The sequence below is a fragment of the Kluyvera sp. CHPC 1.2972 genome, assembly GCF_036759925.1.
Classification (GTDB): Bacteria; Pseudomonadota; Gammaproteobacteria; order Enterobacterales; family Enterobacteriaceae; genus Kluyvera.
In genome coordinates, this window is sequence record NZ_JAPKIB010000009.1 from 57,672 (window position 1) to 115,342 (window position 57,671).

The window sequence follows — 57,671 nt, forward strand, 5'->3', positions numbered from 1 at the left end:
GCTGGGTAAAGAAGCAAACCACATCGCAGTGGGTGAAGTGATTAGCGCAGTGGACGAGTCCGTTGACGCTACCCGCTGTCAGGGGAAAGGTGGCTGCCAGGGCGGCGATAAATGTTTGACCCACGCACTCTGGCGCGATCTGAGCGACCGTCTGACCGGCTTCCTGAACAACATCACCCTCGGTGAACTGGTCAATAACCAGGAAGTTCTGGACGTGTCTGGTCGCCAACATTCGCACGACACCTCCCGCAATACCCGCGTACAAGACGCTATCGACGTTAAGTTACGTGCATAATCCACCTGCTCTGCCGTGTGCCTTATTGGGCGCACGTAGCAGGGCTGGTTATAGATAAAAATGAGATTTCAGAGTCAGGCCGGGACAGCGTCCCGTCAACACGGTCGTACATCCAGCCGGTTGCCTGACTCCTTGCATTGAGTGATGTACGGAGTTAAAGAGCAATGAAATTACCGATTTATCTCGACTACTCCGCAACCACGCCGGTGGACCCGCGTGTTGCCGAGAAAATGATGCAGTTTCTGACCCTGGACGGGACCTTTGGTAACCCGGCCTCTCGTTCACACCGTTTCGGCTGGCAGGCTGAAGAGGCGGTAGATATCGCCCGTAACCAGATTGCCGACCTCGTGGGTGCAGACCCGCGTGAAATCGTCTTTACCTCCGGTGCGACTGAATCCGACAACCTGGCGATTAAAGGTGCAGCCAACTTTTATCAGAAAAAAGGCAAGCACATCATCACCAGCAAAACCGAGCATAAAGCCGTGCTGGACACCTGTCGTCAGCTCGAGCGCGAAGGTTTCGAAATCACCTATCTGGCGCCACAGCGCAACGGCATTATCGATCTCAAAGAGCTCGAAGCAGCCATGCGTGACGACACCATCCTCGTCTCCATCATGCACGTGAACAACGAAATCGGCGTGGTGCAGGATATCGCGACCATCGGCGAAATGTGCCGTGCGCGCGGCATCATCTATCACGTTGATGCAACCCAGAGCGTGGGCAAACTGCCTATCGACCTGAGCCAGCTGAAAGTAGACCTGATGTCCTTCTCCGGTCACAAAATTTACGGTCCAAAAGGTATCGGCGCGCTGTACGTTCGTCGTAAACCACGTATCCGTATCGAAGCGCAGATGCACGGCGGCGGTCACGAGCGCGGCATGCGTTCCGGTACCCTGCCTGTTCACCAGATCGTCGGCATGGGCGAAGCTTACCGTATCGCGAAAGAAGAGATGGAGACCGAAATGGCCCGTCTGCGCGGTCTGCGTAACCGTCTGTGGAACGGCGTGAAGGATATGGAAGAAGTCTACCTGAACGGTGACCTCGAGCAGGGCGCACCAAACATCCTCAACGTGAGCTTTAACTACGTTGAAGGCGAGTCCCTGATTATGGCGCTGAAAGACCTGGCGGTTTCCTCTGGTTCCGCATGTACTTCCGCAAGCCTTGAGCCATCCTACGTGCTGCGCGCACTGGGCATGACCGATGAGCTGGCGCATAGCTCCATTCGTTTCTCTTTAGGTCGTTTCACTACCGAAGAAGAGATTGACTACACCATCAATCTGGTTCGCAACTCCATTGGCCGTCTGCGCGACCTTTCTCCACTGTGGGAAATGTTCAAGCAGGGCGTGGATCTGAACAGCATTGAATGGTCGCATCATTAATCGGTACCGATAAGGAGAATTCATCATGGCTTACAGCGAAAAAGTAATCGATCACTACGAGAACCCACGTAACGTAGGTTCCTTCGACAACAGCGACGAGAGCGTCGGCAGCGGCATGGTCGGTGCTCCGGCCTGCGGCGACGTGATGAAGTTGCAGATTAAAGTCAACAATGAAGGTATCATTGAAGACGCGCGTTTCAAGACCTACGGCTGCGGTTCCGCCATTGCTTCCAGCTCCCTCGTCACCGAGTGGGTAAAAGGGAAATCCCTGGACGAAGCACAGGCGATTAAAAATACCGATATTGCAGACGAGCTTGAACTGCCACCAGTGAAAATTCACTGTTCAATCCTGGCAGAAGACGCGATTAAAGCCGCCATTGCGGATTACAAAAGCAAACGTGAAGCAAAATAATTAAGAGTTGAGGTTTTTATGTCGATTACCTTAAGCGACAGTGCAGCAGCGCGAGTCAATACCTTCCTGTCAAACCGCGGTAAAGGGTTTGGTCTGCGTCTTGGCGTGAGAACGTCCGGCTGTTCAGGTATGGCCTATGTACTGGAATTTGTTGACGAGCCGGCGGCAGAAGATACCGTTTTCGAAGACAAAGGCGTGAAGGTTGTCATTGACGGTAAGAGCCTGCAATTTCTTGATGGCACGCAGCTCGACTTCGTAAAAGAAGGTCTGAACGAAGGGTTTAAATTCACTAACCCGAACGTGAAAGACGAGTGCGGTTGCGGCGAAAGCTTTAACGTCTGATTTTGAGTCCTGCCAACCCCACCCATGGTTTTATCGCTGTGCGTGGGGTTTGTTTTAAATAGTTAACCCTGAGATCGTCATGGATTACTTCACTCTCTTTGGATTGCCAGCCGGTTATCACGTAGACACTCAGGCCCTCGCGGCACGCTTCCAGGACCTGCAGCGTCAGAACCACCCCGACCGATTTGCTAGCGGCAGCGACGCGGAACAGCTCGCGGCGGTTCAGCGTTCTGCGAACATCAACCAGGCCTGGCAAACGTTGCGTCACCCGTTGATGCGCGCCGAATACCTACTTTCCCTGCATGGCTTTGATCTCGCCTCGGAACAGCATACCGTGCGCGATACCGCGTTCCTGATGGAACAGCTGGAACTGCGCGAAGAGCTGGACGAGATTGAACAGGCAAAAGATACCGACCGCCTGGAAGGGCTGATTAAGCGTATCAAAGCAATGTATAGCCAACGCCAGCAGCAGATGGTGGCGGAACTCGATTCGCAAACGTGGGAAGCGGCGGCGGATACCGTCCGTAAACTGCGTTTTCTCGATAAACTCCAAAGCAGCGCTGAATTACTCGAAGAAAAGCTGCTCGATTTCTGATTCTGGAAGCTTAACATGGCCTTATTACAAATTAGTGAGCCGGGTCTAAGCGCCGCGCCGCACCAGCGTCGTCTGGCGGTGGGCATTGACTTAGGTACCACCAATTCCCTGGTGGCTACCGTGCGTAGCGGCCAGGCGGAAACGCTGGCCGACAATCAGGGGCGTCACCTGCTGCCTTCCGTTGTGCACTATCAGGAGCAGGGCCACGTGGTCGGCTACGATGCGCGCACCAACGCCGCGCTGGACCCCGCTAACACCATTAGCTCCGTTAAACGCATGATGGGCCGTTCGCTGGCGGATATCCAGACGCGCTACCCACACCTGCCGTACCAGTTCCAGGCAAGCGAAAACGGCCTGCCGATGCTGGTGACCAAAGCCGGTGTACTGAACCCAATCCGCGTCTCTGCCGATATCCTCAAAGCGCTGGCGGCTCGTGCCACCGAAACGCTTGAGGGTGAGCTTGATGGCGTGGTAATTACCGTTCCCGCTTACTTTGACGACGCCCAGCGTCAGGGCACCAAAGACGCCGCGCGTCTGGCGGGCCTGCACGTACTGCGTCTGCTGAACGAACCGACTGCGGCGGCCATTGCCTACGGCCTCGACTCCGGTCAGGAAGGGGTGATTGCCGTCTACGATCTGGGTGGCGGTACCTTCGATATCTCTATTTTGCGTCTGAGCCGCGGCGTGTTTGAAGTGCTGGCTACCGGCGGGGATTCCGCGCTGGGTGGCGACGACTTCGACCACCTGCTGGCCGACCATATCCGCGAACAGGCAGGCATTGCCGATCGCAGCGACAACCGCGTTCAGCGCGAGCTGCTTGACGCCGCCATCGCCGCTAAAATCGCCCTGAGCGATGCCGACCACGTGACCGTTGAGGTCGCGGGCTGGAAAGGCGAGGTGACCCGCGAACAGTTTAACGACCTGATTTCCGCACTGGTGAAACGCACGCTGCTGGCCTGTCGTCGCGCATTGAAAGATGCGGGTGTGGAAGCCGAAGAGGTGCTGGAAGTGGTGATGGTCGGCGGTTCTACCCGCGTACCGCTGGTGCGTGAACGCGTAGGCGAGTTCTTTGGCCGTACGCCACTGACCTCTATCGACCCGGATAAAGTGGTCGCTATTGGCGCCGCCGTACAGGCTGATATTCTGGTCGGCAACAAGCCGGACAGCGAAATGCTGCTGCTCGACGTGATCCCGCTCTCTCTCGGCCTCGAAACCATGGGCGGCCTGGTAGAGAAGGTTATCCCGCGTAACACCACCATTCCGGTAGCGCGTGCGCAGGAGTTCACCACCTTCAAAGACGGCCAGACCGCGATGTCCATCCACGTGATGCAGGGCGAGCGCGAACTGGTGCAGGACTGCCGTTCACTGGCGCGTTTTGCGCTTCGCGGGATTCCGGCGCTGCCGGCTGGCGGCGCACACATTCGCGTAACCTTCCAGGTGGACGCCGATGGCCTGCTGAGCGTCACCGCCATGGAGAAATCCACCGGCGTTGAGTCCTCTATTCAGGTGAAGCCGTCCTACGGACTGACCGATGGCGAAATCGCCACCATGATTCAGGATTCCATGAGCTATGCCGAGCAGGACGTGAAAGCACGTATGCTGGCAGAGCAGAAAGTGGAAGCCGCTCGCGTGCTGGAAAGCCTGCACAGCGCGCTGGCCGCTGATGCCGCGCTGTTAAGCGCCGCAGAGCGTCAGGAGATTGACGAGGCTGCCGCCGTGCTGAGCGCGGTTGCCGAGGGCAATGACACTGACGCCATAGAACAAGCCATTAAAAACGTTGACAAACAAACCCAGGAATTCGCCGCTCGCCGCATGGACCAATCCGTCCGTGTCGCGCTGAAAGGCCAATCCGTGGACGAGGTTTAATATGCCAAAGATTGTTTTTTTGCCACATCAGGACCTGTGTCCGGATGGCATCGTTGTGGAAGCTGAGACCGGTGAAACGATTCTGGATGCTGCGCTGCGTAGCGGTATCGAGATTGAACACGCCTGCGAAAAATCCTGTGCCTGCACCACCTGCCACTGCATCGTGCGTGAAGGTTTCGACTCGCTGCCAGAAAGCACCGAAGACGAAGACGATATGCTGGATAAAGCTTGGGGGCTGGAACCAGATAGCCGCCTGAGCTGCCAGGCCCGCGTCACGGATGAAGACCTGGTGGTCGAAATTCCGCGTTACACAATTAACCACGCGCGCGAGCACTAAGAGGATAGTATGGGACTTAAGTGGACTGACAGCCGCGAAATCGGCGAAGCGCTGTACGATGCTTACCCGGATACCGATCCGAAAACGGTGCGCTTCACCGACATGCACCAGTGGATTTGCGACCTCGAAGATTTTGATGATGATCCTCAGGCATCAAATGAAAAAATCCTTGAGGCAATTCTGCTAGTCTGGTTGGATGAAGCAGAATAATTTTTGCGTCATGATTCGCGCCGCAGGTGCGTTGGCTACGCTCGCTCACCCCAGTCACATAGTTTGCTATGCTCCCGGGGATTCGCTCACTTGCTGCCTTCTTGCAACGCGAATCATTTAGCAAAAGACATAACGGGCTGCCATTCGGCGGCCCGTTTGCTAATAAGGATAAAAAAATGACACAAGCCATGAAAATTACCCTTTCTACTCAGCCAGCCGATGCGCGCTGGGGTGAAAAAGCGGCCTATAGCATTAATGATGAAGGTATTGTCCTGCACCTGACTGGCCGCGACGACGCGGGCCTTATCCAGCGCGCGGCGCGTAAAATCGACGGCATGGGCATCAAGCACGTTGACCTGTCTGGCGAAGGCTGGAACGTCGACCTCGCCTGGGCTTTCTGGGCAGGCTATAAAGGGCCGAAAGGCACCCGTCAGGTTGAATGGCCTGAGCTGGACGATGTACAGCGCCAGGAACTGGACAACCGTCTGACCTACATTGACTGGGTACGTGACACCATCAACGCCCCGGCGGAAGAGCTGGGTCCAGAACAGTTGGCGCAGCGTGCGGTTGACCTGCTGTGCGGCGTGGCGTGCGACAACGTCTCTTACCGCATCACCAAAGGCGAAGATCTGCGTGAGCAGGGTTACGCTGGCCTGCACACCGTGGGCCGTGGTTCTGAACGTCCGCCGGTACTGCTGGCGCTGGACTACAACCCAACGGGCGATAAAGAAGCGCCGGTTTACGCCTGCCTGGTCGGTAAAGGTATCACCTTCGATTCCGGCGGCTACAGCATCAAACAGAGTGCGTTCATGGACTCCATGAAGTCCGATATGGGCGGTGCGGCAACCGTGACCGGTGCGCTGGCGCTGGCGATTACCCGCGGTCTGAACAAGCGCGTAAAACTGTACCTGTGCTGTGCGGATAACCTGATCAGCGGCAACGCCTTCAAACTTGGCGATATCATCCACTACCGGAACGGTAAAAATGTGGAAGTGATGAACACCGATGCAGAAGGTCGCCTGGTGCTGGCCGATGGCCTGATTGATGCCAGCGCGCAGAAACCGGAGCTTATCATCGACGCGGCAACCCTGACCGGGGCGGCAAAAACCGCGCTGGGCAACGATTACCACGCGCTGTTTAGCTTTGATGACCAACTGGCGAACCGTCTGCTGGCGAGCGCCAGTGCGGAAAATGAAGCCTTCTGGCGCCTGCCGCTGGCCGAGTTCCACCGCAACCAACTGCCGTCTAACTTTGCTGAGCTGAACAACACCGGCAGCGCAGCCTACCCGGCGGGCGCAAGCACCGCGGCGGGCTTCCTGTCCCACTTCGTGGAAAACTACCACCAGGGTTGGCTGCACATCGACTGCTCTGCCACCTACCGCAAATCTGCCGTCGAGCAGTGGTCGGCGGGTGCCACCGGGCTGGGCGTGCGGACTATCGCGAATCTGTTGACCGCCGAGTAATCTTTTCCCCTCACCCTAACCCTCTCCCCAAAGGGGAGAGGTGACCCACCCATTTTTCTCCCTCGCCCCTTGGGGGAGAGGGCCGGGGTGAGGGGTATTCACACCTTCTGGAAGCACTATGTCTGAAACCAAAAACGAACTCGAAACGCTGCTGGAACAGGCGGCAACCGAACCCGCTCATCGCCCGGCCTTTTTTCGCACTTTACTGGAGTCCACCGTCTGGGTGCCCGGCAGTGCCGCCGATGACCAGCAGGTTGTTGACGATAGCGCCTTAGAACTACAGCACTGGGAAAAAGACGACGGCACCTCGGTTATCCCGTTTTTTACCTCGCTGGAAGCGCTGAAAGACGCGGTCACCACCGAGCAGGCGTTTGTGGTCATGCCGGTGCGCACGTTGTTTGAAATGACGCTCGGCGAAACGTTGTTCCTCAACGCGAAGCTGCCGACCGGCAAAGAGTTTACCCCGCGTGAAATCAGCCACCTGATTGGCGAAGAGGGCAACCCGCTCAGTACGCAGGAAGTGCTGGAAGGCGGCAGTGCGCTGCTGCTCTCTGAAGTTGCAGAGCCACCGGCCCAAATGGTGGAGTCGCTGACCACGCTGTTTAAAACCCTGAAAACGGTGAAGCGTGCGTTTATCTGCTCCATTAAAGAGCGCGCGGACGAGCAGCCGAATCTGCTGATTGGTATTGAAGCGGAAGGGGATATCGAAGAGATTATTCATGCCGCGGGCAGCGTGGCGACCGACACCTTACCGGGTGATGAACCGATTGATATCTGTCAGGTGGTGGAAGGCGAGAAGGGCATCAGCCACTTTATGCTGGCGCATATCACGCCGTTCTATGAAAAACGCTGGGGCAGTTTCCTGCGTGATTTTAAGCAGAACCGAATCATTTGAAACCATGCCGGATGGTGGCGTAAACGCTTTGTCCGGCCTGCATTCGTAGCCCGGGCGAGGCGTTATACGCCGACCCCGGGATGACACGGCCCCGCTGTTACCTCTGAGGCTCAATCGGCAAATCGTCGCGCGCGCCCCATTCACTCCAGGCACCGTCATACAGCACGACCTCTTTCGCCCCCAACGTCTCCAGCGCCAGCAGAACCACCGCTGCCGTCACGCCTGAGCCACAGCTGGTGATAATCGGCTGATTAAGGTCTACGCCTTGACGAGCAAAAATCATTTCCAGTTCGTCCGTGGTCTTCAGTTCGCCGTTGAACGTCAGTTCGTTCCACGGCACGTTCAACGCACCGGGAATATGGCCGCGCCGCAGACCAGGGCGTGGTTCATCCACTTCGGCATTAAAGCGAGCGGCTGGACGAGCATCGACAATCTGTACCGAGCGCTCATGGCTCGCCAGCAGCACATCGGTCAGGCGCACAACGGCCTCGGCGTTGAACTTAACCTCAAACTCACCTTCACCGGCATCAACATCACCCTGTTCGAGCAGCAGTTCATCGCGCTGCCAGCCCGCGAGCCCGCCCGCCAGAATAGAGACGTTCTCTACCCCGAAGGTTTTCAGCATCCACCATGCGCGCGGCGCGGAGAACAGATTACCCTCGTCATACACCACTAAATGACGGTCGCTGTTGACGCCCAGTTCGCGCATGGCGACGGCGAAAGCTTCCGGGCGCGGCATCATATGCGGCAGCGTTGAGGTGTGATCGGAGAGCGCTTCAATATCAAAGAACCGCGCGCCAGGCAGGTGACCTGCACGGTATTCACTCGCCATATCCCGGTGCTCTTGCCCTGGAGGGGCCATCCGCGCATCAATAATTTGAATTGCCGGATCGTTAAGGTGTTCAGCCAGCCAATCGGCGGCGACAAAAAAAGAGGTGGTCATTGAGTGCCTCCATTTGCAAATGTAGAGGAATTGTCGGCGTTTTCCGGAGAGCTGACAAGTTAGCAACGTTGCGGTTGTGATTAAGGCTATATATGAATTCTGAAAATCAGCCCAGAAATGAGCGTGCTATTGGTAAAAGTCACGTTTGCACATAATACTATGTCAATTAACGAAATAGAGACTTAACGTCAGAGGTTATAAGGATGAAACCGTTCCGTTTAGCCGTGCTTGCTATGCTGGCCGCCTCGCTCCTGTCCGGGTGCGACGACAGCGACAAAGCTCAGGATGTCAAACCCGCCGCCTCCTCGACGGCGTCGCAAAACGTCGCACCGGTTAAACCGGATGCCGCACAGCTGGCGAAGCTTGCCCAGCAGAGCGAGGGTAAAGCACTCACGCTACTGGATGCCTCAGAGGTTCAACTCGACGGTGCGGCAACGCTGGTGCTGACGTTCTCTATTGCGCTCAACCCCGATCAGGATTTCAGCAAAACCGTCCACGTGGTGGATAAGAAAAGCGGCAAGGTGGACGGTGCCTGGGAGCTGGCGCCGAACCTGAAGGAGCTGCGGCTGCGGCATCTGGAGCCGAAGCGCGATCTGATTGTCACCGTTGACCCAGAGCTTGCTGCGCTGAATAAGGCCACCTTCGGCACCAGCGTGGAGAAAACGCTAACCACCCGTGATATTGCCCCAAGCGTTGGTTTTGCCAGCCGCGGCTCGCTGCTGCCGGGCAAAGTGGTGGACGGGCTGCCGGTAATGGTGCTCAACGTACCGCACGTGGACGTCAACTTCTTCCGCGTGAAGCCGGAATCGCTGGCGGCGTTTGTCAGCCAGTGGGAGTACCGCAGTTCGCTTAGCAACTGGGAGTCCGACGAACTGCTGAAAATGGCGGACCTGGTTTACACCGGGCGTTTCGACCTCAACCCGGCACGCAACACGCGGGAAAAACTGCTGCTGCCGCTGAAAGATATTGCGCCGCTGCAGCAGTCCGGCGTCTATATCGCGGTAATGAATCCGGCGGGCCAGTACAGCTACAGTAATGCCGCTACGCTCTTTACGCTCAGCGACGTTGGCGTGTCGTTACACCGTTACCACAACCAGCTTGATGTATTCACCCAAAGCCTTGAAAACGGCGGAGCCCAGTCGGCGGTTGAGCTCACACTGCTCAATGACAAAGGGCAAACTCTGGCGCAGGCGACCAGCGATGCTCAGGGACATGCGGTCCTGAAAACCGACAAAGACGCTGCGCTGCTGCTGGCGCGCAAAGAGGGGCAAACCACCTTACTTGACCTCAAGCTGCCGGCGCTCGATCTGGCAGAGTTTGACGTGGCAGGTGACCCTGGCTTCAGCAAACAGTTCTTTATGTTTGGCCCGCGCGATCTTTATCGTCCCGGCGAAACGGTGATCCTCAACGGTCTGCTGCGGGATGGCGATGGCAAAGCGTTACCGGAACAACCGGTGAAGCTGGAGGTAGTGAAACCTGACGGGCAGGTGATCCGCAGCGTCGTCAGCCAGCCGGTGAATGGTCTCTATCAGTTTACCTATCCGCTGGACAGCAGTGCGGCAACCGGCATGTGGCATATTCGCGCCAATACCGGCGATAACCAGCCGCGTGAATGGGATTTCCACGTCGAAGACTTTATGCCAGAACGTATGGCGCTCAACCTGACGCCGCAGCCGACGCCGCTTGCACCGGATGATGACGTGAAGTTTGACGTGTCGGGCTACTATCTTTACGGCGCACCGGCCAGCGGCAATAGCCTGCAGGGGAAACTGTTTTTACGTCCGTTGCGCGAAGCCGTTGCCGCGCTGCCGGGCTTCCAGTTTGGCGATATTGCCGAACAAAATACCACCCGTAGCCTTGATGAAATGAATCTGGCGCTGGATGCCAAAGGTCACGGAGAAGTGACCACCGTCAGCCAGTGGCAGGAGACACATTCGCCGCTGCAGGTGATTCTTCAGGCCAGTCTGCTCGAGTCTGGCGGTCGTCCGGTGACTCGTCGCGCCACCCAGGCCATCTGGCCAGCCTCTGAGCTACCGGGTATTCGCCCGCAGTTCGCCAGTAAGGCGGTCTATGACTACCGTACCGACACCACGGTGAATCAGCCGATCGTTGAAGAAAACAGCCAGGCGGCGTTTGATATCGTCTACACCGACGCCCAGGGTGAAAAAAAGGCCGTTTCTGATCTTCAGGTGAGGCTGATTCGCGAACGCCGCGATTACTACTGGAACTGGTCGGAAAGCGACGGCTGGCAGTCACGCTTCGATCAAAAAGATCTGGTCGAAGGTGAAGAGACGCTGGCGTTGAAAGCCGATGAAACCGGTAAAGTCAGCTTCCCGGTAGAGTGGGGCGCATATCGATTAGAAGTGAAGGCACCGAATGATGCGGTGAGCAGCGTGCGTTTCTGGGCAGGCTATAGCTGGCAGGACAACAGCGACGGTAGCGGCGCGGCGCGCCCGGATCGCGTGACGCTGAAACTCGATAAACCGAGCTATCGTCCAGGCGATACTATCAAGCTACACGTTGCTGCTCCGGCAGCAGGTAAAGGCTATGCCATGGTGGAGTCCAGCGACGGCCCGCTGTGGTGGCAGGAAATTAACGTCCCGGCCGAAGGGCTGGATCTCACCATTCCGGTGGATAAAAGCTGGAATCGTCACGACCTCTATCTCAGCACGCTGGTGGTGCGTCCGGGCGACAAGTCCCGCTCTGCCACGCCGAAACGGGCCGTGGGTTTGTTGCATCTGCCGCTCGGCGACGAACAACGCCGTCTGGATGTGACGCTGGAGGGGCCGCAGAAAATGCGTCCAAACCTACCGCTGACCGTCAAGGTCAAAGTGAATCGCAAAGAGGGCGATACGCCGAAGCAGGTAAACGTGCTGCTCTCAGCCGTTGATAGCGGTGTGCTGAATATTACCGACTACACCACCCCCGACCCATGGCAGGCGTTCTTTGGCCAGAAACGCTACGGCGCGGATATTTACGATATCTACGGTCAGGTAATTGAAGGCCAGGGGAGACTGGCGAGCCTGCGCTTTGGTGGCGACGGCGACGAACTGAATCGCGGCGGCAAACCGCCGGTGAACCACGTCACCATTATTGCCGAACAGGCGCAGCCGGTAACGCTTGATGAGAATGGCGAGGGCACCGTTACGTTGCCTATCGGCGATTTTAACGGCGAGCTGAGAGTCATGGCGCAGGCGTGGACGGCGGAAGATTTTGGCAGCAGCGAGTCGAAGGTCGTGGTTGCCGCGCCGGTGGTGGTTGAACTGAATACGCCGCGCTTTATGGCCGGCGGCGACAGCGCGCGTCTGACGCTGGACGTCACCAACCTGACGGACAAACCGCAGACGCTCAACGTGCAGTTAGCGGCCAGCGGCCTGTTACAGCTGAAAAGCGCGCAGCCGGAGCCGGTTACGCTGGAGCTAGGTGTACGCCATACGCTTTTTGTCCCGGTTAGCGCTGGTGAAGGATACGGTGATGGTGAAGTCAATGTCACGGTGACGGGCATGACGCTACCGGGTGAAACCCTGGCCGATTTCCACAAACAGTGGAAAATCGGCGTGCGTCCGGCCTATCCGGCGCAAACCGTTAATAGCGGTGCGGTACTGCAACCGGGTGAAAGTTGGAGCGTTGCGGAAAATCAGCATCTGAATTTCTCACCGGTTACGCTACAGGGGCAACTGCTGCTGAGTGGTAAACCGCCGCTTAACCTGGCGCGCTATATCCGTGAACTCAAAGCCTATCCGTACGGCTGCCTGGAACAGACCGCCAGCGGCCTTTTCCCGCAGCTTTATACCAACGCCGCACAGCTGAAAACGCTGGGCATTGTGGGGGATAGCGACGACAAACGCCGTGCAGCGGTAGATATCGGTATCTCTCGCCTGCTGCAAATGCAGAAAGATAACGGTGGCTTTGCGCTGTGGGATAAAGATGGCCCGGAAGAGTACTGGCTGACCGCCTACGTGATGGACTTCCTGGTGCGCGCGGGCGAACAGGGCTATAGCGTACCAGCAGAAGCGATTAACAAAGGCAACAACCGCCTGCTGCGCTACCTGCAGGAGCCGGGGCTGATGAGCGTACGCTATACCGATGATAACGCGGCAAGCCGCTTCGCCATTCAGTCCTATGCGGGTCTGGTGCTGGCGCGGCAGCAAAAAGCGCCGCTCGGCGCGCTGCGCGAATTGTGGGAACGTCGCGCTCAGGCGGGTTCCGGACTGCCGTTAATGCAGCTAGGCATTGCGCTAAAAGCAATGGGGGATGCGCCACGCAGCGAACAGGCTATCCAGCTTTCGCTCACCACCAAACGTGAGGATCAGCGGCGCTGGCTGGCGGACTACGGCAGTGCGCTTCGCGATAACGCGCTGATGCTTTCGCTGCTGGAAGAGAACAAGCTGCTGCCGGACGCGCAAAACACGCTGCTGCAAACGCTCTCTGAGCAGGCGTTCAGCGAGCGCTGGCTGTCAACCCAGGAGAACAATGCGCTGTTCCTGGCGGCGAAAGGTGTGCTGGATCTCCCCGGCAACTGGCAGGCGCAGACCTCGTTTGCAAGCCAGCCGCTGCAAGGGGATAAAGCGCTGACGCGGAATCTCGACGGCGACCAGCTCGCTACATTGACGGTGACCAACAAAGGCGAACAGCCGCTGTGGCTGCGTCTGGATAGCACCGGCTACCCGGAAAATGCGCCTGCGGCGTCCAGCAACGTGCTCCACATCGAGCGCCAGTTCTACGGCACCGACGGGCAGCGTAAATCACTCTCTTCCCTGCGCAGCGGCGAGCTGGTGTTGGTGAAGCTGGACGTTAACGCCAGTCAGAACGTGCCGGATACGTTGGTCGTCGACATGCTGCCAGCAGGGCTGGAACTGGAAAACCAGAATCTGGCGAACAGCAGCGCTAATCTGCAGGATAACGGCACTGAAGTGCAGGAATGGCTTAACCAGATGCAGCAGGCGGATATCCAGCACATGGAGTTCCGCGACGATCGCTTTGTGGCGGCGGTTGCCGTCAGTGCGAATCAGCCGGTTACGTTGGTCTACCTGGCGCGTGCGGTGATGCCGGGGACCTACCGCGTGCCGCCGTCGCAGGTTGAGTCTATGTATGTACCGGGCTGGCGCGCCGTTGGGGCAGCGGACGATATGCTGATCGTTGTGCCGTAGGATGCGTCTTGCCTGGAGTAAACGCCCCGTCTGGCGATGGCTTTTCGGGGCACTGGTGGTGTTGTGCGCCAGCATTGTGCTGGCGGATAAACTCTGGCCGCTGCCGCTCCATGAAGTCACTCCCGCTCGGGTGGTGGTGGCGGAAGATGGCAGCCCGCTGTGGCGTTTTGCCGATGCACAGGGGATCTGGCGCTACCCGGTGACCATCGAAGAAGTGTCACCGCGCTATCTTGATGCCCTCATTCAGTATGAAGACCGCTGGTTCTGGGATCACCCCGGCGTGAATCCATTTTCTATTGCCCGCGCGGCCTGGCAGGATGTGACCTCTGGCCGCGTGGTGTCGGGCGGCAGCACCCTGACCATGCAGGTTGCGCGGCTGCTCGACCCGCATCCGCGAACCTTCGGCGGTAAATTCCGTCAGCTCTGGCGCGCCATGCAGCTGGAGTGGCACCTCTCTAAACGTGACATTCTCACCCTTTATCTTAATCGCGCCCCGTTTGGCGGCACGCTGCAGGGCATCGGCGCGGCAAGCTGGGCCTATCTCGGCAAACCGCCCGCCCAGCTAAGCTACGCCGATGCTGCGCTGCTGGCCGTATTGCCGCAGGCGCCGAGCCGATTGCGCCCGGACCGCTGGCCCGAACGCGCTCAGGCCGCACGTAACAAAGTGCTGGACCGCATGCAGGCCCAGCAGGTCTGGTCCGCCGCGCTGGTGAAAGAAGCCAAAGAGGAACCCGTGTGGCTGTTCCCCCGGCAGATGCCGCAGCTTGCGCCGCTGTTTGCTCGTCATATGCTGGCGCAGAGCCGGGATGAAAAAATTGTCACCACTCTGGATATCGGGCTGCAGCGTCAGCTAGAAGAGATGGCGCTGAACTGGAAATCGCGCCTGCCGCCGCGCAGCTCGCTAGCGATGGTGGTGGTGGATAACCGCAATATGAAGGTACGTGGCTGGGTCGGCTCGGCAGATATCGCGGACAACAGTCGCTTTGGTCATGTCGATATGGTGACGGCGGTGCGCTCGCCAGGCTCGGTGCTGAAACCGTTTTTGTACGGCATGGCGCTCGACAGCGCGCTGATTCACCCCGAATCGCTGCTACAGGATGTTCCTCGACGCGTGGGCGACTATCGCCCTGGCAACTTTGATAGCGGTTTCCACGGTCCGGTCAGCATGAGCGAAGCGCTGGTGCGTTCGCTCAACCTCCCGGCGGTACAGGTGCTGGACGCCTACGGACCGAAGCAGTTTGCCGCGCGTCTGCGCAATGCTGGGCTGCCTCTGATTTTGCCTGCGGGCGCAGAGCCGAATTTGTCGCTGATCCTCGGCGGTGCGGGCGCGCGACTAGCGGATATCACCGCGGCCTATAGCGCTCTGGCTCGCCATGGCAAGGTCGGAAAATTACGCATGCTGGCGAGTGACCCGCTGGTGGAGCGACCGCTGCTCTCACCCGGCGCGGCGTGGATAATTCGCCGTATTCTGGCTGGTGAAGCCCAGCCGGTGCCGGACGCGTCGTTGCCGCAGGTGGTGCCGCTGGCGTGGAAAACCGGTACCAGCTACGGCTATCGCGACGCATGGGCTATTGGTGTGAATGCTCGCTACAGCATCGGGATCTGGACGGGCAGGCCAGACGGCACGCCGGTGGCCGGGCAGTTTGGGTTTGCCAGCGCGATCCCGCTGCTCAATCAGGTGAGTAACCTGCTGCTTGCGAATACTGCGCGCCAGCAGGAAGGTCGCGATCCGCGTCCTGCCTCCGTCAGTTCAGCGGAAATTTGCTGGCCGGGCGGGCAGCCGTTACCTGCCGGAGACAGCAACTGCCGCCGACGTCTGTCCACCTGGGTGCTGGATAACAGCCTGCCGCCGACGCTGCTGCTGCCCGAGCAGGAAGGGATGCAGGGGATTCGCTTCCCACTGTGGTTGGATGGTGAAGGTAAACGCGTTGCCGCGGATTGCCCTGATGCCCGTGAAACCACGCTGGATGTCTGGCCGCTGCCGCTGGAGCCGTGGCTGCCCGTCGGCGAGCGACGCGCCGCGCGATTGCCGCCGGTTTCGACGTATTGCCCACCGCGCCAATTGCAGAATGCCGCCCCGCTGATGCTTTCCGGTATTCGTGAAGACGCGGTGATCCGGCGCTTGCCCGGGGAGCCGAACGCAAAAGTGGTGCTACAGGCGAGCGGTGGAGAAGGGCGACGCTGGTGGTTTCTCAACGGTGAACCACAGACGAGCGCAGGGGATAGCCTGACCTTAACGCTGACGGACCCGGGGCTCTATCAACTGGTGGTGATGGATGAGACCGGGCAGACGTCGGTGGTGAACTTTACGCTGCAGTGAGATACCGTGTTGTAGGCCCGATAAGCACAGCGCCATCGGGCAAAACCGGCGCGCAATCACCAAACCGAGCTTGTTACAAAATGTGTTGCTTAAAAGTGTTTTATTTTAAAAAAATGTTACCTTCATCCATAGGCAACGGGACATCCGGTCTTTATAATCCGCGCCAGGTCATACAACTGCTGTATGCACGACAACATAAAATTAGAGGTAATCATGGCTATTGAACGTACTTTTTCCATCATCAAGCCAAACGCGGTGGCAAAAAACGTTATTGGCAGCATCTTCGCTCGCTTTGAATCAGCAGGGTTTAAGATTGTTGGCACCAAAATGCTGCACCTGACCGTTGAGCAGGCTCGTGGCTTCTACGCTGAGCACGATGGTCGTCCATTCTTCGACGGTCTGGTTGAGTTCATGACCTCCGGCCCAATCGTGGTTTCCGTACTGGAAGGCGAAAACGCCGTTCAGCGTCACCGTGACCTGCTGGGCGCAACCAACCCAGACAACGCGCTGGCTGGCACTCTGCGTGCTGACTACGCGGACAGCTTCACTGAAAACGGCACCCACGGTTCTGATTCCGTAGAATCCGCCGCGCGCGAAATCGCGTTCTTCTTCGCAGAAGGCGAAGTGTGCCCACGTACCCGCTAAGGGCACGTTTACACTTTATTTAGCGAATGCCGCGTGCAGACGTGGCATCCATGCGCCAGAATTTGTACAATGCAGCGCCCCCGGACGAGCAGACCGCTTTCCTGGGGCGCTTCTTTTTATCAATCCACCCTCCAGGGGCCATAACGTGTAACAACGAGGCCGGAATAGAAAATGTCTGAACAAATTGTCACGCCTGAGAGCGCCATCCCGGCGGTTCCCAACAAAGATGGAAAAATTAACCTGCTGGATCTTAGCCGTCCGCAGATGCGCGAGTTTTTTAAAGACTTAGGCGAAAAACCCTTCCGCGCCGATCAGGTGATGAAGTGGATGTATCACTACTGCTGCGACGACTTTGATGAGATGACTGACATCAACAAAGTGCTGCGCGGCAAGCTCAAAGAAGTTGCTGAAATTCGCGCGCCTGAAGTGGTGGAAGAGCAGCGTTCATCTGACGGCACCATCAAATGGGCGATTGCCGTTGGCGATCAGCGCGTTGAAACCGTGTATATCCCGGAAGACGACCGCGCGACCCTGTGCGTCTCTTCACAGGTCGGCTGCGCGTTAGAGTGTAAATTCTGCTCTACGGCTCAGCAGGGCTTCAACCGTAACCTGCGGGTATCGGAAATCATCGGTCAGGTCTGGCGCGCAGCGAAAATCGTTGGTGCTGTTAAAGCGACCGGCGTACGCCCTATCACCAACGTGGTGATGATGGGCATGGGCGAGCCTCTGCTGAACCTGACCAACGTGGTTCCAGCGATGGAAATCATGCTGGACGATTTCGGTTTTGGTCTCTCCAAACGTCGCGTAACCCTGTCTACCTCGGGCGTAGTGCCTGCGCTGGATAAGCTGGGTGATATGATTGACGTCGCACTGGCTATTTCTCTGCATGCGCCTAACGACACGATTCGTGACGAAATTGTACCTATCAACAAAAAGTACAATATTGCCACCTTCCTGGAATCCGTTCGCGGCTACATTTCGAAGTCCAATGCCAACCAGGGCCGTGTGACTATCGAGTACGTGATGCTGGACCATATCAACGATGGCACCGAGCATGCGCATGAGCTGGCGGCGCTGTTGAAAGATACGCCGTGCAAGATCAACCTGATCCCATGGAACCCGTTCCCGGGCGCGCCGTATGGCCGCAGCTCTAACAGTCGCATCGACCGTTTCTGTAAGGTTCTGATGGGCTATGGCTTTACCACTATCGTGCGTAAAACGCGCGGTGATGATATTGATGCCGCCTGTGGTCAGTTGGCCGGTGATGTTATCGACCGTACCAAGCGTACGATGCGTAAGCGTATGCAGGGTGAACCGATTGATGTGAAAGCGTTGTAATTCAGCGTGGCGTGCGCCTGAAAAGGCGCACGCAGAGCCAAGTGCTTAAGGATTAGGCGAAACGTACTGATTTGGATAATAATTACGGTGCGTTTCGGAAAGTATTGAGGCAGTATGTAGCGTTGCAACTTCAGCGTAGCGACGGCCTTTGACGCTGTTTTGAAGCAGGGTATACCGGGCAGTTTGTCGGTCTGTCCGATAACAACGATCGGATGTTTCGCGGTGCGGGTACGGTTCCGCATCAGAACCTTAAATTTCACGAATCAGCAGTTGTAGCGAATGAATACTGAAACCAACCACGACCAACAAGAAGCACAGACCACGGGTGTCCGTTTGCGTAATGCCCGTGAACAACTCGGACTCAGCCAGCAAGCCGTTGCAGAACGCTTGTGCCTGAAGGTTTCCACCGTTCGTGATATTGAAGAAGATAAGGCGCCTGCTGAACTCGCTTCAACATTCTTGCGTGGTTATATCCGCTCCTACGCTCGCCTTGTGCATATCCCCGAGGAAGAGCTGCTGCCGATGATGGAAAAGCAAGCGCCGGTTCGCGCGGCGAAAGTCGCCCCGATGCAGACCTTCTCCCTGGGTAAACGCCGCAAAAAACGCGACGGCTGGTTGATGAGCTTTACCTGGCTCGTGCTGTTTGTGGTTGTCGGGTTAACCGTCGCCTGGTGGTGGCAGAACCACAAAGCGCAGCAGGAAGAGATCAGCACCATGGCCGATCAATCCTCCGTTGAGCTGAAAGCGAGCGGCAACGACTCGCAGGATATCCCGCTGAATACCGGCGCGGATAACACGCAGGCCCCTGCGACAACCGATACCGCAGCCACCCCAGATACCGCTACCGCCGCGCCAACGGATGCCGCACCGGCTCCGACGACTGCACCTACCGCGACGGCACAGAATAACGCCGTTGTAGCACCGTCTCAGGCTAACGTCGACGGTACCGCAGCGCAAACGACAGCACCTCAGACCGCTGCACCGAGCGCACTGCCAACCGATCCGGCCCAGACGGCCGCGCCGGTTGCTGATGCCAATGCGCTGGTGATGAACTTCTCCGCCGACTGCTGGCTGGAAGTGACCGACGCTACCGGTAAGAAGCTGTTCAGCGGCCTGCAGCGCAAAGGTGGTAACCTGAACCTGTCCGGTCAGGCACCTTACAAGCTGAAAATTGGTGCACCGGCTGCCGTACAAATTGAATACCAGGGTAAACCGGTCGATCTGAGCCGCTTTATCAGAACTAACCAGGTTGCGCGCCTGACCGTGAGTGCTGAACAATCACCAGCACAATAACAGACGCGTAATGCTGCGGGAGATTTTTCATGCACAACCAGGCTCCAATTCAACGTAGAAAATCCACACGCATTTACGTTGGGAACGTGCCGATCGGCGATGGGGCTCCTATCGCCGTACAGTCGATGACCAATACGCGCACAACTGACGTTGAAGCGACGGTTAATCAAATTAAGGCGTTAGAACGCGTGGGGGCGGATATTGTTCGCGTATCCGTGCCGACGATGGACGCTGCAGAAGCCTTCAAGCTTATCAAACAGCAGGTTAACGTCCCGCTGGTTGCTGATATTCACTTTGACTACCGTATCGCCCTGAAAGTGGCGGAGTACGGCGTTGACTGCCTGCGTATTAACCCAGGCAACATCGGCAACGAAGAGCGTATTCGCATGGTCGTTGACTGCGCTCGCGACAAAAACATCCCTATCCGTATCGGCGTGAACGCCGGGTCGCTGGAAAAAGATCTGCAGGAAAAATACGGCGAACCCACGCCGCAGGCGCTGCTGGAATCGGCAATGCGTCACGTGGATCACCTCGATCGTCTGAACTTCGACAAGTTTAAAGTCAGCGTGAAAGCGTCCGACGTTTTCCTGGCGGTGGAATCTTATCGCCTGCTGGCAAAACAGATCGATCAGCCGCTGCACCTCGGGATCACCGAAGCGGGCGGCCTGCGTAGCGGTTCCGTGAAGTCAGCCATTGGCCTTGGCCTGCTGCTCTCCGAAGGGATCGGCGACACGCTGCGCGTTTCGCTGGCGGCGGATCCGGTCGAAGAGATCAAAGTCGGTTTCGATATTCTGAAATCACTGCGTATCCGCGCGCGCGGGATCAACTTCATCGCATGCCCTACCTGTTCACGTCAGGAGTTTGACGTTATCGGGACGGTCAACGCGCTGGAGCAGCGTCTGGAAGATATCATCACCCCGATGGACGTATCGATCATCGGCTGCGTGGTCAATGGCCCTGGCGAAGCGCTGGTGTCGACGCTCGGCGTGACCGGCGGCAACAAAAAAAGCGGCCTGTATGAAGACGGCGTGCGTAAAGACCGCGTCGATAACGACGATATGATTAGCCAGCTTGAAGCAAGGATCCGTGCGAAAGCCTCGGTGCTTGATGAAGCGCGCCGCATCGACGTTCAGCAGGTTGAAAAATAACGAGATGGGAAGCGGCTTGCTTCCTGTGTATGATTGAACCCCAGGCGCCGAACGCGCCGAGGGTTCATTTTTATATATAAAGAGAATTAACGTGGCAAAAAACATTCAAGCCATTCGCGGCATGAACGATTATCTGCCTGGCGAGACCGCCATCTGGCAGCGCATTGAAGGCACACTCAAGCAGGTGCTCGGCAGCTACGGTTATAGCGAAATCCGTTTGCCGATTGTAGAGCAGACCCCGTTGTTCAAACGCGCTATCGGTGAAGTGACCGACGTGGTTGAAAAAGAGATGTATACCTTCGAAGACCGCAATGGCGATAGCCTGACGCTGCGTCCGGAAGGTACTGCGGGCTGTGTACGCGCCGGCATCGAACATGGTCTTCTGTACAATCAGGAGCAGCGTTTGTGGTACATCGGGCCGATGTTCCGCCACGAACGCCCTCAGAAAGGACGTTACCGCCAGTTCCATCAGCTGGGTGTCGAAGTGTTTGGTCTGCAGGGGCCGGATATCGACGCCGAGCTTATCATGCTGACCGCGCGCTGGTGGCGTGCGCTGGGCATGGCAGAACACGTGAATCTGGAGTTGAACTCCATCGGTTCTCTGGAAGCTCGCGCTAACTATCGTGACGCGCTGGTGGCCTTCCTTGAGCAGCACGTTGACGTGCTGGACGAAGACTGCAAACGCCGTATGTACAGCAACCCGCTGCGCGTGCTGGATTCCAAAAACCCGGACGTTCAGGCGCTGCTGAATAACGCTCCCGCGCTGGGCGACTATCTGGACGAAGAGTCCCGCGAGCACTTTGCTGGTCTGTGCGCACAGCTGGATGCCGCCGGTATCGCCTACACCGTTAACCAGCGCCTGGTTCGCGGCCTGGACTACTACAATCGTACCGTTTTTGAATGGGTGACCAACAGCCTCGGCTCGCAGGGTACCGTTTGTGCAGGCGGCCGTTATGATGGTCTGGTTGAGCAACTGGGCGGCCGTGCTACCCCTGCGGTAGGCTTCGCAATGGGTCTGGAACGTCTTGTTTTATTAGTTCAGGCAGTTAATCCGGAATTTATTGCCTCTCCTGTTGTCGATATATACCTGGTCGCTTCAGGCACCGATACTCAGTCAGCCGCCATGCGTCTGGCAGAGCAGGTGCGTGATGCGTTACCTGGCGTGAAGCTGATGACCAACCACGGCGGCGGCAACTTTAAGAAGCAGTTTGCCCGCGCTGATAAATGGGGTGCCAGTATTGCCCTGGTTCTGGGTGAGTCTGAGGTTGAGCAAGCCACTGTTGTCGTGAAGGATTTGCGTTCTGGTGAGCAGACAACCGTAACGCAGGAAGGCGTTGCCGCGCATTTGCGCACTATTCTGGGTTAATCTCCAGGACATCATTATCAGGAGAAGGGCTGCGTGGAAATTAATAACGAAAACGATCAGGTTGAGGCGATTAAAAGCTTCTTTGCCGAAAATGGTAAAGCGCTGGCCGTTGGGGTCATTCTGGGGATTGGTGCGCTGGTTGGCTGGCGTTACTGGAACTCGCATCAGTTAGATACGGCCCGTGAGTCCTCCGCGGCTTACGAAAACGCCGTCTCTTCTCTGAGCTCAGGGAAACCGGAAGCGCTGGCCGCCGCGGAGAAATTTGCCGCCGACAGTAAAAACACCTATGGTGCGTTTGCTTCTCTGGAACTGGCTCAGGTCTTCGTCGATAAAAGCGACCTTGCTCAGGCTGAAAAACAGTTGCAGCAGGGCCTGGCAGCCGCATCTGATGAGAATCTGAAATCCGTTATCAGCCTGCGTCTGGCGCGCGTTCAGCTACAGCTGAAGCAGCCTGACGTTGCTCTGAAAACGCTGGAAGGCGTGAAGGGCGAAGGCTGGACGGCCATTGTTGCTGATTTACGCGGGGAAATCCTGCTCAGTAAAGGTGACAAGCAGGGTGCACGTGCGGCGTGGGAAGCTGGCGCTAAGAGCGATGCATCGCCCGCGCTGAGCGAAATGATGCGCATGAAAATTAATAATTTGTCCGTCTGAGAGGGACCCGATGCAATTGCGTAAATTACTTTTGCCAGGACTGCTTTCTGTCACTCTGTTGAGTGGTTGTTCACTGTTTAGCGGCGAAGAAGATGTGGTTAAAATGTCTCCTCTGCCAACCGTAGAAAACCAGTTTACGCCGTCTACCGCATGGGATGTCTCCGTCGGCAGCGGGATCGGTGATTTCTACTCTAACCTGCATCCGGCCTATGCGGACAGCGTGGTTTACGCGGTTGACCGTAAAGGCACCGTGAAAGCGCTGAACGCGGATGACGGCAAAGAAGTGTGGTCCGTTAACCTGGCAGAAAAAGATGGCTGGTTCTCTCGTAAGCCAGCGCTGCTCTCCGGTGGCCTGACCGTTGCTGGCGGTCACGTCTATGTGGGCAGCGAAAAAGCGCAGGTTTATGCGCTGGATGCGGGCGACGGTTCCGTTGTCTGGAAAACCACGGCTGCAGGCGAAGTCCTGTCTCGTCCAACGGTGAGCGATGGCCTGGTGTTGGTGCATACCAGCAACGGTCAGCTGCAGGCACTGGATGAAAACAGCGGCGTTGTGAAATGGACGGTGAACCTGGATATGCCTGCGCTCTCTCTGCGCGGCGAATCTGCACCGGCTGTGGCTTTCGGCGCGGCGATTGTTGGCGGCGATAACGGCCGTGTGAGCGCGGTACTGATGCAGCAGGGCCAGATGATTTGGCAGCAGCGTATTTCTCAGGCGACCGGCTCTACCGAAATCGATCGTCTGAGCGATGTAGATACCACGCCGGTTATCGTGAATGGTGTTGTCTACGCGTTAGCCTACAATGGTAACCTGACGGCGCTGGATCTGCGCAGCGGTCAGATCATGTGGAAACGTGAGCTGGGCTCGGTGAATGATTTCGTCGTTGACGGCAATCGTATCTACATCGTTGACCAGAACGACCGTGTGCTGGCGCTGACCACCGACGGTGGCGTGACCCTGTGGACGCAGAGCGATCTGCTGCACCGTCTGCTGACCTCCCCGGCGCTGTATAATGGTAGCCTGGTTGTGGGTGACGCAGAAGGTTACATGCACTGGATTAACCCGGAAGATGGGCGTTTTGTCGCTCAGCAGAAGGTTGACAGCGCAGGCTTCCTGACGGAGCCAGTGGTGGCTGATGGTAAACTGCTGATTCAGGCGAAAGACGGTACGGTTTACGCGATTACGCGTTAACGGCGGCGTTGGTTCAGCAATGGACGGCTCCTGAATGCTCAGGGGCCGTTTGCTATTTATAGATTTTGTCAAAATTTTGAGTATATGAGGCTTTAACATGGTACCTGTGGTCGCGCTTGTCGGGCGCCCTAATGTTGGAAAATCCACGCTTTTTAACCGCCTGACGCGCACTCGTGATGCGCTGGTTGCGGATTTCCCGGGTCTGACTCGTGACCGTAAGTACGGTCGTGCTGAAGTTGAAGGGCGTGAGTTTATCTGTATCGATACCGGCGGTATCGATGGCACGGAAGAGGGCGTGGAAACCCGCATGGCTGAACAGTCGCTGATGGCGATTGAAGAAGCTGACGTCGTGCTGTTTATGGTGGATGCGCGTGCGGGGCTGATGCCTGCGGACGAAGGTATCGCCAAACATCTGCGTTCTCGTCAAAAGCCAACCTTCCTGGTGGCGAACAAAACCGACGGGATTGACCCGGATCAGGCAATTGCCGACTTCTGGTCGCTGGGCCTCGGTGAAATTCACGCGATTGCGGCCTCCCACGGTCGTGGTGTAACCACGCTGCTGGAAACCGTTCTGCTACCGTTCGTTGACGATGTCAATCCGCCGGAAGAAGTGGACGAAGATGCCGAGTACTGGGCGAAGTTTGAAGCCGAGAATGGCGAAGCGGTTGAAGAGCCGGAAGACGACTTCAACCCGCAGGACTTGCCAATCAAAATCGCTATCGTGGGCCGTCCGAACGTAGGTAAGTCTACGCTTACTAACCGTATCCTCGGCGAAGACCGCGTGGTGGTTTACGATATGCCGGGCACTACCCGCGACAGTATCTATATCCCAATGGAACGCGATGAGCGTGAATACGTCCTCATCGACACCGCGGGCGTGCGTAAGCGCGGCAAGGTAACGGATACGGTTGAGAAGTTCTCCGTAATCAAAACCCTGCAGGCCATTGAAGATGCGAACGTTTGTCTGCTGGTGATTGATGCCCGTGAAGGTATCTCTGACCAGGATCTGTCGCTGTTGGGCTTTATCCTCAATAGTGGGCGCTCACTTGTTATCGTCGTCAACAAGTGGGACGGCCTGAGCATGGAAGTGAAAGAGCAGGTGAAAGAGACTCTGGACTACCGTCTGGGCTTTATCGACTTTGCTCGCGTGCACTTTATCTCCGCGCTGCACGGCAGCGGCGTAGGTAACCTGTTCGAATCTATCCGTGAAGCGTATGACAGCTCGACCCGCCGCGTGGGTACCGCGATGCTGACCCGCATCATGACCATGGCGACGGAAGATCACCAGCCGCCGCTGGTTCGTGGTCGTCGCGTGAAGCTGAAATATGCCCACGCCGGTGGCTATAACCCGCCGATTGTGGTTATTCACGGTAACCAGGTGAAAGACCTGCCGGATTCCTACAAGCGCTATCTGATGAACTACTTCCGCAAATCGCTGGATGTGATGGGTACGCCTATCCGCATTCAGTTCAAGGAAGGCGAGAACCCGTATGCGAACAAACGCAATACGCTGACGCCAACCCAGATGCGTAAGCGTCAACGCTTGATGAGACACATCAAGAAAAGCAAATAAGCGATGCTTTAAGCGCCGAATAGCTAAAAACCCGCGAAAGCGGGTTTTTTTATGGTCGCTGTAGGCCGGATAAGCAAAGCGCCATCCGGCGTTATTATGATTTCCAGCGCGACTGACGAATCACGCTACAGAAATTGCCGGGCACAAAGCCAGGGTCTTTATCGCAGATAACATCGGCCTTCACGTTGCCGAAGGTGGTCTGAGTTTTACCTTTAATCCCATCATAAAACGCACTAATGATATTCTCTTTAAAGTTGTCCAGGCGCGGGTGCTGCTGAACGACCGCTTCACGACTCGCATCGCTAACTTCGTCATAGCCAATTCCCAGCACGTCCATTTCCACACCTGCGGTTAACAGTGCTATCTCCGGGGCCATAAATTCCGGAATACCGGGCGTGGTGTGCAGGGCTATCGCCGTCCACACTTTATCAATATCGGCAGCCGCGATGCCGTGGCCTTCCAGGAAAGCGCGGGCGGCGTTGGCGCCGTCGACTTCAAATCGCTTATCGCAACTGCAATGCTCATGCGTCAGGCCAATATCATGGAACATACAGCCGACGTACAGCAGTTCGTGGTCCACTTTCAGTTCCCGGCGTGCTCCAGCCAGCGCCCCCCAGTAGTAGACGCGACTGGAGTGGTGGAACAGCAGGTCACTTTCGGTATCGCGAATAAACTCGGTGGTTTCGCGAGCCAGTTTGCTGTCGGGAATACGGATGCCTTGCACGTTGATGGTCATATTGTTCTCCTCACGGGTTGTTGAAGGTGAGTTTACAGGGCATTCTATATGTCATGAATTGACGTATTGCGACGATTTAAGACATTGCATCGAATCAGGACACCCCGCTCATGAAACGCGTTATTGCTCTACTTGCTGTGCCCGGCGTTCAGTTACTGGACGTTTCCGGCCCGCTGGATGTCTTTGCCGAGGCTAACCGGATCCTACATCGCGAGGTGTATGAGTTTGCCGTTATTGCACTGGAAGAGATGACGGTGAACGCGTCGTCCGGCGTGAAACTGGTGGCGAACACGCAACTGGCGGAAACCACGGAACTACAGCCGGATACGTTTTTGCTGGCCGGCGCGCCGGAAGTCTGGCAACAGACGCTGAACGATGAGCAAATCGCGCATATCCGCAGACTTTGTGACAGTAGCCGCCGCTACGGCTCCGTCTGTACCGGCGCATTTTTATTAGCGCAAACGGGGCTGCTGGCCCAGCGTAAAATCACCACCCATTGGGCCATGACATCCCGCTTTATGGCGACGTTCTCAGACGTTGAGGTCGATGCTGATGCGCTGTATGTCGCGGACGGCCCGGTCAGAACGGCGGCAGGGGTGACTTCGGGTATGGATTTAGCCATTCGGCTGGTGGAAGAAGATCTGGGGCGCGAGGTGGCGCAGGAGATAGCCTGTAATCTGGTGATGTTTTTCCGCCGTCCGGTGAATCAGGGGCATTTTATACGCCACAGCGCGGTCTCTACGACCGGCCGCAATGCCTTTCAGGATTTGCAGCGCTGGACGCTTGCCAACCTGTCGACGGTGCTGAGCCTGCAGGATATGGCTGACCATATTGGTCTTAGCGCCCGCCATCTGGGCAGGCTGTTTCGCCAGGAGATGAATATGGCCGCCGGAGAGTGGCTGGAGGCTGGGCGTATCGATCGGGCTAAAATGCTGTTGGAAAGCGGCGCGCTGCCGCTGAAAACGATCGCCAGCCAGTGCGGGTATTCCAGCAGCGACGTGCTGCGCCGGGCTTTCATTAAGCGCGTCGGTATCACGCCGTCGATTTACCGACGGCTGAATGTGGCCCGACCGTGGGCACAATTGCCGGAGTGAGCAGCGAACGTAACCGCTTTATGACGCCGCTTATGGCAGGTTGTTCTCGCGTAGGCGAAAATTATCATCCAGACTTAAGCCAAAGACGTAGTCTGTACAGGCATTGTGCTTTACACTGCGCGCTGCAAAAATTGAGTCAACAAACGATTAAAGTAGGCGGTAAGGTCGATGAACGGAACAATCACAACCTGGTTTAAAGATAAAGGTTTTGGGTTTATCAAAGATGAGAACGGCGATAACCGCTATTTTCATGTGATTAAGGTTGCCAACCCCGATCTGATTAAAAAAGATGCCGCGGTGACCTTCGAACCCACCACCAACAACAAAGGGCTGTCTGCTTACGCGGTGAAAGTTATCCCGGAAAGCAAACATATCTATATCGCGGGCGAGCGCATCAAGCTTACGTCAATCAAATCCTTCCTGGTGTACAGCGAGGAAGTGCCTGCCGATACCCGTATTGATAAAGAGAATGCGGTGTTATCCGTTGGGCTTCTGATGAACAGCATCAAGCCGAAATCAGCGGAGAAAACGGGTGAAATGCGCACGCTGAAAAAGCTGGCAATCACCACTTTCCAGGGCACGACGCTCATTTTCTCGGAAGATGAGATTGATATTGAAGCCACGGTAAAAATGCTCAAGGTCTGAGACCTGCTCAACCGAGAAGAATGAGATTAACCCCAGGAGCGATGTATGAATAATGACATTCCACTGAAGTATTATGATATTGCCGAAGAGTACGCCTCTGAATCGGCGAAGCCCGTCGGCGAGAGCGAACTGGATGCGCTGGCGCACTACTTCCAGCTGCTGTTGACCCGTTTAATGAATAACGAAGAGATCAGCGAAGAAGCCCAGCAGGAGATGGCGACTGAAGCCGGTATCAGCGCACAGCGTATTGATGAGATTGCCAACTTCCTCAATGAGTGGGGCAACGAGTAACGCGCTACGCCTCTGCGGGGCGTTGCATCCAGCGATCCCAGTTGGGGTTTTCCCCGATGCTCTCGATCAGAAAATCGATAAAACTTCTGACCTTGGGATCCTGGTAATGCCCCGGATGATACAGCGCGTACAGGCTGTAATCATTTTCCCTCGTGCTATATTCCGTCAATACGGGCACCAGCTCACCCCGGGAAATCGAATCACCTAGCATATAGGTCGGCAGGCTGACTATTCCCTGATGATGCAGCGCAGCCTGCAGTAGCCCGAGCGTGCTGTTCACTTCGATGATGCTGTTCACCTTTAGCGCGCTAAAGCTACCGTTGACGTTTTGATAGCGCCAGTTATCGGAAACGTTAGGATTTATCAGGCAGTCGTGCTGCTCAAGATCCTCAAGCCGTTGCGGCACGCCGCGCCGTGCGAAATAGTCCCGGCTGGCGCAGTACACCCAGTTAATTTTGCAGATTTTGCGCAGCGCAAAATTGGTAGGCGGGTGTGCGGTAATTCTGAGGGCAATATCAAAATTCTCTTCGTTAAGATTGACGTTCTGGTCGTTTAAATCGACGGAGAGCGTGACGTCCGGGTTGTCCTGACGATAGTCGCTATAAATACGCATCAGATGACCGACGCCGAAAGCAATAGAGCAGGTGACGCGCAGCTTGCCCTGAGGGTGATGGTTAAAGCTGGCGATATTGGCCAGCGACTCGTCCAGCTCTTCTAATAGGCGCTGGGCGCGGAATAGCAGATATTGCCCCGGCTCGGTCAGAATTAAGGTACGGGTGGTGCGCTTTAACAACACGACACCGAGCTGATCCTCAAGCTGGGCGATACTGCGGCTCACGGAAGAGGGCGTCAGATTCAACTTTTGCGCAGCGGCAGAAAAGCTATTGCACTCCACCACTTTGATAAATGTTTTCAGATGATGAAAGATGGAATAGTTATCAATTTTTAATTTTGCGAGCGCCGCATTTTTATTTAATGACATCGCTACCCCTTTTTTTGCTGAATAATAGCCGTAAAGATTTCGAAATTTGAGCACCATCACGGAAACGGCGAACCGCTCGCTTACCTGTTCGCTATGTGCAATAAAGTACGCCGCCTGCTGTCACCTTACCCGAACCGGCTTAGAAAGAAAAATAGAATCTTTTTATGGCGTAACAATTTGTTTTTAAATGTCTTTATTGGTTAGGGTCAAAAATTGAGATGGCTATCAATTTTTGCGTTAAACGCAAAGGTATTGTTAGTGATTAACACCGTTCAGACCTTTCTTTATCCCTGCCATATCCCCTAACATTTGTGCTGACAGACACCTCAATCCAGTTTTTTGAGTTTCTATTCTAAATAACACTTATAAATAGGAAGGCATTTAATGGCTGAGATACTCGAAAATAAAGCTAATAATTTATATAAATCCGTTCCCTTCACGAAATATGATGTTGGTTGGGTGATTCTCTGCATTGGTATGGCTATTGGTTCAGGCATCGTTTTTATGCCAGTACAGGTGGGTATTAAGGGTATTTGGGTCTTTATCGCTTCGGTGGCAATTTCATATCCGGCGATTTATATCCTGCAAAGCCTCTATTTGAAAACGCTGTCAGAAACAGATGATTGTCAGGATTACGCCAGCGTCATCACCCAATATCTGGGGAAAAACTGGGGGATGGGGTTAGGTATTGCCTACTTCCTGATGCTGCTGCACGGTATGTTTTCTTACTCGCTGGCCGTGACCTTTGATAGCGCATCCTATATCCAAACCTTTGGCCTGACGAAAGGCCTGCTGTCCGATTCTATCTGGTACGGGTTGATTATCCTGACGGTGCTGGTCTGTATTGCTTCGCAGGGTGAAAAGCTGCTGTTTAAGGTTTCTGGCCCCATGGTGTGCGTGAAGTTTGGCATTATCGTGGTGCTGGGTCTGGTGATGGTGCCGTACTGGAACTTCAGCAATATCAGCGCATTTCCGCCTATATTGACGTTTATGCGTGATGTGTTTCTGACGCTGCCGTTTACATTGTTTTCTATTTTGTTTGTGCAGATATTAAGCCCAATGAATATCGCCTATCGCAAGATGGAAGCCGATAAACGTATTGCGACTTACCGGGCGATTCGCGCCAACCGGGTGGCCTATATTATTCTGGCCGTTGCGGTGCTGTTTTTTGCTTTTTCGTTCACCTTTGCCATTAGCCACGAGCAGGCGGTATCGGCTTTTGAACAGAATATTTCGGCGCTTGCCATCGCCGCCCAGGTCATTCCTGGTTCGGTGGTTAAAGTGATGAGTGCGCTGCTCAATATTTTTGCCATCCTCACCGCGTTTCTCGGCATCTACCTCGGTTTTCAGGAGGCGATTAAGGGCATCGTGGTGAACGTTATCACCCGCTTTATGCCTGAAGAGAAGATCAACCAGAAGGTGCTGCACGTGGCAATTAGCATTGGTGTGATCCTCGCGCTGTGGGTCTGGATCTCGACGCGTTTCTCGATCCTGTTCTTTATGCAGCTTGGCAGTCCGCTGTTTGGACTGGTGTCCTGCCTGATCCCTTGCTATCTGGTTTATAAGGTGAAGGTGCTGCATCAGTTTAAAGGCCTTGGGGTCTGGTTCATCATTTTCTTCGGCATCTTGCTGTGTCTATCGCCCTTCTTTAAGTTCTTTGAGTAACGTTCGGTGGTTACGATGTTTTCGCGACCAGGGAAATTTATGAGGTAATCCATGAGTAATCGATCCACATCCGACTTTAACATCAGCACTCAAATCACCCAGCTTGGCCGGGATGCCAGCAAACAGGCGGGCTTTGTGAACGTACCGGTCTATCGCGGCTCGACGGTGATTTTCCCGACGGTGAGTGACCTTGAACATAACCGCGCGGAGTTTAACTACGGCACCATGGGCACGCCGACTATCGCTAGCCTGGAGAATGCGTGGAGTGCGCTGGCGGGTGCAGCGGGTACGGTGCTGTCGCCGTCGGGCCTGGGGGCGATTGCGCTGTCGCTTTTGACCACGTTGAAAGCGGGCGATCACCTGCTGATGCCCGACAGCGTTTACCGGCCAACCCGCAACTTCTGCGCCGGGATGCTCACCAAAATGGGCATCGAAACCACCTACTACGACCCGCTGATTGGGGCGGACATTGAGAGTCTGTTCCGGCCCAATACCACCACGCTGTTCCTCGAATCCCCAGGGTCGCAAAGCTTTGAGATTCAGGATGTTCCAGCGATGACCCGGGCGGCGAAAAAGCACAATATTGCCACCATTATCGATAACACCTGGGCGACGCCGATTTTCTTCCGCGCCCACGAGCACGGCTGCGATCTGTCGCTGGAGGCAGGGACCAAATATCTCGGTGGCCATTCCGACCTGCTGATGGGCGTGGTGTCAGCCAATGAAAGCTGGTGGCCTCAGCTTCGCCAGACCTACGATTTGATGGCGATGCTGCCCGGTGCCGAAGACTGTTTCCTGGCGCTGCGTGGCTTGCGCACCATGCATCTACGCCTGAAAGAGGCGGAAAAACGCGGCCTGGAGATGGCGCACTGGCTGAGCGAACGCCCTGAAGTGATGAGAGTGCTGCACCCGGCGCTGCCGGAATGCCCGGGGCATGAGCTGTGGAAGCGCGATTTTACCGGTTCATCCGGGCTGTTCTCTTTCGTGCTTAAGCCGGAATTTACCAAAGCGGGCGTGGCGAACATGCTGGATCATATGGGCATTTTTGGCATGGGGTATTCGTGGGGCGGGTTCGAAAGCCTGATGATTCCGTTTAACTGCGCTGATTATCGTACCGCCACCACCTGGCAGCCAGGCGGCCTGACGCTGCGCATCCAGATTGGCCTCGAAGATATGGATGATCTGAAAACCGATCTGGCAGAAGGTTTTGCGCGATTGCGCGCGGTTCTGTAACCCGATAGCCCATCGTGAACAATAATTCACGATGGCGCTTCACGCATAATGGCGCTAAATGTCGTTTACTTATACGTGAGTCGGAAATTATGAATATTGGATTTATCGGCCTGGGGGCGGTGGTGAAAACCGCCTATCTTCCTGCGCTAGCGCGACTGTCGTTCCCAATCTCCTCGTTGTGGGGATACGATCTGAACCCTCAGCGCACGCTGCCGGGTGTCAGCGCCTGTGCGTCACTGGCGGAGCTGCTGGAAAAGCCGCTCGATGTGTTGTTTATCACCACCGTTTCGTTGCAGCATCTGCCCGCGCTGGAACAGGCGCTGCGTGCCGATATTTCGCGCATCGTGGTGGAGAAACCGGTCGCCGCCACCCTGGGGCAGATTGATAGCCTGCGTCAGTTGCTTGCCCATGAAGATAATGCCCCGCGCGTGCTGGCGCTGGACCACTGGATGGCGCGCGATGGTGCGTGGTGTCTGGCACAGGGGAAAATGGACGACCGCTGGCAGCCGGAGGATTCCGCGAGCGTGGCTGCACCGCTGGTCGCTTCGCTGGACGATATTGCCGGCATCGACGGCTTTTTGCTGGAGCCAAGCGGCTTTAACGCCGCCGGGGAGCCGATTGCCCTGAACTTTACCACCGGCGAGCCGGATACCCGTGAATTTCGCCATCCTGACGGTGTGATTGTCGATATCGGCACCCACGTGCTGGCCATGATGCGTGAAACGGTGCGCTATCTCGGCGGTAGCGATGATATTCAGCTGGTGGCGGAGCAGGTTAAGGACCGGCTGGGGCGGCCTATTGCACGCGGCGATGTCGAAACGGCGGAAGGGGAGGCGCATCTCAAAGGTACGCTAGGCCATATTCCGGTGAATCTGTGGCTGAACAAATACGCCGGGCCGGGCGTAGAGCGTAAAGGGATCCGCATTTATCTGCGCGACGGTAGGATTATCAGCCAGACTCGTGCTCCTGGCGGTGAAAGCGTGGAGCTGATTGATGGCGATAGCGTGATGCGCTGGACGCGGCCGGGCGCCATTTACGCGCACTGCCTCGCGGAGCACATCCTCGGTAAGCGCAGCCTGTTTTTCCGCGCCCCGGACGAAGTGGCGAAACTGACGCAGCGCCGGATGGCGGAAGTGGAGACGCTTTTGCGTATCCAGCAGCAGCTGCGTGGGGAACATTGAGCGGTGAGTCGTGGTAAAATAGCGGCACAAGAACCGAGTTAAGGAGTCGTCATGGAATTCATCTGCCCAACTTGTCAGGCCTCGCTGGAGGTGCAGGGTAACCAGGCCCACTGCGATCGCTGCGAGCAAGATTTTACGCTGGAGGCGCGCTGCCCGGAGTGTCATAAACCGCTGGAGGTGTTGAAAGCCTGCGGTGCGGTGGACTACTTCTGCCAGAACGGCCACGGATTGATATCGAAAAAACGGGTGGAATGGGCGCCTGTCGGTGAGTAATGGACGTCTCTGACCGGGCATAAATGCCCGGTCATTCTCAGCGTTTAGTCGGCTTTTTTACGCGCTCGCGTTTTCTTCTGCGCGGTCACCGTGCGGATTTCACTCTCCACCCAGCCGTCGGCCAGACGCGTCGTCAGCATCTCTCCCGCCTTTGCCTGCTTCGTTTGCTTCAGCACTTTGCCATCGCTGGCGGTCGTGACGCTGTAGCCGCGCGCGAGCGTCGCCAGTGGACTGACGGCTTCCAGATGCGTCACCGCATTGCCAAAGCGTTCACGCTGTTCGCTCAGGCGGGCGCGAATATTCTCGGCCAGACGATATTCCAGTTGTTGAATGCGCGACTGGGCGCGATGAATGCGCGGCTGAGGATTCTGCTGATTCAGACGCTGTAGCATGCGCTGCCGGCGCTGATTAGCCTGTTTCATCTGATTTTCCAGCGCCGTGTTCATGCGCTGGCGGAGACGCTCAAGCGTCGTCTGCTGGCGCGCCAGACGCAGCTGTGGATGCTGCTGCTGGAGGCGATGGAAAAGCTGGGTAAAACGACGGCTGCGGTTAGCCAGGTAGTAGTCCATTGCCATACCGAGACGCTGCTGGGCGGATTGGATCTGGCGGACTAACTCCTGCTGATTGCGGCTGACCATTTCTGCTGCGGCGGACGGCGTGGGGGCGCGCAGGTCGCCGACGAAATCGGCAATGGTGACGTCGGTTTCATGACCGACGGCGCTCACGACTGGAATGCGGCTGGCAAAAATAGCCCGCGCCACGCGCTCATCATTAAAGCTCCACAAATCTTCCAGCGAGCCGCCGCCGCGCCCGAAAATCAGCACGTCGCACTCGCCGCGGGCGTTGGCCACCTCAATGGCGCGAACGATTTGCCCCGGTGCATCTTCGCCCTGCACGGCGGTAGGGTAAATCACCACCGGCAGCGACGGATCGCGGCGTTTCAGGACGTGCAGAATATCGTGCAGCGCCGCCCCAGTTTTCGAGGTGATGACCCCAACGCAGTGTGCCGGAGAGGGGAGCGGCTGTTTAAACTGCTGGTCGAAGAGGCCTTCGGCCTGGAGCTTCGCCTTCAGTTGCTCATACTTCTGCTGCAACAACCCTTCGCCCGCTGGCTGCATGCTTTCAACGATGATTTGATAATCACCGCGCGGCTCGTACAGCGTAATATTGGCGCGAACTAACACCTGCTGCCCATGTTGCGGACGGAACGTCACCCGGCGGTTGCTGTTGCGGAACATCGCGCAGCGCACCTGGGCGTTATCGTCTTTTAAGGTGAAGTACCAGTGGCCGGAAGCGGGCTGGGTGAAGTTTGAAATCTCGCCGCTAATCCACACCTGGCCCATCTCCTGCTCAAGCAGTAGACGCACCGTCTGGTTAAGGCGGCTAACGGTAAAAATTGAGGGGCTTTGTGAGGATAACATGTGAGCGGGATCAAATTCTAAATCAGCAAGTTATTCAGTCGAAAGTAACATGCTTACCGGGGAGCGCAAGGTTTTTTTGCAAAAAAGTGTGGATGCAATCGGTTACGCTCTGTATAATGCCGCGGCAATATTTAATAACCTCCCAGGTGAGATATTGCCCATGCTACGTATCGCAAAAGAAGCCCTGACGTTTGACGACGTCCTCCTCGTTCCCGCTCATTCTACCGTTCTGCCGAACACTGCTGACCTCAGCACCCAGCTGACCAAAACAATTCGCCTGAACATTCCTATGCTCTCTGCGGCAATGGACACCGTGACTGAAGCGCGCCTGGCAATTGCCCTGGCACAGGAAGGCGGCATTGGTTTTATCCACAAAAACATGTCCATCGAGCGCCAGGCGGAAGAAGTTCGCCGCGTGAAGAAACACGAATCTGGCGTGGTTACCGACCCGCAGACCGTCCTGCCAACCACCACGCTTGCCGAAGTGAAAGAGCTGACCGAGCGTAACGGCTTTGCAGGCTATCCGGTTGTGACCGAAGACAACGAACTGGTCGGTATCATTACCGGTCGTGACGTGCGCTTCGTGACCGACCTGAGCCAGCCGGTGAGCGTCTACATGACTCCGAAAGATCGTCTGGTTACCGTTCGCGAAGGCGAATCCCGTGACGTGGTCTTCGCTAAGATGCACGAACGCCGCGTAGAGAAAGCGCTGGTGGTTGACGATAGCTTCCACCTGCTGGGCATGATCACCGTTAAAGACTTCAAAAAAGCAGAACGTAAACCAAACGCCTGTAAAGACGAGAAAGGTCGTCTGCGCGTAGGCGCAGCGGTTGGTGCGGGTGCGGGCAACGAAGACCGCGTTGATGCGCTGGTTGCCGCGGGCGTTGATGTCCTGCTGATCGACTCCTCCCACGGCCATTCTGAAGGCGTTCTGCAGCGTATTCGTGAAACGCGTGCAAAATACCCAGACCTGCAGATCATCGGTGGCAACGTGGCTACCGGCGCGGGCGCTCGTGCGCTGGCAGACGCTGGCTGCAGCGCGGTTAAAGTCGGTATCGGCCCTGGCTCCATCTGTACTACCCGTATCGTCACCGGCGTCGGTGTACCGCAGATCACCGCCGTTTCCGACGCGGTTGAAGCGCTGGAAGGTACCGGTATTCCGGTTATCGCCGACGGCGGTATCCGTTTCTCCGGTGATATCGCCAAAGCGATCGCTGCTGGTGCCGCTGCCGTGATGGTAGGCTCCATGCTGGCTGGTACCGAAGAATCTCCGGGTGAAATCGAACTCTATCAGGGCCGTTCTTACAAATCTTACCGTGGTATGGGCTCCCTGGGCGCGATGTCCAAAGGCTCTTCCGACCGTTACTTCCAGAGCGATAACGCTGCCGACAAACTGGTACCAGAAGGTATCGAAGGTCGCGTAGCCTATAAAGGTCGCCTGAAAGAGATCATTCACCAGCAGATGGGCGGCCTGCGTTCCTGTATGGGTCTGACCGGCTGTGGTACCATCGACCTGCTGCGTACGAAGGCTGAATTCGTGCGTATCAGCGGTGCGGGTATCCAGGAAAGCCACGTTCACGACGTGACCATCACCAAAGAGTCCCCGAACTACCGCATGGGCTCCTGATAAGTTTCCGCGCCCAACCCCTATACTTTACAGGTTGGGCGCTTTGTTATTGTTTCACTTGCCTCGGAACTAACGTCAAATGACAGACAATATTCATAAACATCGCATTCTCATCCTTGATTTCGGTTCCCAGTACACCCAACTGGTTGCACGTCGCGTACGTGAACTGGGCGTCTATTGCGAGCTGTGGGCATGGGATGTTACTGAAGCGCAAATCCGTGAGTTCAATCCGAGCGGTATCATCCTCTCCGGCGGCCCGGAAAGCACCACCGAAGCAAACAGCCCACGTGCGCCAGAGTACGTGTTCAACGCGGGTGTGCCGGTATTCGGCGTATGCTACGGCATGCAGACCATGGCAATGCAGCTGGGCGGCCACGTTGAAAGCTCCACCGAGCGTGAGTTCGGCTACGCTCAGGTTGAAGTACAGACCGACAGCGCACTGATCCGCGGCATTGAAGACGCGCTGACCGCTGAAGGCAAACCGCTGCTGGACGTGTGGATGAGTCACGGTGACAAGGTTACCGCCATCCCGGAAGGCTTCGTCACCGTTGCCAGCACCGAGACCTGCCCGTTCGCCATTATGGCGCACGAAGAAAAACGCTTCTACGGCGTGCAGTTCCACCCGGAAGTGACCCATACCCGTCAGGGCCTGCGTATGCTGGAGCGTTTTGTTCGCGACATCTGCCAGTGTGAAGCGCTGTGGACCCCAGAGAAAATCATCGACGACGCCGTTGCCCGCATCCGCGAGCAGGTTGGCAACGATAAAGTGATCCTCGGCCTGTCCGGCGGCGTAGACTCCTCCGTTACCGCGATGCTGCTGCACCGCGCCATCGGTAAAAACCTGACCTGTGTGTTCGTCGACAACGGTCTGCTGCGTCTGAATGAAGCACAGCAGGTGATGGACATGTTCGGTGACCACTTCGGTCTGAACATTGTTCACGTCGAAGGTGAGCAGCGCTTCCTCGACGCGCTGAAAGGCGAAAACGACCCAGAAGCCAAACGTAAGATCATCGGTCGCGTATTCGTTGAAGTGTTCGACGAAGAAGCGCTGAAGCTGGAAGACGTGAAGTGGCTGGCGCAGGGGACTATCTACCCTGACGTTATCGAATCTGCGGCCTCCGCAACCGGTAAAGCGCACGTCATCAAATCTCACCACAACGTGGGCGGCCTGCCGAAAGAGATGAAGATGGGTCTGGTTGAACCGCTGCGTGAGCTGTTCAAAGACGAAGTGCGTAAAATTGGCCTGGAACTGGGCCTGCCGTACGACATGCTGTTCCGTCACCCGTTCCCAGGCCCAGGCCTCGGCGTTCGCGTGCTGGGCGAAGTGAAGAAAGAGTACTGCGACCTGCTGCGTCGTGCGGATGCTATCTTCATCGAAGAACTGCACAAAGCCGACCTGTACAACAAAGTGAGTCAGGCGTTCACCGTGTTCCTGCCGGTACGTTCCGTTGGCGTGATGGGCGATGGCCGTAAGTACGATTGGGTTGTCTCCCTGCGTGCTGTGGAAACCATCGACTTTATGACCGCACACTGGGCGCATCTGCCGTACGATTTCCTCGGCCGAGTATCCAACCGCATCATCAACGAAGTTAACGGTATCTCCCGCGTGGTGTATGACATCAGCGGTAAGCCGCCGGCTACGATTGAGTGGGAATGAGATTGTATTTAATTTATTGATTTTATTATGATAATTTATATTCAATAACTATCTATCACTATCACCAACGGTATTTTTCATGGCATGCCTTTGGCATGCCATGAAAAAATGTCGATACCATTACTAGCTAAATGACTCTAGCATGGTATTGGAAACGCGCATCAGCCACTCCTGATGAGGTATGGGGCTTGAGTATTCGTTGCATCAAGATCGCGCATCATGTGGAATGTCGTGCATCACCTTGCGTCCCATCGTCGCTTCAGAGAAATTAGTCTATTATCGCTATTTAGCGAGCTGTCCGCTTCCCCTATTTGTTTCAATATATCTTCTATCCCATGTGGCCATGCCAACGCGTTGTCTGGTAGAACGGTATGAAGTAAAGCCAGCACTTGCTCCGGGTACCGGTCTACTATGTCGCCGCCTGATCGGCGAAGTTTTGGCAGCATCAAATGGTCACGCTCGATTCTGCCCAAGAACGGTAAAACCAATGCAGCTATAGTAGGAAATTCATCGCCACTAGAGAAAGCCAATTCGCAAAGGCGAGCCGACGTGTTGGGTGTTCTGGCTGAAAGTTGGCGCGGCCAAATCTGCAGCAGTTCGGGAAGCTGTCCTTTCCATCGTTCGTTTGAGTTTTCGTTTATCTCGTCAGACCATCGTTGAGCCTGCCATAGTATTCGGGATCGAAACTCGTCATCGACTGTCAAAAGTAAGCTGCGCATCTCTTCATTGGAGATACAACGCTCGCCGGTGATGTCGTCAACAGTTCCCCACCCAGCAAGGATCATACCTGCGATGATTTCACCATTCGAGCGTCGCGATGGGAGAGGGTTAACGGCGAACTGCAGCATGTGATTTTTCAACCGCATATAGAGCTCTCGATTTGGAGTTCTCGCCCCCCACAGGAAGCCCGACCATGCTGCGTCGCGGTCCTCCTTGTCGTTATCCTGAAGCACAGGCAATAAGTAATGCTCTGTCCATTTTGGATCGACAGCGAAAAACCAATTGAGATTGTGAAAAAAAATCACAATTGCATGTCTGCGCAACTCGTTTGGAAGCGACAACAGTTCCTCAGCCTGAACAAGCCATTCGGAAGGAATGCCTTGGTTTCGATTGAGATTATTACTACGGGGATCATTAAAAAGCGCCTGCGCGATCTTACCAGTGGGTGAATTAATCGCTTCCATCGTCCAGTCTGGTTCCTTTGAGCCCCGAATAATACCCGAACGTCCTTCATTAGGCGATTCACGGAGGACGCCAAGCAGCTTCCTCAAAATACGGTCAAAAATAGGAGAATAGTCTTTGCTTAGCTTTGCACTGGCATCTTTTAGCCAATCGGTCGCGGGGCGGAGAATTGTTGCAAGTTGTGGATTTGGATAACGAGATAGTCGCTCTGTAATCAACCAAACTAATCTTGTCTTGTCATTCTTCCGTGCCTCTGAAGTAAGGAACCGTTGCCATGCCCAATCTGGAAAATTTCCTCGTTTGGCAGCATTGGTCAACGCAGCAAAAGCGCGCACAGGGCGCTGAGAGGCTAGGCCGGAAAAAGGATCGTTTTCGACGAGAAAATTGTCTGATCGACCACTACGTTCCTTTGCTCGCAGCAGTACTAGTGAAAGGGGGATTTCTGCTAGTTCCTCATGACTGGTGTTTGTTCTGACCCATTCAGCCCTACTTTCCAGCGATTCAGCAGCCCTCTCGCAATAATCCTCTTTCCAGTCGGGCACAGCAGTACGGAGTAGTTTCGCTTGTTTACGGGTGCTGGCTGAAAGCTTGCATTCTGAGTTTTGAAGCCAGTGAATACGATTTAGAATTGACCAAGCTCGTCTGCTATCGAAGGCTGCAATCTTTTCGCGCTGCCATCGCTCCGGGCCAATCAACAGTTTTTGTTCGATTAACTGACGCGACGCTCTACTGAGTTTTTTCCATCGTTCTGCGATGACCAGTAATAGGTCTCGTTGATGATAACGATCCCAGAATGCGGTATTGCTTAATGATGATATGAATTGCCCAAACTCATTATCTGAAACAATACTTTTTTTTCCTGATGCCCATATTCGTAGCCGAGCAAAAACGGTGTCATCTTCTGTAGGCCATGATAAAAATTCTCGTTTAGCTGCAGATTTATTAATTTGAACTAGTTGCGTAAACAGCTCCGAAAACTGGATAACTAATGCTGAAAGTCCATGCGTTCGATGATAATCGTCGGCACCTTCAATATTATCCTTGACTAATGGGCTAATATTTCTAGGGTCATAGCCACCAATTTCTTGTTCAAGTGCAAGAGCAAGTTCGAGATTCTGTCGTAGGGCTTTAACAATTGTGAAACACCATTCATCAGGAATAGTAATTTTTTCGTGCGTTTCAGGATATTTTACGTCCATCCACAGCAAGTGATCTTCATATGCCTGAGCGGTCTCTACTTCGGGCGGCTTTGATGCATTCCTGGAAGAAGGCCTTGCAGAAAGGTGGGGACGGAGCACCTCTCCAAACCGCCTAACTATAGCGCTACTCCATCCCTCAACCTTAATGACACCTTGCAGGTTATACCACTCGTGATAAAAGTCTTCGACGTGGCTCCAGGTTTCAAAAAGCAAGCGCCATGAGTTACGAATGTTCTGACGTATTGGGGGATTGCTTCGTTCTAGCTCCAAAGAGATGCGCCGTTGAATGTTCTGATTAAGTGACGATTGATGGGATGCCCACCATACAGCAGCAGGCTGGTCACAAACCTTTGCGAGCCATACGCCTAATTTATCTAGACGCGGAACAATATATGGGAAATGATTAGCCCAATGACCGCGAAACGCAGTAAGATTTTCATCGCGGATCGCTGCTTTATCAAGATGATTAAGTTCGAAAGCATCCCACGCATTGGATGGTGTTTCTCGCTTGGCATAATTATCTTCAGGATCTGGTTTAGTCGGCAAGGGGTCTGAATCAAGGCCATATAGATCGAATGGATCAATATAGGATTCTTTGCTACTAAGTGAAATTGAATTAACCGGTCTCGCGAATCGTCGGTATTTGTCGAACACGCAAAGCCATTCAGCAGGGGGGAGAATCTCTCCCTCGCAGAACTTCTTTACGCCTTCGTAGGTTGAAATAACATGTGTCACCTGACCTCGTTCATGAGGTTGAAGCGCTGTCGGTCCTTTTTTAGATGTTTCAAGAACCTTTGCGAACCAGGCATCGGGATTACGGGCTCGCTCTGCCCAAGCGTCAAGAGATTGCCATAAGGCAGCATGTGCATTATCTGGACTATATGGAATGGCCTTAACACCTTTGTGTCGCCATCGTGCGATGGCATCGTTATGGTCGCCAGATTGGAAAGCGTAAGCTTTTTCGCGGTTCCCTGAAGTTTTACGCAAAGCTTCAAGAAGGTATTGGACTGGAGGATCGTCGGCCGTATACCCAACAAATACAACAATATACTTTCCAAGTATTTCACGAATGAAGGTTGTTGCCCATCCGTCCGATAGATATGCGCGACCAAATTCTGAACTTGAGAGAACAAAGCCATCATTCTCAGCAGCTGTATAAGTCGGTGTTGAGCGACCATGGAGATAAACTATTCCGTTGATCTCATTTGGAAGTGAAGGGTCCGGTAATCTCGGTGGTTGCCATACGCGAAGATTGCGACCGCAGTCATCAAATAACCTGTCGAAGTTCGTCGTGACTAATTGAACAGTGCCTTCTGGCGTCGTCGCTAAGTCTAGCAAAATCCTGTGTGCAGTCAGATCGCAATCCGCAGGTGGTTTTAATGCAGATGCTACCGCCTCCTCGATATCGCGTGAGGAAAAGTCTCTTTCTAGAAGCCCGAAAACACGGTCAGCAGATATGACGCCGGGTATACCAACACGCTGGTCAATCTCTCTAGCTTCTTGGATTAGTCTATAGGCAGGACTATTTTGGTCGACACCAAGTCGAGCAACTACTTGGCTTGCTAATCCAAAGAAATCAGGTAGTTGAGCACGTGCTCTGGATACGCCCGCCCCGCAAAAGAAAATTACTCGGCCTTGATCTCTGGCAAGAAGGAGATCATCAGGGATTGATGGGCCGTCAGGCTAAAAATCGCAAATTCATTCCTCCGCACTGTACTTTTATGTTTAGGCTAACAAAACATGTCTCTCAGTGGTTGAAGTTTTAATTAGCACCTTTATTGTCTAGATTCACTAATACCTGCGTGTATGTTGTGTGTCGGACCGAATTTGAGCAACTTAAGTTGTGATCTAATTCGTACCAATAGCTAGTATGCTATTTTTATGGTGTTAGGTAGTGAAATAATGTTATTTGATTGATTTTTAATAATTAAATATTAACGTTGATAATGGGGCGGTTGGTAAGAGAGCCTTACCGGTGCATAATATCTAGCTTGTATATCCCAGAATGCCATTATGCTATTCGTGAGTACAAAAAATAGCCGCTGGAGGTCGCGATGGAAAAAACAACGATATTAAGAAGCAACCGCAGCCAGGCGGTGCGTTTACCAAAAGCGGTAGCAATGCTGGAAGACGTCAAACATGTCGATATTATTGCTATCGGGCGGACGCGAGTGATCACGCCAGCAGGCGAGAGCTGGGATAGCTGGTTTGATGGTGAAAGCGTCACATCAGATTTTATGGAGATGCGGGAACAGCCGGGTGAACAGGATAGGGAAACGTTCCGATGCTCAAATAAGAGCTGAATACTAATATTTGTATTTACACCATCAAGAATAAGCTGCAGGAAGTACGTGAAGCGTTCACCCGGCACTATGGGAGGATGTGCATTAGTTCAGTTACCTTGATTGAATTGGTTTACGGTGCCGAAAAATCTGCTGTTCCGGAAAAAAATCTGCGCGTAGTCGAAGGTTTTGTTGCTCGGCTGGAAGTACTGAACTACGGCAATGACGCCGCCATTCTGACCGGGCAGATAAGGGCTGAGCTAGCAAAAGCGGAAACCCCTATTGGCCCGTATGACAGCATGATGGCCGCCCATGCTCGTTCGCTCGGGCTGATTATGGTCACCAATAATACTCGTGAGTTTGAGCGCATTAGTGGGCTGCACCTCGAAGACTGGAGCGTTAGCTAGCCACGTCGCCGCCTGAACATCAGGCTAGGCTCCTTCCCTGGCACATCGTCAATTTCCCGCACCAGCGTCAGCCCGCACTTCAGCAATACCTTCTGCGAGGCGAGGTGGTTTTTACGCACGATGCCCACCACCTCCTCAAAATTCAGCATGTTGAACGCATAATCAATTGCCGTCAGCGAAAACTCCGTGGCCAGCCCTTTACCCCAGGCTTCAGGCGCAAAGCGGTAGCCCAGATTGTTTACCGTGCAATCGGGGTATTCCACGATACGTAGCCCGCCAAAACCTATCACCCGCTGCGGGTTTTCCCGCAGGCTGATGGCCCAGTTGCCGAAACCATAAACGTTGAAATGCTCAAGCCAGCCAGCCAACACCTGGCGAGAGTGCGCGAGATCCGCATGCGGGCCTGCTGGGTTAAAGGTGTTGGTCGCAGGGTCACCGTAAATGCGATAAAGATCGTCGAGATCGTCTGCTGCCACTGGACGTAGGGCGAGATGCTCAGATTGCAGGTGCATGGGCTTATCCTTGTCGAAAAGGTTGTGCTTCACGTGTTTTTATTGTGCGACTAGCCTGGCACAGCGCAATCGACACCGCCAGCCCGGCGACAATCAGCGCCAGCATAGCGGAGAGCATCAGGCTGCCATTTATTCCCAGACGATGATTCAGCCACGCGTAGGCAAACGGCGAAGCGGCGGCGAGCAGCTGCGCGGGAATCAACAATACGCCAGTGCGCCGGGCGTACTCTTCGGCAGCGAACAGCTGAAGCGGTAGGGTCGCTTTGAAGACCGTGGTTAAGCCGTTGATCGCGCCATAGCCCAGGACAAAACCCCCGGCGGCCCAGGCGATATGGGTGCTGCTTATGCCGAGGGCGAAGCAGAACGGGATGAAAAAGGTGGTGAGCAGAGTAAGCTTCATCGGTGTGAGCGTTGAACCGGAGGCGACTTCGAGAAAGCGCGCGCCGGTCTGCCCAACGCCCCAGAGCATACCGACGGCAATGGGCAACCCGTGAGCTGTGATAAATTCCGGCAGGTGGGTCGAGGTGCCGTTAGAGATAAACGTTACCAGCGCTATCAGCGCGGCATACAATAAGCCGATACGGCGGTCGTGCGGCGAGGCTGACGAGATATGGCGAGCAGGAACCGGCGGCAGCTTCTGGTTAGGCAAACGCAGCAACAGCAGTGCGCTCACGATCCCCAGCAGGCCATAAACCAGCAATGCTCCCCGCCAGTCGGTGACCGTCAGCAGTGCCGCACCCAGCGGCCAGAACAGCGCGGAAGCAAGCCCACCGGCAAGCGTCACGCGAGAGATTGTCGCCCGAGCACTCTGCCCGTATAGATTCACCAGCGCGGCGAAAAGCCCGTCGTAGAGCGCCAGACGCATGCCGACTCCGGTTATCAGCCAGGCGATGTACCAGCCAAAAAGCGTGTTAATCGCTGACATCAGCAGGCAGCCTGCGGCAATAAGTAACGTTCCGCAGACCACCACGCGCTGGCCGCCAAAATGCGCCAGCAGGCGGGCAACCCAAGGGGAGATCAGCGCCATCATCAGCATCGCCAGCGTCAGGCCCAGGTAAATATGCGTGGATGCCCATCCCGTATTCTGCGCAATCGCGCGGGCAAAGGTGCCCGGCATATAAAACGAAATCCCCCAGTTGATCAGCTGATTGCCTCCGGCAGCGAGGGTGATGGGGAGCGATGCGGCAGGTGTTTTCATTATCTTCTCGTCAGTTATGCAGTTGCTGGCAGCATAACCTGCGCGCTATTGTGCAGGCAGAGCCCTCCCTTTATGACCCTGATAAGAGAAACTTTGAATGACGACGCTGAATCTAGGATACCTGGCAACGTTTCGTTTAGTGGTTCAGCGCGGCAGCTTTTCGGCGGCGGCCGATGTGTTGGGTATTTCTCAACCCGCCGTCAGCTTGCAGGTGCGCCAGCTTGAGCAGTTTCTGCAGGCGAGGCTTATCGAACGTACCGGACGCGGGGTAAAGGCCACCGCGGCTGGCATGGCGCTGTTGCTGCATGGTGAGCGTATCGAGCAGGCGGTTAGCAAGGCGGTGCAGTCGGTGAACGATTGTCAGCAGACCGTGAGCGGTATGGTTGCGCTTGGTACCGGCGCCACGGCCTGTATCCATCTTTTACCATCCTTGCTGCAGCGTCTGCGTGAGCAGCACCCGATGCTGGCGGTGGGCGTTACGACCGGCAATACGCTGGATATTACTCGGGCAGTCGAAGAAAACCGGCTTGATTTAGGGTTGGTCACGTTGCCCGCCAGCGGGCGTAGCCTGGAAATCATGCCGGTTTTACGCGAAGAGTTTGTCGTTATCAGCGCCGAATTGCAGGGTGAACTCAACCTGGAAATGCTACAGAAGCTGCCGATGATTGCGTTTGAAGCCGGCAGCGGAACGCGTGACCTGATTGACGGCTGGTTCCAGCAGGCAGGGCTTCAGGTGACGCCGGTGATGCAACTGGGCAGCATAGAAGCGATTAAACGCATGGTGGCAGCGGGGCTCGGGTACAGCATTATTCCGCGGATGGCGGTGGAGCATCATCGTGATGCCGAAGGGCTACGGGTAGGATCGCTGGCGCCGCCGCTCTATCGCCAGTTAGGCATCGTGATGCGGCAGGATAAAATTTTGACTAAGGGGATGACGGAAGTTATCCGACTGTTGCAGCAACACGCTCCCCTCTAAGATGGAAGGGGAGCGCCAGGTTTAGTCGACCAGTTGCAGCTGTTGCTGAGGCCGATTGGCGACGTTCTCTACGCGGATATCCATTTGCGGGTACGGCAGGTCGATGTGGTTAGCATCCATCGCCTCTTTGATGTTCTCCAGCAGGTCATAGTAGGTGTTCCAGTACTCGGCGTTGCGCACCCATACGCGAACGTAGAAGTTCAGCGAGGAAGCGCCCAGTTCACCTAAACGCACGGTGAAACCGCGCTTCTGGTCGATACGCTTATCCTGCTCGATGAGTTGGGTGATGACGCTTTTCACGTCGGCAATGCGGCTCTGGTAGCCTACGCCAATCACCAGATCGATGCGGCGGTACGGGTGGCGTGAGTAGTTAATGATATTGTCGGCAATAATCTTGCCGTTTGGGATCACCACTTCTTTGCTGTCACCGGTCAGCAGTGTGGTTGAGAAAATGTGTACCTTCTCAACGGTGCCGGTCATGGTACCAATCTGCACCACTTCGCCCGCGCGGAAGGGGCGCAGAGAGACCAGCATCACCCCCGCCGCGAAGTTTGACAGCGAGCTTTGCAGCGCCAGGCCGATGGCCAGGCCTGCGGCACCGATGACGGCGATAATGGATGATGTCTCAATGCCCAGGCGCCCCAGCGCGGCGACCACCGAAAATGCGAGCGTGATATAGCGAACCAGTGCGGTAAAGAACTGCACGATGGTGATATCCACTTTGCGTTTTAGCAGCAATTTTTCCAGCCCACGAGAGAGCAGGCGGGCGATAAATTTACCAATAAATAACAGAATAATCGCGGCAACGATGTTCCAGCCGAACTGGATAACCGCATCGCTATGTCCTGACATCCACTCCAATCCACTTCTTATTTTGGGAAATAACGTAAAACCTTTCATGGTAAAAACCCTGCCGCTTTAAAATTAATGGTGGAAGATTCAATTAAATATTCAACATATATACAAAGAATTTATATATTTATGAGTAGGGTGCTTTTGGAGTTATGTATTAGCGATTATTTACACATTTAACGTCGTTTTTTTAGACGGTTAATTGATGCAACAAAAAATCAGCGCGGCATGTTGCGGCAGTAGAAAGAGAAAAGTTTGTGTAATTGTGCGGGAAATTATTTTTTTGCCAATAAAGTACGAATTGAGACTGAGGTGTCAGAACGGGGATAAAACACGACTAAATTCCTTACCGGATGGTTAAAAATCAATCTCTTAGCCATTCGGTAAGGAATCTCGGTGTCGGAAAAAAGGGCGTTAACGGTCGTCGGTTTGAACGGGGGAGGTCTTTTGCGACAGGCTGCTCTGCTGGGACTCTTTTTTGTCCTGGTGGTGATGCCACGCGCCGATGGAGGAGTAGACGAAGCGTCCGAAGAAGAAGATAAAGCTGATAAGCAGTACGATACGGGTCATTCGACCATTAAATCGGTGTCGTTTTCGTAGGCTGGTAACCTGGCTCACAAAGGGGTCCTTATGTTATACCCATAGACGGGCGGTTTGTACATTAAGGCACAGAGCGGGGCGGGGGTCAATTGCGATGAATGTAAAATTCCGTCAGATAAAACATTAATTAATGTTATATAAGATATTATTCGTATTCACAAGCAAACCTTGATTACGGGGTGTAGACCCTAGAATAGTGAATTAATGATTTTATGTGCATTATTTTTTGACTCATATCAAACTTCACTCGTAAGCGATAACTAAAATCTCCGCCTGACCCGCGTAATAGCTTTTCGCGCGGCCTTTTTAAGCCAGGTTGGATGCCTGTCTGAAAATACCCAGCTGGATTTGGGGTATCCTTAGAGCATCTATGAACTTCTGTAAAATATATAAACAATATCGGGATGAGTGGTGGGGACTGCCTCTGATATTGCCTCTTCTTGTGTTACCAATAATCAAAATTGCTAATACATACACCTATATTGGCGGTGGTAAAACCTACCTTTATTACCTCCCGCTGCCCTTTATGCTTTGCATGATGCTGTTCTTTAGCTGGAAAGCGTTGCCTGGGCTTATCGCGGGTATTGGCTGCTATCTCACTAACGATTTTCACTTCGTGGAAAGGGTTGGCATTGAGTTGCAGTTCCTTATTCCGACGATCGTGGCCTGGGGTGGGTATCAGTTTTTTAATCAGCAACGCAAGATGATTTCCCACGGCGACACGCATCTGATGGCTCATCGGCTGTTCTGGCAGATGTTTGTTCCTTCGACGATTTTCCTGCTGTTGATTCAGTTTGCTTTGTATCTGGGGCTATACCCTAGCATGCGGGATACCGAGTGGGTGTCGCCGCTGACGCAGCGTAATCTGATTAACTACCAGTCGCTGTTGATGGGCTATCTGACCGGCGTACCGCTGTGCTATTTGATGATTCGTTTAATCCGTAACCCCAACTACCTTCGAAGCTTTGTCTCGCAGGTGCGCCGCGATTTCGACCCGAAGGTGAAATGGCCGGAGATGGTCATCTGGTGGGCGGTAGTCATTGGCGTTTTCTCGATGATGATGCTCCCGATGACCAAAGGCAGCACGATATTCAGCACTAACTACACGCTGTCACTGCTGCTGCCAATCATGCTCTGGGGCTCGATGCGTTTCGGCTACCGTTTTATCTCGGTGGTCTGGACGCTGATGTTGATTGTGGCCATCCACTACCACTATCACTATGTGCCTAAAAGCGCAGGCTACAGCGTGCAGCTAGCGATAACCTCGTCGAGCTACCTGATCTTCTCGTTTATTATTGCGTATATGGCGATGCTCTCCACTCGTCAGCGTGCGATTCATGAACGTGTGCGCCGCATCGCCTTTATTGATCCGGTTGTCAGCCTGCCCAATATGCGTGCGCTGAGCCGGGCGGTGAACAATACGCCGTGGTCGGTGCTGTGCTTTTTGCGCATGCCGGATCTTGAAGTGCTGACGCGCCACTACGGCATAATGCTGCGTATCAACTACAAGCAGAATCTGGCGAAGTATCTGCATGAAGCACTTCGCCCCGGCGAGAACGTCTACCAGCTTACCGGCAGCGATTTGGCGGTGCTGCTACATACTGAATCTTATAAAGAGCGCATGGACGAGCTCTACGAGCGCCTTAAGCAGTTCCGCTACAGCTGGAACGGCATGCCGCTGCAGCCGCAGATTGGCGTCAGCTATTGCTATATCCATTCGCCGGTGGCCCATCTCTCGCTGATGCTGGGTGAGCTGAATACGGTGGCGGAACTTTCGCTTGTCACGAATCGCCCGGAAAACCTACAGCGTCGTGGTGCGCAGTATCTGCAGCAAGAGCTCAAAGATAAGATTGCGATGATGGTGCGGGTGCAGCAGGCGTTGGAAAATAATCGCTTCCGCCTGATGGCGCAGCCGATCGTCGGCATTCGCGGCGACGATTATCATGAAGTTCTGCTGCGTATGCTTGGCGACGATGACGAGCTTATCTCGCCGCTGTTGTTCTTACCGGTTGCCTATGAGTTTGGTATGGCCTCGCGCATTGACCTCTGGGTGTTGGAAAATACGTTGGTCTTTATGGCGAGCCGCCGGGAAACTAATCCGGGGATGCGACTGGCGCTTAACCTCTCGCCTTCCACGGCGAGCGGGACGGGCTTTGCACATCAGGTGAAGGATCTGCTGGAAGAGTACGGTATTGAGGCCTGGCAGCTGGTCTTCGAGATAACGGAGAGCCATTCGCTGGTTAACGCCGAGCAGGCGCGGCGGACGCTGCGCGAACTTCAGGAACTGGGCTGTCGGGTGGCGATTGACGATTTTGGTACCGGCTATGCCAGCTATGCGCGTCTCAAGCATATCAGCGCCGATATTCTGAAAATCGACGGCAGCTTTATCCGCAATATTGCGACCAGCAGCCTGGATTACCAGATTGTTTCGTCTATCTGCCATCTGGCGCGGATGAAGAAGATGCGTGTGGTCGCGGAGTACGTTGAGAACGAAGCGATCCGTACGGCGGCGATTGCGCTCGGGATTGATTATCTGCAGGGGTACGGCATTGGCAAGCCAGCTCCCCTGGAGGAGCTGGCGGTAGCGGAAACTACAGAGTGTGAATCATGCGGCGACCACTTCGTCGGGCGCACGCTCCTCAGTGATTTTTAACAACCAGCCGGTAACGCTCTCCCAGTACTGCTGCTCTTTCTCCAGATCGAGCAGCACCAGCGCATTCTGGGTAAACCAGTCGTGCGGGAAGCAGAGCGTCCAGTGGTTAGCCTCGGTGGTCAGCTTCAGCGTCGGTGGCGTGGTCGTTGCCTGACGCTGGTTGTTCAGCAGCACGCCAAGGCGCAGCAGCTGGATCATCGGCAGGAACTGCTTCTTCTTGAACAGCGTAAAGCGCGGTAGCTCGTCGAGCTTAATCGCCTTACGGTGGAAGCGCACCAGCGTCGACATCAGATACTGCTGCTCCTGGTTGAAGCCCGGTAGATCGCTGTTTTGCAGAATATAGGCCGAATGGCGGTGCATACCGCTGTGGTTAATATTCAGCCCGACTTCATGCAGCATTGAAGCCCATTTCAGCAGCGCGGTCAGCTGCGGATTGCCCAGTTTCGGGTTTTGCTCCAGCCACTGATCGTACATTTGCATGGTCGTTTCCAGCACGCGTTGCGCCTGTTCACGGTCGATGTTGTACTGGTTTGCCAGACTTTGCGCGGTGCGGCTGCGCACGTCCTGGTGGCGGAAGCGGCCTTCCATTTCATACAGCACGCCTTCACGCAGCGCACCGTCGGAGAGACGAAGCTCTTTAATCGCCAGCGCATCAAACACGCCGCAGAGAATAGCCAGCCCCGGCACGAACACGCCCTTACGCTCTTCCGACAGGCCCGGCAGGCTCAGGCTGTTGAAGTTCTTAAACTTCAGCACCTCTTCCACCAGCATTTCGAGACGTTCTGGGGTGATAAAACCGTCTTTTTCGCCCATTTCAACCAGCACTTCGTGGGCCGCTTTGATGGTGCCCGATGCGCCCATGGCAAAATTCCAGCCCTGAATGCGGTACTGCCACGCCAGCGTTTCCAGCTTTTGCACCGCCGCCAGGCGTGCGCGCTGGAAGTTTTCGCGGTTGATGGTGCCGGCGAGGAAGAACTGCTGCGCAAAGCTAACGCAGCCCATACGACGGCTTTCGACCAGCTTCGGCTCGAAGTCTTCGCCAATCACCAGCTCGGTGGAGCCGCCGCCGATATCAATCACCAGCTTGCGGCCTTTTTCAGGCTGGGTGTGCTCTACGCCCATAAAAATCAGACGGGCTTCTTCGTTCCCGGAAATGATTTCGATTGGGTAGGGGATCACCTTTTCCGCTCGCGTCAGAAACTCGGTGGCGTTCGCTGCCTGACGCAGCGTATGGGTACCGACGATACAGACGCTGGACGGAGCGAAGCCCTGCAGGCGCTCGGCAAACAGCGACAGGCAGCTAAGACCGCGCTCCATTGCCTCTTCGCTCAGCATATTGTTTTCATCCAGCCCGTCGGCCAGATGAACACGTTGCTTCAGACGGCCAATAATCTGCATCGCGCCGTCGACGACGCGCGCGATAACCATATGGAAACTGTTCGAACCAAGATCAACCGCCGCAAACTCCTGCGGCCGGGGTGCTTTGCTTTTTATTGGCATAGGTTAGTCAGGTTGTTCAAGTGATTTGAGGTAATCGTAAATCGCCTGCTGCGCGCGGACCTTGCGTCGGTTGCCGCGTGGCACATAGCGATTACTCAGTTCTTTATCAATAAAGCGGGCTTTCACCGTGTCGCTGAACAGAATATCGATAATATCGAGGATCCGCTGTTTAAGGCGCGGGTCGAGCAGCGGGGTCGCCACTTCGATACGGTAGTCGATATTTCGGGTCATCCAGTCAGCGGAGGAGAGATAAACACGTTTATCGCCGCCGTTCTCAAAAATATAGATGCGATCGTGCTCAAGGAAACGGTCAACGATGCTGATCACACGAATATTATCGCTGATCCCTTCTAATTCTGGAATCAGAGAACACATACCGCGGATCAGAAGATTGACCTGCACGCCGGAACTGGAGGCCGCGTACAGACGATCGACCAGCCCTTTATCGACCAGGTTGTTGAGTTTGAGAGTAATTCCTGCTGCCTGGCCATTTTGCGCGTTGGCGATTTCACGGTCGATCATCTCGTAGAGCAGACGACGGGAGTTCTGCGGCGAGACCAGCAGATAGTCGAAGTTCACCGGGCGATACGGGTTCTCGATAAAGTTGAACACCCGGCGCACTTCGTTGGTGATACGTGCATCGGCGGTCAGCAGCGAGTAGTCGGTGTAGATACGCGCCGTTTTCTCGTTAAAGTTACCGGTGCCGATGTGCGCATAGCGCACCACGTCGTCGCCTTCTTTACGTGACACCAGGAACAGCTTGGCGTGAATTTTCAGCCCCGGCGCGGAGAAGATCACGTGAACGCCCGCTTCGGTCAGGCGTTTCGCCCAATGGATGTTGGCCTCTTCGTCGAAGCGTGCCTGCAGCTCAACGACCACGGTGACTTTTTTGCCGTTGTGGGCGGCGTGGATCATCGCATCAATGATGCGCGAGTCTTTCGCCACGCGGTAAATGTTGATCTTAATCGCCAGTACGCTCGGGTCGAACGAGGCTTGACGCAGCAGCTCCAGCACGTGCTCAAAGGTGTGGTACGGGTAGTAAAGCAGCACGTCGCGTTCGCGAATAGCATCGAAGCCGTTGCGGAACTTATCGAACCACAGGTGGCGCAGGCGCGGCATTGGCTTGTTGACCAGGTTGGCTTTGCCGACGTTCGGGAAGCCAATAAAGTCTTTAAAGTTGTGGTAGCGACCACCCGGCACGATGGAATCATAGCGGGAAATGGTCAGCTTTTTACGCAGCATTTCCACCATCGCATCTGGCATATCACGCTGGTACACAAAACGCACCGGCTCGGCGGTCAGACGCTGCTTCAGGCTCGATGACATCAGCTCCATCAGGCTCGACTCCATTTCGTGCACCAGATCGTACTCGGCATCACGGGTCATTTTCATGGAGTAGGCGTTGAGGGCGTCGTAGTCGAAGAAGCCTTTGAAGATATCATCCAGGCAGTAGCGCAGGATGTTATCCAGCAGGATCATTGGTTTGCGGCGGCGCGGCGTCTCTGGCGGCAGGTTGACGAAGCGCGGCACTTTATCTGACGGGATCTCCAGCAGCGCGTAGTTGATCTCGTCGCCGCGGATAATTTCGACCGCCAGGTAGGTGTAATCGTCTTTCAGGAACTGGACCAGATCGGTCTCCCGATTCAGCAGGATCGGGGTGATGTGCTGACGCAGATGCTGTTTAAAGTAGTGACGCAGCCAGCCCTGTTGGTTGACGGAAAGCTGGCGTTCGTTAATCAGGAAGATTTGGTTACGGGCCATCTCCAGCAGGAGCTCGTTGTAGAGGCCATCGAACTCCTGATCGGCTTTCAGCACCCGGGCCTGAATGCGGCTCAGCAGGTGGCGAGAATGCGTGGTGACGCCCTGTTCTTCGCTAATGATGATACGGCGCTTTAGCTCCGCAAAGCGGACCTTGTAGAATTCGTCGAGGTTGTTGGAGTAGATCCCCAGGAAACGCATACGTTCAATAAGCGGGTTACTTTTGTCAGCCGCTTCCTGGAGGACGCGCTCGTTGAATGACAACCAGCTCAGTTCTTTTTCGATGTACAGTTTTTCCTGACCCATTACTACTCACACTCCGGTTTATTCACGGGACGCGGCAACGTCGTCTACTGATTATATTGCTAGCTTTGCCGGGCTATGTCCAACTGTGTCATCTTAGTATGACAGTTATCCTGATTTGCATAAAAAAGAGGGCCATAAAGGCCCTCTTAGTCAGGTAGCCCGGCCGAACGAAGTGACGCCGGGGAGATGCCCCGGAGTCGGCGTTGACACGCCTCGTCCGGGCTACTGGATTTATTCTGCGGCATAGCCTTCCGGCGGCAGCTTAATGTCGTCAAGCCAGGCGTGATTATCCTGCATCTTCAGACGGCCATTAAGGAACCAGCTCACCACCAGAGGATAGATAGCGTGCTCCTGCGCCTGAACGCGTGAGGTGATTTCCGCTTCGTCGTCACCGGCGAAAACCGGCACCTTAGCCTGCAAAATCACCGGCCCGCCGTCCAGCTCTTCGGTCACGAAATGCACCGAGGTGCCGTGTTCCGTATCGCCGTTGTCCAGCGCCTGACGATGGGTGTTCAGCCCGGGATATTTTGGCAGCAGGGAAGGGTGGATGTTGAGCAGCTTGCCCTGATAGTGCTGAACAAACTCCGCGCTCAGAATGCGCATGTAGCCTGCCAGCACCACGACATCGGGCGCATAGGCGTCAATTTCATGCATCAGCTCGCGGTCAAAGGCTTCGCGGCTGGCAAATTGATTGGCAGCCAGCGCGTGCTGGGGAATACCCGCCTCACGCGCCCGCTCAAGGCCGAACGCGTCGGCCTTGTTGCTAAATACCGCCCTGATGGTGCCTGGAATCCTTTTCTGCTCACAGGCATCGATAATCGCCTGTAAGTTGCTGCCGCTGCCGGAAATCAGCACCACGATATTTTTCATTTATTCGATGACCACACGCTGTTCGGAATCAGAGGCTTTGATATAGCCGATTTTCCACGCGCTTTCACCTTTTTCGTTCATCAGCGCAATCGCTTTGTCAGCCTGATCGGCCGCCAGCGCAATAACCATGCCTACGCCGCAGTTAAAGGTGCGGTACATTTCATGCTGGCTCACGTTACCGGCATCCTGCAGCCAGTTGAATACTGCCGGCCACTGCCAGGAGGATTCATCGATAACGGCCTGGGTGTTGTCCGGCAGAACGCGCGGAATGTTTTCCCAGAAGCCGCCGCCGGTCAGGTGCGCGATAGCGTGAACGTCGACGCTGGCGATCAGCTCCAGAATGGACTTCACGTAGATGCGGGTTGGTGCCAGCAGATGGTCGGCGAGCGTTTTGCCTTCCAGCTGAGTGGTATCCGGGTTGCAGCCGCTCACTTCAACAATCTTGCGCACCAGCGAGTAGCCGTTGGAGTGCGGGCCGCTGGAGCCGAGGGCAATCAGCACGTCGCCGTCGGTCACTTTGCTGCCGTCGATGATTTCTGACTTCTCGACCACACCCACGCAGAAACCGGCGACGTCGTAATCTTCACCGTGGTACATGCCCGGCATTTCAGCGGTTTCGCCGCCAACCAGCGCGCAGCCAGACTGCAGGCAGCCTTCGGCGATGCCGCTGATAACGCTTGCTGCGGTATCGACGTCCAGCTTACCGGTTGCATAGTAGTCGAGGAAGAACAGCGGCTCGGCGCCCTGTACCACCAGGTCGTTCACGCACATGGCCACCAGATCGATGCCGATGGTGTCGTGACGTTTTAAATCCATCGCTAAACGCAATTTGGTACCAACGCCGTCAGTGCCGGAAACCAGCACCGGTTCGCGATATTTTTGCGGCAGCGCGCACAGTGCGCCAAAACCGCCTAATCCACCCATCACTTCCGGACGGCGAGTTTTCTTCACCACCCCTTTGATACGGTCAACCAGAGCGTTTCCTGCGTCAATATCAACACCGGCATCTTTATAGCTGAGAGAGGTTTTGTCGGTCACTGCTAAGTCTCCACGCGTTTGCGATAGCAAGAAAAATCGGCGCAATTCTATCAGTCCAGGCAAACGTTTGCGAGCCTATTCTGATCCCAATTTTTGCCTCCCGGTTTTTCCATTGTTTCCATCAATATATCGGTCAAATATGATACTGCTCACGAAAATGAAACCGGGTACACCCTTGTCCTTGCATCCACTTCGCACAATCCACATCATGGTAATGAAACCGGTTTCTGTTTTTGTTTCAGCGAAGCCAATCACCGATGTAAAAACGGCCAGAAGGGATGAATGGAATGAAGATTGCTGCCTTTGATATTGGGGGAACGGCGTTAAAGATGGGCGTTGTTGCCGCCAGCGGTGAACTGCTCGATAAGGGAAAAGAGCCAATCAGCAACAGCGATGGTGACCAGATTCTGGCGGCGATTGAGCGCTGGATTACGGCCCACCCAGAGTGCACCGGGATTGCCATCAGCGCACCGGGCTACGTTAACCCGCATACCGGCTTTATCGAAATGGGCGGCGCCATTCGTCGGTTCGACAACTTTGCAATTAAAGCGTGGCTGGAAGAACGTACCGGCCTTCCGGTGGCGATTGAGAACGACGCGAATTGCGTGCTGCTGGCCGAACGCTGGCAGGGCAAAGCCCGCGATATGGCCAACTGCCTGGTGATGACCATCGGCACCGGCATCGGCGGCGCTATCTTCTGCAACAACCAGCTGGTGCACGGCGCCCGTTTTCGCGCCGGTGAGTTTGGCTATATGCAAACCTTGCGCCCCGGCTCACGCGACGTCCGTCGCTACTCCATGAATGAAAACTGCACCCTGCGCGTGTTGCGCCATCGCTACGCGCAGCACATCGGCAAAACGCTGGAAGAGGTGACGGGCGAGGAAATTTTTGACCGCTTTGACGCGGGTGATGCCATCTGTCAGCGACTGGTATCAGAGTTTCTCAACGATATCGGCACCGGCCTTTACAACCTGGTGAACCTGTTTGACCCGCAGACCGTGTTTATCGGCGGCGGCATTGTCGAGCGCCCTGGTTTTCTGGCGCTGATGCGTGAGCATCTGGCCTGGTTCGGCATTGCCGACTACATCGATACCGTCAGCCACGGCAACGACGCCGGGCTTATCGGCGCGGTTTACCATTTCAATCAGCACTATTCGCAGCGATAACTCACTGTTTAACGAGGGAAAGATATGTCTGGATTTAAAGCTGGGTTTCTCTGGGGCGGCGCGGTAGCCGCACACCAACTTGAAGGCGGTTGGCAGGAAGGCGGGAAGGGGGTGAGCGTGGCGGATGTGATGACCGCCGGTGCGCACGGCGTGCCGCGCGAAATTACCAACGGCGTACTGCCAGGAAAAAACTATCCGAACCACGAAGCCATCGACTTCTATCATCGCTATAAAGACGATCTGAAGTTGTTCGCTGAGATGGGCTACAAATGCTTCCGTACTTCTATTGCCTGGACGCGTATTTTCCCGAACGGCGATGAGCTGACCCCGAACGAAGCGGGCCTGCAGTTTTATGACGACTTGTTCGACGAGTGCCTGAAGCTTGGCATCGAACCGGTCATCACGTTGTCGCACTTCGAGATGCCGTACCACCTGGTCACCGAATACGGCGGCTGGCGTAACCGCAAGCTGATTGAATTCTTCGTCCGCTTCGCCAACGTGGTGTTTACCCGTTACCAGCACAAAGTGAAGTACTGGATGACGTTCAACGAAATCAACAACCAGGCGAACTTCCACGAAGATTTTGCGCCGTTCACCAACTCGGGCCTGAAGTATCAGCCGGGTGAAGACCGCGAGCCGGTGATGTATCAGGCTGCGCACTATGAGCTGGTGGCGAGCGCGCTAGCCGTCAAAGCCGCGCGTGAGATTAACCCAGCGCTGCAGGTTGGCTGCATGATTGCCATGTGCCCAATCTACCCGCTGAGCTGTGCGCCAAACGATATGATGATGGCGATGAACGCCATGCACCGTCGCTACTGGTTTACCGACGTGCACGTGCGCGGCAAGTACCCGCAGCATCTGCTGAACTACTTCGAGCGTCGCGGTTTTGAGCTGGATATCACCGACGAAGACCGGCAGGCGCTGACCCAGGGCTGCGTCGATTACATCGGCTTTAGC

General features: G+C 55.2%; 47 protein-coding genes and 1 pseudogene (2 of these 48 cut by a window edge). 35 read left to right on the forward strand and 13 right to left on the reverse strand.

What is annotated here, in order from left to right; translation table 11 throughout:
* The 10 genes from iscR to sseB all read left to right on the forward strand — a co-directional run.
* A protein-coding gene (iscR, locus tag V6944_RS14965) for a Fe-S cluster assembly transcriptional regulator IscR (RefSeq protein WP_035891361.1) crosses the window boundary here: on the forward strand, window positions 1-295 show its 3' portion. Its footprint begins 197 nt before the window's first position; the window shows 295 of its 492 coding nt (coding positions 198-492); its start codon lies off the left edge, out of view; the stop codon is at window positions 293-295.
* Between the two features lie 164 nt (window positions 296-459).
* The gene (gene iscS, locus V6944_RS14970) at window positions 460-1,674 is read left to right on the forward strand and encodes a cysteine desulfurase (protein WP_035891364.1); all 1,215 of its coding nucleotides are present in this window, start codon (window positions 460-462) and stop codon (window positions 1,672-1,674) included.
* Window positions 1,675-1,699: 25 nt separating this feature from the next.
* Window positions 1,700-2,086, forward strand: a complete 387-nt coding sequence (gene iscU, locus V6944_RS14975; RefSeq protein WP_005120408.1) for a Fe-S cluster assembly scaffold IscU — start codon at window positions 1,700-1,702, stop codon at window positions 2,084-2,086.
* 18 nt (window positions 2,087-2,104) lie between these two features.
* Window positions 2,105-2,428 carry an iron-sulfur cluster assembly protein IscA gene (gene iscA, locus V6944_RS14980; protein ID WP_035891367.1) on the forward strand — a complete coding sequence of 108 codons (324 nt, stop codon included), beginning with the start codon at window positions 2,105-2,107 and terminating at the stop codon, window positions 2,426-2,428.
* A 79-nt stretch (window positions 2,429-2,507) separates the two neighbouring features.
* Window positions 2,508-3,023: a co-chaperone HscB gene (gene hscB / locus V6944_RS14985; protein ID WP_185668886.1), complete on the forward strand. Its 516-nt coding sequence runs from the start codon at window positions 2,508-2,510 to the stop codon at window positions 3,021-3,023.
* Window positions 3,024-3,038: 15 nt separating this feature from the next.
* Complete coding sequence (gene hscA / locus V6944_RS14990; protein ID WP_333499531.1) at window positions 3,039-4,889, forward strand: Fe-S protein assembly chaperone HscA; 1,851 nt, start codon at window positions 3,039-3,041, stop codon at window positions 4,887-4,889.
* Between the two features lies 1 nt (window position 4,890).
* Window positions 4,891-5,226: an ISC system 2Fe-2S type ferredoxin gene (gene fdx, locus V6944_RS14995; protein ID WP_035891374.1), complete on the forward strand. Its 336-nt coding sequence runs from the start codon at window positions 4,891-4,893 to the stop codon at window positions 5,224-5,226.
* Window positions 5,227-5,235: 9 nt separating this feature from the next.
* Window positions 5,236-5,436: a Fe-S cluster assembly protein IscX gene (iscX, locus tag V6944_RS15000; protein WP_185668888.1), complete on the forward strand. Its 201-nt coding sequence runs from the start codon at window positions 5,236-5,238 to the stop codon at window positions 5,434-5,436.
* A 176-nt stretch (window positions 5,437-5,612) separates the two neighbouring features.
* Window positions 5,613-6,899 (forward strand): aminopeptidase PepB, encoded by a 1,287-nt coding sequence (gene pepB / locus V6944_RS15005; protein ID WP_333499532.1) that lies wholly within the window; start codon window positions 5,613-5,615, stop codon window positions 6,897-6,899.
* Between the two features lie 118 nt (window positions 6,900-7,017).
* Window positions 7,018-7,794 (forward strand): enhanced serine sensitivity protein SseB, encoded by a 777-nt coding sequence (gene sseB / locus V6944_RS15010; RefSeq protein WP_333499533.1) that lies wholly within the window; start codon window positions 7,018-7,020, stop codon window positions 7,792-7,794.
* A gap of 97 nt (window positions 7,795-7,891) precedes the next feature.
* Here sseB and sseA read toward each other — a convergent pair whose 3' ends face one another.
* The gene (gene sseA, locus V6944_RS15015) at window positions 7,892-8,737 is read right to left on the reverse strand and encodes a 3-mercaptopyruvate sulfurtransferase (protein WP_333499534.1); all 846 of its coding nucleotides are present in this window, start codon (window positions 8,735-8,737) and stop codon (window positions 7,892-7,894) included.
* A gap of 203 nt (window positions 8,738-8,940) precedes the next feature.
* Here sseA and V6944_RS15020 point away from each other — a divergent pair, with 203 nt between their 5' ends.
* The 10 genes from V6944_RS15020 to der all read left to right on the forward strand — a co-directional run bounded on the left by V6944_RS15020 (window position 8,941) and on the right by der (window position 25,410).
* On the forward strand, window positions 8,941-13,887 hold the full coding sequence (locus V6944_RS15020; protein WP_333499535.1) for an alpha-2-macroglobulin family protein: 4,947 nt from the start codon (window positions 8,941-8,943) through the stop codon (window positions 13,885-13,887).
* 1 nt (window position 13,888) lies between these two features.
* On the forward strand, window positions 13,889-16,207 hold the full coding sequence (gene pbpC / locus V6944_RS15025; protein ID WP_333499536.1) for a peptidoglycan glycosyltransferase PbpC: 2,319 nt from the start codon (window positions 13,889-13,891) through the stop codon (window positions 16,205-16,207).
* A gap of 213 nt (window positions 16,208-16,420) precedes the next feature.
* A complete protein-coding gene (gene ndk, locus V6944_RS15030) occupies window positions 16,421-16,852 on the forward strand; it encodes a nucleoside-diphosphate kinase (RefSeq protein WP_185668893.1) in 432 nt (143 codons plus the stop codon).
* A gap of 171 nt (window positions 16,853-17,023) precedes the next feature.
* Window positions 17,024-18,190 carry a bifunctional tRNA (adenosine(37)-C2)-methyltransferase TrmG/ribosomal RNA large subunit methyltransferase RlmN gene (locus V6944_RS15035; protein WP_333499537.1) on the forward strand — a complete coding sequence of 389 codons (1,167 nt, stop codon included), beginning with the start codon at window positions 17,024-17,026 and terminating at the stop codon, window positions 18,188-18,190.
* A 279-nt stretch (window positions 18,191-18,469) separates the two neighbouring features.
* The gene (gene rodZ / locus V6944_RS15040) at window positions 18,470-19,483 is read left to right on the forward strand and encodes a cytoskeleton protein RodZ (RefSeq protein ID WP_333499538.1); all 1,014 of its coding nucleotides are present in this window, start codon (window positions 18,470-18,472) and stop codon (window positions 19,481-19,483) included.
* Between the two features lie 29 nt (window positions 19,484-19,512).
* The gene (ispG, locus tag V6944_RS15045) at window positions 19,513-20,631 is read left to right on the forward strand and encodes a flavodoxin-dependent (E)-4-hydroxy-3-methylbut-2-enyl-diphosphate synthase (RefSeq protein ID WP_185668896.1); all 1,119 of its coding nucleotides are present in this window, start codon (window positions 19,513-19,515) and stop codon (window positions 20,629-20,631) included.
* Window positions 20,632-20,722: 91 nt separating this feature from the next.
* Entirely contained in the window at window positions 20,723-21,997 is a 1,275-nt protein-coding gene (gene hisS, locus V6944_RS15050; protein WP_333499539.1) for a histidine--tRNA ligase, read from the forward strand.
* Window positions 21,998-22,030: 33 nt separating this feature from the next.
* Window positions 22,031-22,648: a YfgM family protein gene (locus tag V6944_RS15055; protein ID WP_333499540.1), complete on the forward strand. Its 618-nt coding sequence runs from the start codon at window positions 22,031-22,033 to the stop codon at window positions 22,646-22,648.
* 10 nt (window positions 22,649-22,658) lie between these two features.
* Window positions 22,659-23,837, forward strand: a complete 1,179-nt coding sequence (bamB, locus tag V6944_RS15060) for an outer membrane protein assembly factor BamB (protein ID WP_333499541.1) — start codon at window positions 22,659-22,661, stop codon at window positions 23,835-23,837.
* A gap of 97 nt (window positions 23,838-23,934) precedes the next feature.
* Window positions 23,935-25,410, forward strand: a complete 1,476-nt coding sequence (der, locus tag V6944_RS15065) for a ribosome biogenesis GTPase Der (RefSeq protein ID WP_333499542.1) — start codon at window positions 23,935-23,937, stop codon at window positions 25,408-25,410.
* Between the two features lie 94 nt (window positions 25,411-25,504).
* Here the strand turns inward: der and V6944_RS15070 are convergent, their stop codons facing one another.
* On the reverse strand, window positions 25,505-26,146 hold the full coding sequence (locus V6944_RS15070) for an HD domain-containing protein (protein ID WP_333499543.1): 642 nt from the start codon (window positions 26,144-26,146) through the stop codon (window positions 25,505-25,507).
* 110 nt (window positions 26,147-26,256) lie between these two features.
* On the opposite strand from V6944_RS15070, the gene V6944_RS15075 reads away from it, so the two are divergent.
* The 3 genes from V6944_RS15075 to V6944_RS15085 all read left to right on the forward strand — a co-directional run bounded on the left by V6944_RS15075 (window position 26,257) and on the right by V6944_RS15085 (window position 28,176).
* A complete protein-coding gene (locus V6944_RS15075; protein WP_333499544.1) occupies window positions 26,257-27,240 on the forward strand; it encodes a GlxA family transcriptional regulator in 984 nt (327 codons plus the stop codon).
* Between the two features lie 168 nt (window positions 27,241-27,408).
* A complete protein-coding gene (locus tag V6944_RS15080) occupies window positions 27,409-27,885 on the forward strand; it encodes a cold-shock protein (protein ID WP_333496806.1) in 477 nt (158 codons plus the stop codon).
* A gap of 45 nt (window positions 27,886-27,930) precedes the next feature.
* Entirely contained in the window at window positions 27,931-28,176 is a 246-nt protein-coding gene (locus V6944_RS15085; protein ID WP_123650323.1) for a DUF2543 family protein, read from the forward strand.
* A gap of 4 nt (window positions 28,177-28,180) precedes the next feature.
* On the opposite strand, the gene V6944_RS15090 is transcribed toward V6944_RS15085, so the two are convergent.
* On the reverse strand, window positions 28,181-29,158 hold the full coding sequence (locus V6944_RS15090; protein WP_333499545.1) for a LysR family transcriptional regulator: 978 nt from the start codon (window positions 29,156-29,158) through the stop codon (window positions 28,181-28,183).
* A gap of 384 nt (window positions 29,159-29,542) precedes the next feature.
* Between V6944_RS15090 and V6944_RS15095 the strand changes: the two genes are divergently transcribed.
* The 4 genes from V6944_RS15095 to V6944_RS15110 all read left to right on the forward strand — a co-directional run bounded on the left by V6944_RS15095 (window position 29,543) and on the right by V6944_RS15110 (window position 33,510).
* Entirely contained in the window at window positions 29,543-30,823 is a 1,281-nt protein-coding gene (locus V6944_RS15095) for an amino acid permease (protein WP_333499546.1), read from the forward strand.
* Between the two features lie 51 nt (window positions 30,824-30,874).
* Window positions 30,875-32,056 carry a cystathionine beta-lyase gene (gene metC, locus V6944_RS15100; RefSeq protein ID WP_333499547.1) on the forward strand — a complete coding sequence of 394 codons (1,182 nt, stop codon included), beginning with the start codon at window positions 30,875-30,877 and terminating at the stop codon, window positions 32,054-32,056.
* 89 nt (window positions 32,057-32,145) lie between these two features.
* Complete coding sequence (locus V6944_RS15105; protein WP_333499548.1) at window positions 32,146-33,237, forward strand: Gfo/Idh/MocA family oxidoreductase; 1,092 nt, start codon at window positions 32,146-32,148, stop codon at window positions 33,235-33,237.
* A gap of 51 nt (window positions 33,238-33,288) precedes the next feature.
* Window positions 33,289-33,510 (forward strand): zinc ribbon domain-containing protein, encoded by a 222-nt coding sequence (locus V6944_RS15110; RefSeq protein ID WP_333499549.1) that lies wholly within the window; start codon window positions 33,289-33,291, stop codon window positions 33,508-33,510.
* Between the two features lie 44 nt (window positions 33,511-33,554).
* Here V6944_RS15110 and xseA read toward each other — a convergent pair whose 3' ends face one another.
* Window positions 33,555-34,931: an exodeoxyribonuclease VII large subunit gene (gene xseA, locus V6944_RS15115; protein ID WP_333499550.1), complete on the reverse strand. Its 1,377-nt coding sequence runs from the start codon at window positions 34,929-34,931 to the stop codon at window positions 33,555-33,557.
* A gap of 160 nt (window positions 34,932-35,091) precedes the next feature.
* Between xseA and guaB the strand changes: the two genes are divergently transcribed.
* On the forward strand, window positions 35,092-36,558 hold the full coding sequence (guaB, locus tag V6944_RS15120) for an IMP dehydrogenase (RefSeq protein ID WP_333499551.1): 1,467 nt from the start codon (window positions 35,092-35,094) through the stop codon (window positions 36,556-36,558).
* A 79-nt stretch (window positions 36,559-36,637) separates the two neighbouring features.
* Entirely contained in the window at window positions 36,638-38,215 is a 1,578-nt protein-coding gene (gene guaA / locus V6944_RS15125; protein ID WP_333499552.1) for a glutamine-hydrolyzing GMP synthase, read from the forward strand.
* A gap of 236 nt (window positions 38,216-38,451) precedes the next feature.
* Here guaA and V6944_RS15130 read toward each other — a convergent pair whose 3' ends face one another.
* Window positions 38,452-41,934, reverse strand: coding sequence for an SIR2 family protein (locus V6944_RS15130; protein ID WP_333499553.1), 3,483 nt, complete (start codon window positions 41,932-41,934; stop codon window positions 38,452-38,454).
* Between the two features lie 716 nt (window positions 41,935-42,650).
* Here V6944_RS15130 and vapB point away from each other — a divergent pair.
* On the forward strand, window positions 42,651-42,899 hold the full coding sequence (vapB, locus tag V6944_RS15135; protein ID WP_333499554.1) for a type II toxin-antitoxin system VapB family antitoxin: 249 nt from the start codon (window positions 42,651-42,653) through the stop codon (window positions 42,897-42,899).
* On the forward strand, window positions 42,896-43,285 hold the full coding sequence (gene vapC / locus V6944_RS15140) for a type II toxin-antitoxin system tRNA(fMet)-specific endonuclease VapC (protein ID WP_333499609.1): 390 nt from the start codon (window positions 42,896-42,898) through the stop codon (window positions 43,283-43,285). The genes vapB and vapC overlap by 4 nt, the downstream gene beginning before the upstream one ends.
* Here vapC and V6944_RS15145 read toward each other — a convergent pair.
* Window positions 43,282-43,797, reverse strand: a complete 516-nt coding sequence (locus V6944_RS15145) for a GNAT family N-acetyltransferase (protein ID WP_333499555.1) — start codon at window positions 43,795-43,797, stop codon at window positions 43,282-43,284. The genes vapC and V6944_RS15145 overlap by 4 nt on opposite strands.
* A gap of 4 nt (window positions 43,798-43,801) precedes the next feature.
* Window positions 43,802-44,995 carry an MFS transporter gene (locus V6944_RS15150; protein ID WP_333499556.1) on the reverse strand — a complete coding sequence of 398 codons (1,194 nt, stop codon included), beginning with the start codon at window positions 44,993-44,995 and terminating at the stop codon, window positions 43,802-43,804.
* Between the two features lie 72 nt (window positions 44,996-45,067).
* Between V6944_RS15150 and V6944_RS15155 the strand changes: the two are divergent.
* Window positions 45,068-45,971: pseudogene (locus V6944_RS15155) on the forward strand (LysR family transcriptional regulator).
* A 21-nt stretch (window positions 45,972-45,992) separates the two neighbouring features.
* Here the strand turns inward: V6944_RS15155 and mscS are convergent.
* Together mscS and V6944_RS15165 are read right to left on the reverse strand one after the other, a co-directional pair.
* On the reverse strand, window positions 45,993-46,871 hold the full coding sequence (gene mscS, locus V6944_RS15160; protein WP_333499557.1) for a small-conductance mechanosensitive channel MscS: 879 nt from the start codon (window positions 46,869-46,871) through the stop codon (window positions 45,993-45,995).
* Window positions 46,872-47,237: 366 nt separating this feature from the next.
* Complete coding sequence (locus tag V6944_RS15165) at window positions 47,238-47,441, reverse strand: YfgG family protein (protein WP_333499558.1); 204 nt, start codon at window positions 47,439-47,441, stop codon at window positions 47,238-47,240.
* Window positions 47,442-47,793: 352 nt separating this feature from the next.
* On the opposite strand from V6944_RS15165, the gene V6944_RS15170 reads away from it, so the two are divergent.
* Window positions 47,794-50,076: an EAL domain-containing protein gene (locus tag V6944_RS15170; RefSeq protein ID WP_333499559.1), complete on the forward strand. Its 2,283-nt coding sequence runs from the start codon at window positions 47,794-47,796 to the stop codon at window positions 50,074-50,076.
* Here the strand turns inward: V6944_RS15170 and ppx are convergent.
* The 4 genes from ppx to purM form a co-directional block, all read right to left on the reverse strand.
* Window positions 50,029-51,576 carry an exopolyphosphatase gene (gene ppx / locus V6944_RS15175; protein ID WP_333499560.1) on the reverse strand — a complete coding sequence of 516 codons (1,548 nt, stop codon included), beginning with the start codon at window positions 51,574-51,576 and terminating at the stop codon, window positions 50,029-50,031. The two genes, V6944_RS15170 and ppx, sit on opposite strands and share 48 nt — an antisense overlap.
* A 3-nt stretch (window positions 51,577-51,579) precedes the next feature.
* A complete protein-coding gene (gene ppk1 / locus V6944_RS15180) occupies window positions 51,580-53,640 on the reverse strand; it encodes a polyphosphate kinase 1 (protein ID WP_185668922.1) in 2,061 nt (686 codons plus the stop codon).
* A 231-nt stretch (window positions 53,641-53,871) separates the two neighbouring features.
* The gene (gene purN / locus V6944_RS15185) at window positions 53,872-54,510 is read right to left on the reverse strand and encodes a phosphoribosylglycinamide formyltransferase (RefSeq protein ID WP_333499561.1); all 639 of its coding nucleotides are present in this window, start codon (window positions 54,508-54,510) and stop codon (window positions 53,872-53,874) included.
* Window positions 54,511-55,548: a phosphoribosylformylglycinamidine cyclo-ligase gene (purM, locus tag V6944_RS15190; protein WP_333499562.1), complete on the reverse strand. Its 1,038-nt coding sequence runs from the start codon at window positions 55,546-55,548 to the stop codon at window positions 54,511-54,513. It lies immediately after the preceding gene.
* Window positions 55,549-55,835: 287 nt separating this feature from the next.
* Here purM and bglK point away from each other — a divergent pair, with 287 nt between their 5' ends.
* On the forward strand, window positions 55,836-56,714 hold the full coding sequence (bglK, locus tag V6944_RS15195) for a beta-glucoside kinase BglK (RefSeq protein WP_333499563.1): 879 nt from the start codon (window positions 55,836-55,838) through the stop codon (window positions 56,712-56,714).
* A gap of 24 nt (window positions 56,715-56,738) precedes the next feature.
* A protein-coding gene (locus V6944_RS15200) for a 6-phospho-beta-glucosidase (RefSeq protein WP_333499564.1) crosses the window boundary here: on the forward strand, window positions 56,739-57,671 show its 5' portion. The gene runs 498 nt beyond the window's last position; the window shows 933 of its 1,431 coding nt (coding positions 1-933); its start codon is at window positions 56,739-56,741; the stop codon falls past the right edge of the window.

Coding starts and splice junctions, on each gene's coding strand:
- iscS (WP_035891364.1), top strand. CDS start 460: ATGAAATTACCGATTTATCTCGACTACTCCGCAACCACGCCGGTGGAC.
- iscU (WP_005120408.1), top strand. CDS start 1,700: ATGGCTTACAGCGAAAAAGTAATCGATCACTACGAGAACCCACGTAAC.
- iscA (WP_035891367.1), top strand. CDS start 2,105: ATGTCGATTACCTTAAGCGACAGTGCAGCAGCGCGAGTCAATACCTTC.
- hscB (WP_185668886.1), top strand. CDS start 2,508: ATGGATTACTTCACTCTCTTTGGATTGCCAGCCGGTTATCACGTAGAC.
- hscA (WP_333499531.1), top strand. CDS start 3,039: ATGGCCTTATTACAAATTAGTGAGCCGGGTCTAAGCGCCGCGCCGCAC.
- fdx (WP_035891374.1), top strand. CDS start 4,891: ATGCCAAAGATTGTTTTTTTGCCACATCAGGACCTGTGTCCGGATGGC.
- iscX (WP_185668888.1), top strand. CDS start 5,236: ATGGGACTTAAGTGGACTGACAGCCGCGAAATCGGCGAAGCGCTGTAC.
- pepB (WP_333499532.1), top strand. CDS start 5,613: ATGACACAAGCCATGAAAATTACCCTTTCTACTCAGCCAGCCGATGCG.
- sseB (WP_333499533.1), top strand. CDS start 7,018: ATGTCTGAAACCAAAAACGAACTCGAAACGCTGCTGGAACAGGCGGCA.
- sseA (WP_333499534.1), bottom strand. CDS start 8,737: ATGACCACCTCTTTTTTTGTCGCCGCCGATTGGCTGGCTGAACACCTT.
- V6944_RS15020 (WP_333499535.1), top strand. CDS start 8,941: ATGAAACCGTTCCGTTTAGCCGTGCTTGCTATGCTGGCCGCCTCGCTC.
- pbpC (WP_333499536.1), top strand. CDS start 13,889: ATGCGTCTTGCCTGGAGTAAACGCCCCGTCTGGCGATGGCTTTTCGGG.
- ndk (WP_185668893.1), top strand. CDS start 16,421: ATGGCTATTGAACGTACTTTTTCCATCATCAAGCCAAACGCGGTGGCA.
- V6944_RS15035 (WP_333499537.1), top strand. CDS start 17,024: ATGTCTGAACAAATTGTCACGCCTGAGAGCGCCATCCCGGCGGTTCCC.
- rodZ (WP_333499538.1), top strand. CDS start 18,470: ATGAATACTGAAACCAACCACGACCAACAAGAAGCACAGACCACGGGT.
- ispG (WP_185668896.1), top strand. CDS start 19,513: ATGCACAACCAGGCTCCAATTCAACGTAGAAAATCCACACGCATTTAC.
- bamB (WP_333499541.1), top strand. CDS start 22,659: ATGCAATTGCGTAAATTACTTTTGCCAGGACTGCTTTCTGTCACTCTG.
- der (WP_333499542.1), top strand. CDS start 23,935: ATGGTACCTGTGGTCGCGCTTGTCGGGCGCCCTAATGTTGGAAAATCC.
- V6944_RS15070 (WP_333499543.1), bottom strand. CDS start 26,146: ATGACCATCAACGTGCAAGGCATCCGTATTCCCGACAGCAAACTGGCT.
- V6944_RS15075 (WP_333499544.1), top strand. CDS start 26,257: ATGAAACGCGTTATTGCTCTACTTGCTGTGCCCGGCGTTCAGTTACTG.
- V6944_RS15080 (WP_333496806.1), top strand. CDS start 27,409: ATGAACGGAACAATCACAACCTGGTTTAAAGATAAAGGTTTTGGGTTT.
- V6944_RS15085 (WP_123650323.1), top strand. CDS start 27,931: ATGAATAATGACATTCCACTGAAGTATTATGATATTGCCGAAGAGTAC.
- V6944_RS15090 (WP_333499545.1), bottom strand. CDS start 29,158: ATGTCATTAAATAAAAATGCGGCGCTCGCAAAATTAAAAATTGATAAC.
- V6944_RS15095 (WP_333499546.1), top strand. CDS start 29,543: ATGGCTGAGATACTCGAAAATAAAGCTAATAATTTATATAAATCCGTT.
- metC (WP_333499547.1), top strand. CDS start 30,875: ATGAGTAATCGATCCACATCCGACTTTAACATCAGCACTCAAATCACC.
- V6944_RS15105 (WP_333499548.1), top strand. CDS start 32,146: ATGAATATTGGATTTATCGGCCTGGGGGCGGTGGTGAAAACCGCCTAT.
- V6944_RS15110 (WP_333499549.1), top strand. CDS start 33,289: ATGGAATTCATCTGCCCAACTTGTCAGGCCTCGCTGGAGGTGCAGGGT.
- xseA (WP_333499550.1), bottom strand. CDS start 34,931: ATGTTATCCTCACAAAGCCCCTCAATTTTTACCGTTAGCCGCCTTAAC.
- guaB (WP_333499551.1), top strand. CDS start 35,092: ATGCTACGTATCGCAAAAGAAGCCCTGACGTTTGACGACGTCCTCCTC.
- guaA (WP_333499552.1), top strand. CDS start 36,638: ATGACAGACAATATTCATAAACATCGCATTCTCATCCTTGATTTCGGT.
- vapB (WP_333499554.1), top strand. CDS start 42,651: ATGGAAAAAACAACGATATTAAGAAGCAACCGCAGCCAGGCGGTGCGT.
- V6944_RS15145 (WP_333499555.1), bottom strand. CDS start 43,797: ATGCACCTGCAATCTGAGCATCTCGCCCTACGTCCAGTGGCAGCAGAC.
- V6944_RS15150 (WP_333499556.1), bottom strand. CDS start 44,995: ATGAAAACACCTGCCGCATCGCTCCCCATCACCCTCGCTGCCGGAGGC.
- mscS (WP_333499557.1), bottom strand. CDS start 46,871: ATGAAAGGTTTTACGTTATTTCCCAAAATAAGAAGTGGATTGGAGTGG.
- V6944_RS15170 (WP_333499559.1), top strand. CDS start 47,794: ATGAACTTCTGTAAAATATATAAACAATATCGGGATGAGTGGTGGGGA.
- ppx (WP_333499560.1), bottom strand. CDS start 51,576: ATGCCAATAAAAAGCAAAGCACCCCGGCCGCAGGAGTTTGCGGCGGTT.
- ppk1 (WP_185668922.1), bottom strand. CDS start 53,640: ATGGGTCAGGAAAAACTGTACATCGAAAAAGAACTGAGCTGGTTGTCA.
- purN (WP_333499561.1), bottom strand. CDS start 54,510: ATGAAAAATATCGTGGTGCTGATTTCCGGCAGCGGCAGCAACTTACAG.
- bglK (WP_333499563.1), top strand. CDS start 55,836: ATGAAGATTGCTGCCTTTGATATTGGGGGAACGGCGTTAAAGATGGGC.